The sequence below is a fragment of the Clostridium cuniculi genome (assembly GCF_004353185.1).
GTDB lineage: Bacteria > Bacillota > Clostridia > Clostridiales > Clostridiaceae > Clostridium > Clostridium cuniculi.
Window position 1 is genome coordinate 115,343 of the sequence record NZ_SMUS01000004.1, and the last position, 50,587, is coordinate 165,929.

Sequence of the window (50,587 nt, forward strand, 5' to 3'; positions counted from 1 at the left end):
ACTATTCTTGGATCAAGTATTCTAGAAGAAGATTCTAGAGGATCAACAGCTGGATAGATACCTAACGCTGAAATAGATCTAGACAATACAGTAGTAGCATCTAAGTGTGTAAATGTAGTTGCTGGTGCTGGGTCTGTTAAGTCATCGGCTGGAACATAAACAGCTTGAACTGATGTTATAGATCCATTTTTTGTTGAAGTAATTCTTTCTTGAAGAGCACCCATTTCAGTTGCAAGTGTTGGTTGGTAACCAACTGCTGATGGTATTCTTCCTAATAATGCTGATACTTCTGAACCAGCTTGTGTAAATCTAAATATATTATCTATAAATAATAATACATCTTGCCCTTGATCTCTAAAGTATTCAGCCATAGTTAATCCAGTTAATGAAACTCTCATTCTAGCACCTGGTGATTCGTTCATTTGACCAAATACTAATGCAGTTTTATTAATAACTCCTGAATCCATCATTTCATGATAAAGGTCATTACCTTCTCTTGATCTTTCTCCTACTCCTGTAAATACAGAAAGTCCACCATGCTCTTTTGCAATATTATTGATTAATTCTTGAATTAAAACTGTTTTCCCTACTCCAGCTCCTCCAAATAAACCAATCTTACCACCTTTTTGATATGGCGCAATTAAGTCAATAACTTTAATTCCTGTTTCAAACATTTCTGGTTCTAAAGATTGTTCTTTAAAACTTGGCGCTGGTCTATGTATAGGATATGACTCTTCAGCTTCTATTTCTCCTCTATTATCTATAGGAGCACCTAATACATTAAATAGTCTTCCTAATACATTTTTTCCTACTGGTACTGATATTGGCTTTCCTGTATCTAAAGCCTTCATACCTCTTTTTAATCCATCAGTAGATTCCATTGCTATAGCTCTAACAATATCATCTCCAACATGTTGCTCTACTTCTACAACTAATTCTCTATCTCCCATATCAATTTTTATTTCATTATATATGTTTGGTAAAGAATCTGAATCGAACTTTATATCAACTACAGGTCCAATTACTTGAACTACTTTTCCAATTTTACTTTCAGCCATACTTCTTCCTCCTTGCTACTTTTGAGCTTCGGCTCCCCCAACAATTTCTGAAATTTCTTGTGTTATAATACCTTGTCTAATTCTATTGAATTTAAGATTAAGAGTTTGTAGTATGTCATCTGCATTTTCAGTAGCTCCATCCATTGCCGTCATTCTGGCACTGTGCTCACTTGCTTTTGCACTAAGCATACAAGTTTTAAGCTGACTTTTTAAATACATATCCATTGCATTTTTAAATACAGCTTCTTCATTTGGCTCAATTATATATTGTCCTGCATGACTAGCTTTCTTCTCTACTGGTAATATTTTAACACTCTTTACCTCTTGCTTAACTGGGGAAATGAACTCTGTATATACTATATTTACTTCAGAAACCTCTTTCTTTTCATATAAATATATCGCATCATTATATATTTTATTAACATCTTTGGTAGCAGGCATATCTGGTAAATCTACATATTCAGTATATGTACTTATTCCATATCTAGAGACATATGAAATTCCTTTACTACCTACAACTATAACTTTTGCTCCGCCACTCTTTTTAACTAAATTGTTTAAATACATAACCACATTATTATTGTAACCTGCACATAATCCAGTGTCTGAAGTTAATACAATATAGAGTTTATCTCCTTCAAAGCTATTATAATAAATTGAATCAAAATCTTCTGGCATACTAGAGACAACCTCATTAATAACTTCTTTACACAAATTATTATATTGCTCGTTAGCTACAAGTTCTTTTCTTGCTTTTCTGAGTTTAGAAGTGGCGACAAGTCCCATAGCTTTAGTTATTTTTCTAGTACTTTCAACTGACTTTATTCTTCTTTTTATTTCTATAAGTCCCGCTGCGCCCACTGTTTTACCTCCTAAAGAATTGCATAGCTATTTAAGCTATGCATCTTTTAAAAATTCTTTTTTAAATTCAACTATACATTTTTCAATGTTTTGTTTTAATTCATCACTTAATTGTTTTTTATCAATTATTTCTTTTAACACATCTCTATGATGAGTATCCATATATTCTAAGAATTCTTCCTCAAATTTTCTAATATCTTGAACCTTTATGTCTGATAAAAAGTCATTTACAGTTGCATATAATATAACTATTTGCTTTTCAACATCCATTGGCTTATATTGATCTTGCTTTAATACTTCTATTATTCTCTTACCTTTTTCTAATCTTCTCTTAGAGTCAGAATCTAAGTCAGATCCAAATTGAGAGAATGCTGCAAGTTCTGTATATTGTGCAAGTTCTAATCTTAATGTTCCTGAAACTTGCTTCATTGCTTTTATTTGAGCATTACCACCAACTCTTGATACTGAAATACCTGCATTTACCGCTGGTCTTTGACCTGAATTAAATAGTTCACTTTCTAAGAATATTTGACCATCCGTAATTGATATTACATTAGTTGGAATATATGCTGTTACGTCTCCAGCTAGTGTTTCTATAATTGGAAGTGCTGTTAATGAACCTCCTCCATTTTCCTTAGATAGCTTTGCAGCTCTTTCTAAAAGTCTTGAATGTATATAGAATACATCTCCTGGATACGCTTCTCTTCCTGGTGGTCTTCTAAGTAATAATGACATTGTTCTATATGCTACTGCATGCTTAGATAAATCATCATATATTATAAGAACATCTTTTCCCTTATGCATAAAGTATTCACCCATACTACATCCTGCATATGGTGCTAAATATTGAAGTGGAGCACTTTCTGATGCTGTTCCTGCAACAACTATTGAATAATCTAAAGCTCCCATTTCTTCTAATGTGTTAACTATATGTGCAACTGTTGATTGCTTTTGTCCAATAGCTACATATACACATATAACATCTTTACCTTTTTGATTTAATATAGTATCTATAGCAATAGCAGTTTTACCAGTCTGTCTATCACCTATAATAAGTTCTCTTTGACCTTTTCCTATTGGAACCATTGCATCTATTGCTTTAATCCCTGTTTGTAAAGGTTCATTAACTGAAGCTCTATCAATTATACTTGGTGCTGGTACCTCTATAGGTCTGCTGCCTGAATAATTAATAGGTCCCTTCCCATCTATTTCTTCACCAAGAGAGTTTACAACTCTACCTAAAAGTCCTTCACCTACAGGAACTTCAACTATTCTATTAGTTCTTTTAACTATATCGCCTTCTTTTATTCCTTCTTCAGAACCTAATAAAACACATCCAACATTATCTTGCTCTAAATTTAAAGCCATTCCAAATACACCATTTGGAAATTCTAAAAGTTCACCTTGCATACAATCATCTAATCCATATACTCTAGCAATACCATCACCAATTTGAATTATTGTTCCAGAATCTGAAGTTTGGATTTGATTTTCATATCTTTGTATCTCTTTTTTAATGATAGATGTTATTTCTTCTGGTTTTATATTCATGCAATCACCTCTATTCTGTAGCAAGCATTAGCTTTTCTAAATCATCTAATCTTGTTTTTACAGTCCCATCTATAACGTCATTTCCTATTCTTACATAAATTCCGCCTAGAATTTCTGGATCTATTTCTTTTTTTAATATAACTTCTTTATTATATTTCTTTTCAAGCTTTTCTACTAAAGCATTGTACTCATTTTCTTCTAATGGTACAGTAGTCTTTACAATTCCTTGTAATACATTCAGCTTTTCTAAATGGATTTTCTCCATTTCTTTTAATTTTTCTTTTAAGAATAAAATTCTGTCTTTTTCTATTAATATTAATAAAAATGATAAAAGCTCTTCATCTATTTTACCTTTAAATATATTAATAAAAGTCTTTTTCTTTTGTTTTGTACCTATTTGCGGATGTTTTATTACTTCAAAGAAATCTTTATTATCATCAATGAGTTTGCAAATTTCTCTTAAGTCTCCTAGGTACTCATCAACTTTTCCTTTTTGTTCTGCCACTTCATATAGTGCCAGTGCATATCTTCGGTCTAAATATTCATACATATTTAATTACCCACCTCAGAAATAAACTCATCAATTAATTGTCTATTTTTTTCTTCATCAATATTTTTTTCTATTACTTTTCTAGAAAGATCTAAAGCTAAATCTATAGCTTCTTTCTTTAATGCATATTCTGCTTTTTCTTTTTCTCTTTGTATTTCTACTTTTGCTCTTTCTATAATTAAATTTGCTTCTGATTTTGCCTCTTCAACAATTTCATCATATACTTTTTCAGCTTTTTTCTTATGTCTTTCTGTAATAGCTTTACCTTCTTCTCTAGCTCTTTGTAGCTCTCTTTCATTATTAATAGCTAAAGTTCTTGCTTTTTCAAGCTCTTCATCTGCGCTATCTAACTTGTTAGCTATTTCATTTTCTCTAGCTTCAACTATTAATTTAACTTTTTCAAAGAAGAAATATTTTAATCCAAAGAATAGAATTAAAAAATTCACTACTGTGGCTAATATAATACCTGGATTAAATTCCATTACTTATTCTACCCCCTTCTGGAGTCATTAAAATATTATGCTACTCCAACAAATATTAATAAGATTGATACTAGTAATCCGTAAATAGCAGTTGCTTCAGCAAACGCAGAACCTATAACTAATGTTGTAGTAATTTTTCCTGTTGCTTCTGGATTTCTTGCAACACCTTCAACAGCTTTTCCTGTAGCATTTCCTATACCAATACCTGCTCCTAAACCTACTAATACTGCAATTCCTGCTCCTAATGCTCTCATTCCTATTTCATTCATTTTAAATTTCCTCCTCTTAACTATGTTCAGACACTATTTTAATATTTATCATTGTTAACATTACAAAAATTACCGCTTGAATACCACCATCAAATATATCGAAATATAAATGCAATGGAATAGGTATAACAAGTTGTGCAAACCATGCTACTTTCTCTAAGCTTTCATAAACAAGTTCAATTATGAAAGTAGCCGCTAACATATTACCAAAAAGTCTTAATGACAATGATATTGGTAACATTACTCTTTCTAATATTGTAATAGGTAATATAAAGGATACTGGCTCTAAATAACCTTTAAAGTAACCTCCAACACCATTCTTTTTAATAGCATATCCTTGCACCACTATGAATGACATTAAAGCTAATGTCAATGTAACACTAAAGTTCTTTGTTGGTGGGGATATTCCTACTAATCCAGTTAAATTCATTACTAGAACAAATATTCCTAATGCTCCTACAAAAGGAACTATACTTATAAAGCTTTCTCCAATATTACTTACTACAGCATTATTTAGCATGTTATAAATCCATTCAACAATAGTTTGCTTCTTATTAGGTCTTATCTGCATATTTCGTGTAGACCACCATGCCAATGCTAAAATTAGTAATACAATCACTAATTCAACTATAGCCTCTGGTTTTATATCAATTGCTATTTTACCTAAGTAAAAAGAAAATATAGCTTCTGATGGTTCCATCTATTCACTTCCCTTCTGCACTTTTATAGTAGTTATTACTAGTATTATATAATGTATAAAAAATCCTATTAGAAAAGCTAGTAAATAGCTCATCTTATTAGAAAAAACTACCGCTATAGCAACTATACTTACTATTCTTATTAAATAACTTAGGGGAAATAAAATTGCCTTATTTTTTTTAGGTTTATTTAAAAACTTATTAGTAATAACTGCTGAAACAATAAAGTTTATCATTGAAACAATTGTTCCAACTAATAATATAGATCCACTTTTATATTGTCCAAATAATACTAATATTAAAAATAAAACAACTCCACTTATTAAATCATTTTTTGCTACAGATTTGACTATTTTATTTAAGTCTTCAGTCATTTTCATCTCCTAGTAAATAACTTATTTGGGATATAGTGATTTTGCCTTATTCCTATATAAAAACTAACTATCTTTCTAGTTTGATATTTATTTAATATGTATAAAAGAGCTCTTATATAGGAATACTATTAATTTATTAGTAGCTTGATATCCCGTTAACAGTAGCAATTATATACCTAGTTTGAAATTAATAAAAACCTAGTTTTTAGTTATTTTTTACAATTTTTCGTTAAAATCGCTCATTATTAGATAATACTTCACTAATGCTCAACTAAAATCTCGTTTTTGCCTATTTTAATTTTTTTTTGCACATAATTATTATTTCCTGCATTTGTTTAAATTTTCTTAATATTTTCAGTTTTTTATTTTTTTCTGTTGATAACGTTTCATAATTTTATTGTGTTATTTTTTTTAAATAATATTATTATTTTTTAGATTTTTTAGTTTTTTTTTATCATTTTCAAACTTACACTATACTATATTATGTAATTTTTTTATTATTTTTGAATAATTCAAATATGATTTATTCATTATTTAAGAAAATTTTATTATGATTTATTCAAATAATAATCATTAAATTCATTTATAATATGTTAAATAATAAAAGGAGCCTCCAAAAAGCTCCTTTTTTCATTGACTTTTATTAGATCTAAACTCTCTCAACTACTAATGCAGTTCCCATTCCGCCACCTATACATAAAGTAGCTAATCCTTTTTTAGCATCTCTCTTCTCCATTTCATGAAGCAATGTAACTAATATTCTAGCACCTGAAGCTCCTACTGGATGTCCAAGTGCAATAGCACCACCATTTACATTAACTTTTTCCATATCAAAGTTTAAGTCTTTAGCTACAGCTAAACTTTGAGCTGCAAATGCTTCATTTGCTTCTATTAAATCCATATCTTCAACAGTTAGTCCAGCTACTTCTAAAGCTTTCTTTGTTGCATGGAATGGCCCATATCCCATAATAGCAGGATCTAATCCTTTACTTCCATAAGAAAGTATTTTAGCCATTGGTTTTACTCCTAATTCTTTAGCTTTTTCAGCACTCATAACTACAAATGCAGCAGCCCCATCATTAATTCCTGATGCATTAGCAGCTGTTACAGTTCCATCTTTAATGAATGAAGGCCTTAATTTAGCCATCTTTTCAATTGTTGATCCGAATCTTGGGAACTCATCTTGATCAAATACCTTAGGTTCTCCTTTTCTTTGAGGAATAACTACTGGTACTATTTCATCTACAAACTTACCTTCTTTAATTGCCTTTTCAGCTTTTAATTGAGAATTTAATGCAAACTCATCTTGCATTTCTCTTGTTAATCCCCATTCTTTCGCTATGTTCTCAGCTGTAACTCCCATATGATAATCATTAAATGCATCCCATAAAGCATCTTTAATCATTGTATCAACCATTTTTCCATCGCCCATTCTTTGGCCCCATCTAGCTCCAGGCATAGCATATGGCGCTGCTGACATATTTTCCATACCTCCAGCAATAACTACATCACAATCTCCAGCTTTAATCATTTGAGCCGCTAAAGCAACACATCTTAAACCTGATCCACAAACTTTATTTATTGTCATTGCAGGAACTTCTACTGGTAATCCAGCTTTTACAGCTGCTTGTCTAGCTACATTTTGTCCTTGTCCTGCTTGAATAACATTTCCCATAACTACTTCTTCTACTAATTCTGGCTTAATTCCAGCTCTATTTACAGCTTCTTTAATTACTATTGACCCTAATTCTGCTGCAGGAATATCTTTTAATGATCCACCAAATGAACCAATTGCAGTTCTTACTGCACTAACTATTACTACTTCTCTCATAAAAACTTCCTCCCATTACTATACCCATAAAATCATAATAGTGTTAATTGTTAAACAATTAACACTATTATTATACCACTTCCATTTTTCCAATATCAACTAATTTTAAAAATATTTTACCTTTTATTATATTTTTTATTTTTTTACCTTTTATTGTATTTATTTTTCATATTCTTTCGTTTCTAATATATCATTATATGTATATGCATGTTAAATAAATTAATACTTAAATAATTAAAATTCTCTTCTATCTTTTTTATGTTGTCATTATTTTATCAAAATCCTAATACTAAATATCCTTAACATCAAATGATAATTCTATTTTTTCATGTGTGGCCTCTAATTGATTTAATTTTACTCCAGCACATTTAAACATAAGTTTTGATGCCTTTACTGAATCTGTGTTTGCATATTTATCACTTAAATATATGACTTCACTTATTCCAGATTGTATTATTGCTTTCGCACATTCATTACAAGGGAAAAGTGCAACATATATTCTGCATCCAGATAAATCTTTTCCTTTTGCATTTAATATTGCATTTAATTCAGCATGAACTACAAATGGATATTTTGTATTTAAAGTTTCTCCTTCTTTATCCCATGGGAACTCATCATCTGAACATCCCTTTGGAAGCCCATTATATCCTATACTTTCAATTATATTATTTTTATTTACTATACAAGCTCCAACCTGTGTATTAGGGTCCTTACTTCTCTTTCCTGATAACAATGCAACAGACATAAAATAATCATCCCATGATAAATAACCTTCTCTTTTACCCATAATATTTATCCTCCTATTTCTTTTATTAAATTAATTTTAACTTACTATTATGTCAATTATGATACAATTAAAAAATATTGTGAAACACTCTCTTTAATTAGCGAAATTTAAATCTTAATTCTAAATTTCCTCATAATTTACTAAAAAAGCGAAGACTGCTGTCTTCGCTTTTTTTACTACTTAGTTCCAAAAAGTCTATCTCCAGCATCTCCAAGACCTGGTACAATATATCCTTTTTCATTTAATTTTTCATCAACAGATGCAACATATATATCAACATCTGGATGTTGATCTTGAACTAACTTAATTCCTTCTGGAGAAGAAATTAGACACATTAATCTTATTTTCTTAGCTCCTCTTTGTTTTAATAAAGTTATAGCATCAGCTGCAGATCCTCCTGTTGCTAACATTGGATCAACTACAATTACATCTCTCTCAGCTATATCTTGTGGAAGCTTACAGAAATACTCTACTGGTTGAAGAGTTTCTTCATCTCTATATAGTCCTATATGTCCAACTTTTGCTGCTGGAATTAGGTTTAATATTCCATCTACCATTCCAAGTCCAGCTCTTAATATTGGAACTATCGCCATCTTCTTTCCTGCTAGCATTTGACACTTAGTTTTGCATATTGGAGTTTCTACTTCAACTTCTTCAGTCTCTAAATCTCTAGTAACTTCATATGCCATTAACATAGATACTTCTTCTACTAACTCTCTAAAATATTTTGACCCTGTATCCTTGCTTCTTATGTATGCTAATTTGTGTGATATTAAAGGATGCTTCATTTCTGTTACTTTGCTCATTTTCTTATTCCTCCTGAGTAAATATTTATTATTTAGAATATTTCTTTTCAATTTCAGTAATTTTATTAATTCTTCTTGTATGTCTATCGCCTTCAAACTCAGCGCCTAAAAATGCTTTAACTATATCTATTGCTAATCCCTTTCCAACAACTCTTTCTCCCATAGTTAATATATTTGCATCATTATGTTCTCTAGTTGCATGGGCACTAAATGTATCTGAACAAAGTGCTGCTCTTACTCCTGGAACCTTATTTGCTGCAATTCCTATTCCAATTCCTGTACCACAAATTAATATACCAAAATCAAACTCTTTAGCTACTACAGCCTCTGCAACTGGTAACGCTATATCAGCATAATCGCATGATTCTTCAGTGTATGTTCCAAAATCCTTAAACTCAATATTCTGAGTTTCTAGATACTTAGCTATTTCCTCTTTTAAATTTAATCCACCATGGTCGCAACCTAACGCAATCTTCATAAAAACCAACCTTTCTGTTATTTAATATACAACAATTATGTTATTGTATTTTTATATTTATAAAAAAAGAGGAATAGGTTCCCCCATCCTCCTTATTTATACATCTATAATATCATATCCAGCAGCTTTACTTAACCTATTCATTATTGCGACACCAACACCTTTTTCTTCGAATCCTTGACATAAAATATATTGTACACCTAGATCATCACATTTTCGTAAAGCTTCAAAAAGATGTTTGGCAATTTGACTTAAATTTTTCTCACTACCTAAAGATATCACACTACCTTTATCAAATTTACTTAAGTTCTCATCTGTAGTCAGTATAGCTACATCATTATTTTTTTCTATATAATTTTCTAACATTTCTTTAATAATTTCAATAGTTTTTTCATTTTTGCCCCTAATTATTTTTAAATGCGCTTTTGGAGCATAATGCCTATACTTCATTCCTGGTGCTTTTGGTTTTAAATCATTACTTGGTTTTGATTTTAATGCTTTATCTATATCAATATTAGAATCTATTTCCCTAAGCATTTCTAAAGTTATTCCACCTGGCCTTAATATCATAGGAGGATTAACTGTACAATCAATAATAGTAGATTCAACTCCAATATCACTACTTTCTCCACCTATTATATAATCAACTCGACCATTTAAATCCTCCACACATCTTTCTACTTCAGTTGGACTTGGTCTTCCTGATATATTAGCCGATGGTGCAGCAATTGGCCTTTTTGAAAGTTCTATAAGTTTAAGTGCTATCTCAGAATTAGGCATTCTTATACCAATAGTATCAAGATTTGCACTTGTCATATTAGGTATAATATCTTTTTTTTCTAAAATTATAGTTAATGGACCTGGCCAAAATTTATTAATTAACTCTTGAGCTATAGGAGGTACCTCTTTTACTAAGCTAGAGATATCCTTAGAGCTAACATGAACAATTAATGGATTATCTTGTGGTCTTCCTTTAGCAATAAATATCTTTTTTACAGACTCTTCATTTAATGCATTTGCTCCTAAACCATATACTGTCTCTGTAGGAAAAGCTACTGTTCCACCATCTCTTATAATTTCTGCAGCTTCCTCTATAAATTTAATATCTTTTTTAATATCTTTAATTATGGCAACCTTAGTTTCCATAAGGAATTACCTTCTTTCTTTAAATTTCTTTTTGACTTCTCGCTATTTTTATATTATCTATAGCTGATGCCGTATATGTAGCATTAACACAATTTCTATATATATTATCTAAAAATATATACTTGTTTAATTCTCCATATTTAATAACTTGAAAATAAAAAACTACATCTTCATTTATTCTTTTTAGCCGTCTATACTCAACTGCTGCTTCTTCATATTTTTTCATAAACTCTTTATTTATTAGCTTCATCTTTTGATTTTTAACTTTTCCCTTAGTAACAATTATAATTTCCATGTCTTCATTACTTTTATTGGTATGTATAATTGATATCCTATCACATTGAATATATGTATAAGATGAAAATAATCCACTTCTAAACTTTAATTTATTATTAGCACAAATAAACTTCAATGTACAGGCATTAACTTTTCTTATAATTGCTATGAAGATAAGAATTTCTATTAATAATAGAAATGCTATTATAGTAAAAGTCTTAATATATGCTAAGTAAGTTATAATCGGAAGAAATATCGCTAAAAAAAACATAAAAATAATAAATAGCTTATTATATCTCTTTTGTTTCTTTAATGCTTTTTCAATCTTCATATTATCACCTATTTTAAAAGCCTTACATTAAATAATGCAAGGCTTTTAAACGCACTATATTGAATCAGTATTACCCATTGCTTGCATTTTTTCTGCTTGATCCGCAGTAATTAACGCATTTATAACCTCATCAATATCTCCATTCATAAAACTATCTAATTTATATAATGTTAATCCAATTCTATGATCAGTAACTCTTCCTTGAGGATAGTTATAAGTTCTTATTCTTTCACTTCTATCCCCTGTACCAACTTGGCTCTTTCTATCTTCTGCAATTCCTGCAAGTCTTTCAGCTTCTGCAACTTCATAAAGTCTAGCTCTTAATACTTTCATAGCCTTTTCTTTATTCTTAAGTTGTGACTTTTCATCTTGACATGCAACAACAGTACCTGTAGGTATATGTGTTATTCTAACTGCTGAATCTGTTGTATTAACGCATTGTCCTCCATTACCTGAAGATCTATAAACATCAATTCTTAAATCTTTATCATTGATTTCTATTTCAACATCATCAACTTCTGGTAAAACTGCAACTGTAGCTGTAGAAGTATGGATTCTACCTGAACTTTCTGTATCTGGTACTCTTTGTACTCTATGTACACCACTTTCATATTTAAGCTTTGAATAAGCTCCATTACCTTTGATCATAAATACAACTTCTTTAAATCCACCAAGGTCATTTTCATTTGAACTCATCATTTCAACTGACCATCTTTGAGATTCTGCATATCTTGTATACATTCTGAAAAGATTTGCTGCAAATAATGCCGCTTCATCTCCTCCAGCTCCACCTCTGATTTCAACAAATACGTTTTTATCATCGTTAGGATCCTTTGGTAATAATAAAATTTGAATCTTCTTTTCTAATTCTTCTTCTTGCGCTTTAAGACTTGAAATTTCTTCAGATAACATTTCTCTCATTTCTTTATCTGTTTCTTCTTCTAACATTTCCTTGTTAGCTTCTAAGTCTTCAACTACCTTTTTATATTCCCTATATGCTGTTACTATTATTTCTAAGTCAGCATGTTCCTTACATAGCTTTCTCCATTCTTTTTGGTTAGCCATTATTGAAGGATCCGATATTTTAACTGATAGTTCTTCGTATTTATTTTCCGTAAATGCTAATTTATCTAATAACATAGTATCACTCCGTACTGTATTTTTTCGTATTTAAATATTATAACATAATAATCATCATTTTATCAAGTTTAAACAAATGTATAAGTTAATGACTTCTGATATATTTTATATAATAAATTGTTAACTTTTAAATATATATTTTTAAATAAACTAAGAATATTAATATACAAATTAACTTTAATATAAGAAAAATTTATAGCACAAAACATTAACTATAAAGGGTACGGTATAAGCATATACATGGAGAAAGAAAAATGAAATATTTATTTGGAGGTATCATTGAAATTAAACCGTAGAATTTAATAATTGATGGAGTAAAGTTGCGTAAAGAAGTTTTTACTGTTTGAGCGAATAGCGAGTTTAAAAACTTTAGCAAACTTTACGGAATCAATTATATAAATTCTAGGTGAAAATTTCACCTTTACCGGAAGATAAATATTTCATTTTTTCGCTTCCATGTGGTGCGCAATATTATTCTAAAGTTCACCAATAACTACTCTATCATGCCCAGCTAAATCCTTAACTATTCTTACATTTTTATATCCCTTTTCAATCATTAAATCACTAACCTCTTTACCTTGGTCATGACCTATTTCAAAGGCTAATATTCCATCCTTATTTAATATTTTATCACTATCATCAACAATTTTTTTATAGAAATATAAACCATCTTCTCCACCATTTAAAGCTGTATGAGGTTCATACTTTTTGACATCATCCATTAATGTCTCTATAACTTCTTCCTTTATATATGGTGGATTAGAAACTAATATATCATATTTCTTTTGCTGATTTATTACCTCTTCTAGTAAATCACTTTTTATAAATGTTGCTCTAGAGTTTAAATTATGCTTTGTTATATTCCTCTTAGTTACTCTTTCTGGAATATCATAGTAATCAATTAAATCTACCTTCGTGTTCTCTCTTAAATAAGCAATAGATATACCTATTGCACCACTTCCACAACATAAATCACAAACAGTGTATTCTCTATCATCCTCAATAGTCTTAAGAGTCTCTTCTACTAATATTTCGGTATCCCCCCTTGGAATAAGTACACCTTCTTGAACATGAAAATCTAATCCCATAAATTCAGCACTCTTTAGTATGTACTTAATAGGCATCTTTTCTTTTCTTTTATTTATTAATCTATAGAATTCTCTCTCTTTAAATTTGTTAACTTCCTCTTCTTTGTTAGTAATTAAATAAAGTTTATCTTTTCCAAGAACTTTTCCTAATAATAATTGAGTATCTAATATATAAGTTTCTACATCTGCTTCTTTTAATATTTTATTTCCATCTATTAATAATTCCCCAATTGTCTTCTTATATTCAATTCCTTCTACTGCCATTAAAGATTTTATAGCAACTTCTAATTGAGCATCATCAGGTTCTTTAGTAGTAAGCTCCTGTAATTTTAAACCTGGATATGCAATAATTTTTCCCAATTTACTTTCAGTCCTTCCAAGCCATTTTATTAATTCATAAGTAATTCCAGCCACTATAGGCATTAGTACTATTCTCAATATAAGCCTTTGCCAAAAGCCACCCCAGCCTGTTAAAGTAAATAAAACAATACTAACTATCATAGTTAAAAATAGAAAATTAGTTCCACATCTAGGATGCAATCTTCCAAACTTTCTTACATTTTCAACTGTTAATTTTTCTTCAGCTTCATAACAAAATATAGTTTTATGCTCTGCTCCATGATATTGAAATACTCTATATATATCATCTAGCTTACTTATTAAATACATATAACTTATTAAGATTGCTATTCTTATTGCTGACTCAATTAAATTTAATACTATAGGAGATAATCCCATATTTTTAAATATTGATGCTACTGCAGTTGGTATACCTAAAAATAGCCCCGCAGCAACTAAAAGAGAAATCATCATAGTTATTGTAACAATTAGATCATTAGCACCTTTATCCCCTAATTTCTTTTTAAGCCAAATATCAAATTTTGATTCTTCTTCATCCTCTTCAAAAAAACTTGCAGAATAGTTTAATGTATTAATACCAACTATTAATGAATCTATTAATACCGCTGCTCCCCTAATTACAGGAATATTTAAAATTCTATATTTTTTTGTTATTGGTTTTGTTTTTTTTACTTTAACTTCTATTTTTCCATTTGGAGTTCTTACTGCTGTTGCCAAACCCTTTGAACCACGCATCATAACTCCTTCAATTATAGCTTGACCCCCAACATCACATTTTCTCATATCATCACTCTTTCATTTTATTTTTTATTTTTAAATTTAAAGTAACAATGTCCACATAAAGATTCATACTCAACATTGTCTACATTATCTATAGCAACTTGTTCACCCTCAAAAACAAATTTTCCATTTATTTTTCTACCATTTAAAACAGCTTTTCTTCCACATTTACATATAGTTTTTAACTCCTCTATGCTATGTGCTAATAATAATAATCTTGTACTTCCTTCAAAGCCTTGCATTTTAAAATCCGTTCTAAGTCCATAGCAAATAACTGGTATATCTAGACAAACTGCAATTTCAAAAAGTTCATCTATTTGATGAGATTTTAAAAATTGTACTTCATCTACTAATATACAATCTATTTTATACTTGTTATCTTCCCATTTTTTAACCTCTTCATATATATTTTGCTCATCATTAATTAATAAATCAACTTTGCGCTCAACACCTAATCTAGATACTAATTTATCTCCACCTTTTTTATCAGTTGATGGTTTAATTAATACAACCCTCATTCCACGCTCCTCATAATTATATGCTACTTGCATAAGGTTTGTAGATTTTCCTGAATTCATGGCACCATATCTAAAATATAATTTACTCATAACGTCTCTCCTTCTTATATTTGTCTATTTCGATTATAGCATTTTAATATATACTTAAAAAGATGTTTTTATTTCCTCGTTATATTGACTGTATTTCACCCTTATGTTATAATTCATTAGGTCATTGAATTACTTCAATGAATGTATTTTGAAAGAGGTGAATCAAATGAAACAAGGCATACATCCAGAATACCATCACGATGCTGTGGTTAAGTGCGCATGTGGAAACACTTTCACAACTGGTTCAGTTAAAGAAGAATTAAAAGTTGATATATGTGCTAAATGCCACCCATTCTTCACTGGTAAGCAAAAAATCGTTGATATCGGCGGTAGAGTTGACAAGTTCAATAAGAAGTTCGGTCTTAACAAATAAGATTAAATTAGAATTTATGAGAAAGAATTATGTTCTTTCTCATTTTTTCTTTAAATAAGAAAAAAATTAACAAAAGAGGCTTCTTTAATAAGCCTCTTTATATATTATTAACTACTTTTTAAATGTATCATTTTTAGGAAAAACTTGAATAAATTCTTTGTTATTTTTTGTTTTAGATAACATATTTATTAGATTTTCTGTAACATTTTCAATATTACCATCTCTATACATAATTTTTCTAATAGCAAATGCTACTTCTTTTTCTTCATCTGATAATAATAAATCCTCTTTTCTAGTTCCAGATTTATAAATATCAATTGCAGGGAATATTCTTCTTTCTTGAAGTCTTCTATCTAAGTGGACTTCCATGTTACCAGTTCCTTTAAATTCCTCAAATATCATATCATCCATTCTTGATCCTGTTTCAACTAATGCTGTAGCAAGAATAGTTAAGCTTCCACCTTCCTCTATATTTCTTGCTGCTCCAAAGAATTTTTTAGGCATTATTAATGCCCCTGGATCTAATCCACCTGATAATGTTCTTCCTGTTGGATTTATTGTTAAATTATAAGCTCTAGATAATCTAGTTATACTATCTAATAATATAACAACATCCTTCCCTTGTTCTACCATTCTTTTAGCTCTCTCTAATACCATTTGAGCTACCTTTGCATGGTTTTGTGGTTCCTCATCAAATGTTGAATAGATAACATCTCCATTTATAGATCTCTTCATATCAGTAACTTCTTCTGGTCTTTCATCTATTAATAAAACTATAAGCTTAATATCAGGATGATTTTTGCTAATATTTTGTGCAACCTTTTTTAATAAAGTAGTTTTACCGGCTTTTGGTGGAGCAACAATAATTCCTCTTTGTCCTTTTCCTATTGGACAAATAATATCCATTAATCTAGAAGATAAATCTTTCTCATTATCAGTTTCTAAATGTAATCTTTCATTAGGATATATAGGAGTTAATGTTTCAAAATTCTTTCTTCCTATAGCCTTTTCTGGATTATCACCATTTACTTTTTCTACAAATAATAAAGCCTTAAATTTTTCTCCCTCTTTAGCTTCTCTTACTTTTCCCTGAACTTCATCACCTGTTCTTAAGTTAAATCTTCTTATTTGTGATGGAGATACATATATATCATTTTCTCCAGTTAAGTAGTTATTACATCTTAAAAATCCAAAGTTATTATTTTCTTGAACTTCTAGTACTCCTTTAGAAGAACCAGATTCATTTATCATCACCTTTAGTCTCTCTTTTTTCTCCTCTTTTTGTTCTTCTGTCATAGAATAGTTTTCTCTATTTTCATGATTATTTGAAAAAGTATTATTAGAATTTTCTTGTTCCCTTACTTTAGGAGCTATTCTTTCTGTTAAAATTACTCCATTTTTTTCTATAGCATTAGGTGTAACTTTTACTAATTCATCAATTATTTCACTTTTCTTCAATTTACTTATGTTTTTTATTCCAAGCTCTTTAGCCTTATTTTTTAAATCAACTAAAGTCATCTCAGCATATGTCTCTCTGGTCAAATTGACACCTCCAATAGTTTTTTAATTTGGGATAATAATAGATTAAACCTAAGGTTTGATATATTTGAAATGAAATAGACTCTTATTAAAATAATAATATACAATATAGCATTAATTAATACAATGCATATTTAAGTTTATATATAATTATGAACTAATAACCTTTAAAATTCAATAGAAAGTTATATTATAAGCTTATCCACTTTAAATAATTTTATAACATTAAAAAGAAAAGTGAAGATATTCTTCACTTTTCTTACTTTTCTTTTACTTTTCCTCTATTGCAGCTTTTACAAAAGCTTTAAATAATGGATGTGGATTATTTGGTCTTGATTTTAATTCTGGATGGAATTGAGCTGCTACAAACCATGGATGATCTTCAACTTCTACTATTTCAACTAATCTACCATCTGGGCTTGTACCTGTTATTTTCATTCCAGACTCAATTATTTGTTTTCTATATGCATTATTAAATTCATATCTATGTCTATGTCTCTCATATATTAATTCGTCTGAATAACATTCATAAGCTTTTGATGTTTTATCTAATTTACATGGGTATAATCCTAATCTCATTGTACCCCCTAAATCTTCAACATCCTTTTGTTCTGGCATAAGATCTATTACAGGATATTCCGTCTCTGGATTAATTTCAGAACTATTAGCATCTTTATAATCTAATACACTTCTTGCAAATTCAATTACTGCTGTTTGCATACCTAAACAAATTCCTAAGAAAGGTATCTTATTTTCTCTTGCATATTTAATAGCTTCAATCTTACCTTCTACACCTCTATCTCCGAATCCACCTGGTACTAAAATTCCATCAACATCTCCTAATAAATCATTAGAATTATCTTCTGTCACATCCACTGCATTTACCCATTTAATTTCTACATTTGTTCCATTAGCTAGTCCACCGTGATTTAATGCCTCTACTACAGATATGTAAGCATCATGTAACTCAACATACTTTCCAACTAATGCAATTTTAACGCTACCTTCTAGATTCTTTAATCTAGAAACCATATCTATCCATTCTGTATTATTAATATCTCTGCAACCTAATTCTAATTTTTCAACAACTAATCTATCTAAACCTTCTTTATGGAGCATTAATGGAACTTCATATAAGTGATCTGCATCTAAATTTTGTATTACACACTTACCTTCTATGTTACAGAATAATCCTATTTTAGATTTTAAATCATCTGATATTTCTTTTTCTGATCTACAAACTATAATATCTGGTTGAATACCAATACTTCTTAATTCCTTAACAGAATGTTGAGTTGGCTTAGTTTTTAATTCACCTGATTTTCCTAAGAAAGGTACTAATGTAACATGTATAAAGCATACATTTTCTCTACCAACATCATATTTTATTTGTCTTATAGCTTCAAGGAATGGTAATGATTCAATATCACCAACTGTTCCCCCTATTTCAGTTATTACCACATCAACATCTGTTTCTTTAGCTACTCTATAAACTCTTTCCTTTATAGCATTAGTAATATGAGGTATAACTTGAACAGTTCCTCCAAGGTATTCTCCTCTTCTTTCCTTAGATATAACTGACCAATAAATTTTACCTGAAGTAATATTACTATTTTTAGTTAAATTTTCATCTATAAATCTTTCATAATGTCCTAGATCTAGATCTGTTTCTGCTCCATCATCAGTTACAAAAACTTCACCATGTTGGTACGGACTCATTGTTCCTGGATCTACATTTAAGTATGGGTCAAATTTTTGTATAGATACTTTTAATCCTCTATTTTTTAATAATCTTCCTAATGAAGCTGCTGTTATTCCTTTTCCTAATCCTGATACAACTCCACCTGTTACAAAAACATATTTAGTGCTCATGCTTAAACCTCCATATATCTAAAATTTAATTTAAATTTTCTATTGACTATTGATTTTTACAATGATATAATTTAAATTACCTCTCTTATTGCCAAGAGCAGGAATAATCATAGATATTATAGTATCACATTAGTTAGAATTAGGCTAGTGTTTTTTATGCATTTTTAAAATTTTCTTTTATTTTATCTTCTAATTCAAAATATTCATCTCTAAATCTTTTATTTATCAATATTTTTTCTTCAGCTTTTTTCATTCTATAGCACAACATTCTATTATTTAAAATCCCTAAGTTTTCTTGAATAACTTCTGAATTTAAACATTTAAATTTCTTCATAAGTAAAAGTGTCAAATATAAATTATCTTTCTTTTTAAGTCTCTTTTTAAATTCTTCATAACTCATTCCATAATAACTACTTAAAATTAACATTATAATTTCATACTTATTTATATTACCCACTCCTCTTTTATAGTGCTTTTCTTTAATTATTTCCTTCATAATTTTTTTTATTCATAGAAAAGACTTCTATGAATAATTAATTTCATAGAAGTCTAAAATTTAATTTACTTTAATTTTTATATTTAACTCAGTAATTATTCCTTCCTGACCTTCAAGTCCTAAAGTATACTTAGAGTAAATTTCTCCACCATTTTCATTAACATTTATATTTAACTTTTCAGTATCAACATTTAAATCTAATACTCCATATGGTGTGTTATATAAAGAAACAGCCATTGCCCCTTCTTTAAACTCCATATTTGTAGTAGTTGATCCTACTCTCTCTAATACCATTATATCATCTTGTATATTTAAAGTAGTAGTTGTTCCTTCCATTCCTGATATTTCTGATTCTTCATATATTGCTTTAAATCCATTCTCCTCAATTATAAACTTACCAGGAGTCACCACTTCAATTGCATCATTAGGATCTAAATTTGATGAACTTTTTACAGATATAATTGCTCTCTTCTCCATTTTATCCCCCTACTTTATAGAAATCATATATTTTTCTAATTCTTTATCTGTTATAGGCTCTACAACTATAATATTTTCTAACTTTTGTCCATATATACCGTATTTAACCTTTAACTCTGCTTTTTCTCTTCCTTTGCTATATCTTGCAGCTATTCTAGCAGCTAAATGTATGTCATTTTCAGTTCCATTTCCTTCCAACAATACAAGTGCTCCTGAAAAATCAGTTGTATGGAAAGAATAATATTTCTTATGTATAAGTGATTTAATTGCTTCTCCCTCTTCTTGAGTTCTTGCAACTATTATCTTATTGTTATCTTCTGTTCTAAAATGTCTTCCATATCTTAAAAGACTTAATTCATCTTCTTCAACTGCTTCTTTAAAAGTTAAAAGATCTTTTAATCTTAATGCATAATTAGGTTCTGTTAATTTACATCCACCTGCTGGTGATGGATATTCTGTTATTCCCCATTTTGCAGCTAATTCCATTTGTGGTTTTCTACTTCTTCCAGTAATATTTAATAACTTTTCTCTATCAACTAATCCACTTAATTCCATTTCTGTAGGATCCATATTCTTAGCACATAAAGGTCTTAAAATTTTATTAGCAAATCCAGATTCCTTTTTTACAATATTTAAAGCTTGTCTGTTTTGAGACATAGGTCGTTGATTTAATACTTCCCCTGTAATAATAAAATCTGCATTATGTTCCTCTAATAGTTTTCCTGCATAATTCATCATCATAGCATGACAATCTATACATGGATTCATATTTTTACCTCTACCATGCTTAGGATTTTTAACTAACTCTAAATGCTCTGGTGAAAAATCTACTACTAATAGTGGTATATCTATTTGCTTTGCCATCTTTATTGCACTTTCTTCACTAAAGAAATATGATCTAAAACAAATTCCTAATACCTCTATACCTTGTTCCTTTATTAATTTTGCTGCTAAAATACTATCTAGCCCTCCTGAAATCATAGCTAACGCCTTTGCCATACTCTTCCTCCTATTAATCAAAAATGTTATTTATAACTTCTACTATCTTAAACTTAAATTTAACTCCATTATTAACATTACTTGATTCTTTATTTTTTTCTTTATCTTCATTTATTGTCTCATTATTTTTAGGTTCTATATTTTCAATTTCTTCTTTTAAATCACTAGAATCTACTGAATTTTTACTTTCATCAACAAAGCATAGTGATGGAAACATAACACACCACCAGTTTTGTCCTTTTCCTTCTCCAATTATAACTCTAAAGGCTTCATAATTTCCTTGTGGAAAAACACAATCTCCATATACCTTATCAGGAAAATTCTCATAAGACAACATTGTAGTTACCTCATAAGTATAATTATTTTCTTCAATGACCTCTTTTGCAATTTCATTAACATAATCTATATTTTCCTCTAATACATTTTCTGCTTCCTCTAATGAATTTACATTACTTAATTTTTCACTTAATGCTTCAACTACTTTATCTCTAACTTTTAGCTTAAGATTTTGATCTTCATCTGTATCACTATTTGCTATTACATGAAATCTTATAAGCTTGTCCTTAATATCGTCATAATTTAATTCTGTTAACTCTAAACTAGATTCCTTTGTATTGATTGCAATAGATTGACATCCATTAAAAATTAAAACTGTTAAAACCATAGGTATTATAAAATAAATATACTTTCTCATAAACATAACCCCTTTCTAGTTTTAAGTATTGACATTATAAAGGGGTTTATTCATTTATATTTAATTTTTATTTAAATAGTTCTAGTTAAAAATACTTCTCTATGATTTTCCTTCATTTTTTCATAGCATCTTTGTGCCTTTAACATATCATCAAAAAAAGCAAATACACTTGGCCCACTTCCACTCATCATGCTACCTACTGCGCCATATCTATTCATATCTTCTTTTATTTTAATTAATATATTATGCTTTCTTAAAGTTACATTTTCTAATAAGTTTTTCATATTATTTGCTACATAATATAAATTATCTTGTTCCATAGCTTCTATTAAATTCTCAGTTTTAGGATGTACCCTAACTCTATCTAAATTAAAGGCCTTATATACCTCTTTAGTTGAAACTCCAAAACTAGGTTTTACTAAAACTAATATTTTATCCTTAAAAGGTGCTAAAGTTGTTATTTTTTCTCCAATTCCTTCACAAAGTGCTGTTCCACCATTAATACAATATGGAATATCTGCACCTAATTTTAATCCAAGCGCCATTAGTTCTTCATTAGATGCATTAACTTTAAATATCTTATTCATAAGTTTTAAAACGGCAGCTGCATCTGTGCTTCCTCCAGCTAAACCAGCTGATACAGGAATATTCTTTACAATATCAATATGAACTCCATCTTCAATATTATATGTCTCTTTAAATAAACTTGCTGCTTTATAAGCTAAGTTCCTTGAATCTGTAGGAACATAACTTTTATTACAACTTATTGTTATGTCTTCCTTCTGTTTCTCTATAGATATTTCATCGTACAAATCTATATTCTGCATTATCATTTTTAATAAATGATATCCATCACTTTCTCTTTTTCCTACTATATCTAAAGAAATATTAATTTTTGCATAGGCTTTTATTTTCATATATTCAAATCCTTTCAATGGAAAGTTCATAATTTTAAATTAAAGTTCAGAGCATAAACCCTGAACTTTATAAATAATATTATATATATTATTTTTCTTATAGTAAATATGTCATTGTTGTATTCTTTAATTTGAATTAACAACATTCCCTAAATCTGCATTATTATTTTTATTGGATTTGATATAATTTATTAATGGAGATAATCTTTCAAAAAATACAATTATAATATCTCCCTCAGAAGATTCATTTAATGCTATTTGTAAAGCTTCAACTTCATCTAACACTATATTTACGTTTGCATCTTTCTTTACTTCTAATACACCCTGTTTAATTAAATTAGGTACTTCTCCACTTTTTCTGCCTCTTCTATCTTTATCTTCTTTAATTATTATTTTATCAAGATATTTAGCGCTTATACTTCCTATTTCTCTAGCAACATAATCATTTCTATCTCCTGGAACACCAATTATTCCAGTAATATTCCCACTACTAATACGACTTAGTGTAGGTAAAACCTTTTTATACCCTTCTATATTATGGCCATAATCTAATATAACCTTTATACCATTATAATCATAAACGTTAAATCTTCCTGAGTTATCTTCAGAGTTAAAATTCTCTAATCCTATTCTTATCATGCTATAATCTATTTCCATAGCTACTAATGCAGCACAAGCTGCCATTGCATTTTCAATATTAAATTCCAATGTACCATTTAACGATATTGGAATATCTTTAACATTTATTATTTTATATTCTATTCCTCTATTATTGACACATATATAATCATCTTTTCTGTATACAGCAATATATTTCTTATTTATATTTTCTCTTACTAATTCATTATTAAAGTCAGAAGAATAGTAAATTATATTTGAATTTATTTTATTTATAATCTTTCTACTCCACTCATCATCAGCATTAATTATTACATTTCCATTTTCTTTTACAGCTTCTGCTAATAATGACTTTACTTTGCAAAGCTCTTCCATAGAATTTATATTATCTATTCCTAAATGGTCATCAGTAATATTGGTTATTACTGCAACATCTGCTAAATCATATGCTAATCCTTTTCTTATAATTCCACCTCTTGCTGTTTCTAAAACTGCTATATCAATATCTCTATTGTATAATATACATTTAGCACTCTCAAATCCTGTATCATCACCAGTATCAATACATTTACCATCAACATATATTCCATCAGTACTTGTCATGCCAACACAATATCCCATTCTAGATAATGTACTATTTATTATCCTAGTAGTTGTTGTTTTACCATTTGTTCCAGTAATAGCGACTACAGGTATGTTTTGAGGATTATTATTATACATCATATTGATTATATCATTTCCAATATTTCTACTAACTCCTTCATAAGGATATGAATGCATTCTTAACCCTGGCGCTGCATTAACTTCAAGTATAGCTCCATTATTCATCAACGATTCGCTAATATCAGTTGTACAAACATCAACACCACATATATCTAATCCTATAGCTTTAGCTGCCCTTACGCATATTTCCTTATTCTCTTCTGAAATAACATCTGTATAATCTATAGCTATTCCACCAGTAGATAAATTTGAATTTTTTCTTAAAAATAATTTTTCTCCATTTTTTAATACAGAATTCAAATTATAATTATTCTTACTTAAATTTCTTTCTAATTCATCATCAATCTTTACCTTAGTCAAAGGCTTTTCATGATCTTCTCCTCTAAGCTCATCACTATTTAATTCATCTATAAGCTCTTTAATATTTCTTTCTCCATCACCAATTACAAATGGCGGTATTCTTTTTGAAACTGCTACAACCTTATATCCAACAACACAAACTCTATAGTCATCACCCTCATAATATCGTTCAACTATTATGTCTTTAAACTCTTCAGTTAACTTTTGATAATATCTTAATAATTCCTTTTCGTTGGTTATCTTTAGTATAACTCCTCTTCCCTTGCTACCAAATTCAGGTTTTAAAACAACAGGATATCCTATTTCCTCTGCAGTTCTTAACAAATCAATAACATTATTTACCTTTTCCCCTTGAGAAACAGGTAAGTTCTGTATTCTTAATAATTCCTTTGTTAGTAACTTATCACAGGAAATATCAGCAGATACACAACTTGTAGCATTAGTAATTGCTGATTCTATTATTCTTCCTTGTTTTCCATATCCAATTTGATAAAATCCACTATTACCCATTTTAATTACTGGCAACCCAGCTTTTTTAGCAGCGTTACATATTTCTAAAGCACTAGGTCCTATAAGTTCTTCTGGCATTATAGATTTTATTATATTTAATCTATCATCAAAGCTAATTTTTTTTCTCTCTATAAGTGAATTAATAATATCAACAGCTAACTTTGCAACTTCAATTCCTACCTTTGGATACTCATATTGATATACAACTATATATCTATCACCTTCAATTTCTCTAGCCTTTCCATAAGCTACATCTATACCTAGGATATTTTGTATAGCTATGATAATATGTTCACAAATATGAGCTAAATAAGTTCCTTCATTTAGTCTCTTTACAAACCCACCTTCCTCATCTATCCCACATCTATGAGTATTAAGAATTGGAAGCATATCTACTAAGTTCTTATTAAAGTCTTTTATATCCTTACTAGGTATCTCCGAATATCCTTCTAAATCTACGTCTAGTTGTATGCACTTTTTATGCGAATGTATATTTCTTCCAGCGTAAACAGTGCTATTTATGATTTTCATAAAAATCCTTATCCTCCTCAAACGGTACCTTATCTAGTAAATTAAATCTATTACCTTCTTTTAATACATGAAGCTTTACGTTAAACATACTAAGTACTTCATCACTATATTGCTCTGATACATTACTATAATCGATTGAACTTCCATCTATGAAATATACTGCACCAGATCCAATAACTTCTGCAGTTCCTTTATCACTTACTACTATTGCTGTATCTTCATCTATTCCTACTCCTAAAACTTCTGGATTTTGAGCTATAGCAGTTAATAATCTTCCTATTCTACCTCGTTGAGCAAAATGTTGATCAATTATTATATTGTTTACTAACCCTAAACCTGGTGACATTTTTAAAGTACATTTATGTGGAGATTCATCATCCTCTCCCTGAACTATCATGGTATCACTCATAACAGATGCTCCGGCAGATGTTCCAGCAATTAATCCTCCATTAGCACATAATTCTTTCACAGCATCATATACTGGGCTTCCCCCTATCATGCTAGTTATTCTTAATTGATCACCACCAGTAAAGAATAATAAATTTGAATTATTTATTAATTCCACGTTTTTATTATCAAATGCATCTTCTCTAGTACTAATGTCTAGTTTATCTATATTTTTAATTCCTAAATTAGAAAATACATTTTTATAATTTTGATAACTTTTTTCTGGATATTCTGTTGCTATAGTTGCTATTATTAACTTCTCTTTTTCAGGATCTATATACTTTGCTACTCTTTTTAATATTTCTTTATCGCCTTCCTTATCTTCAGCTCCTCCTATTATTATTAAGTTACCACTTACTTTTTCGCTCAATTTATCACCTCAAATCACATATTTCTTATTTTATCCAATCAAATAAAATATATTCAAAAATACAAAAAGGCCATTGCATAACTTTGCAATAGCCTTTTTATATTTTTAAATCTTATTAAAATTTACACTTTCCTGGTATTATTAGCTTTTTACCTTCAGTTAATGATTCTGGTCCCTCTAATTCATTTATTTCTATTAATGAATCCATTGTAGTATTATATTTTTTAGCTAAATCCCAAAGTGTATCTCCTATATTAACTACATATATTGTAACTGAGGCTTTTTTACATTCTTTTTCTTCCTCACCTTCAATAATATCAACTATCCACTCTTTATTAACTTTATAACAAGCCTTAACTAAAACAGATAATGTAGCCCTTACACCAATTGTGTTAGCTTCAACTGTAGCATCTAAATTTTCTAAGTGAACTTTACATAAGGCAACCATATCTGGTTTTGTACCTTTTAAATCAATTACTGAAGTAAACGGAATTTCTCCATTACACATATCTATTTTACAATCATCATCAGTTGTTTTATAAAGAACTAATACCTTTATTATTCCTTCAATCTTTATCTTATCTTCTTCAACAACCTTATCTGTTATAACTGGACATCCTGTAGCAGATATTACACATCCAATTTTATCATTTTCATCCTTAGGATATAAGTTATCCTTTATTATTAATTCTGATGTAATTATTCCATGAACTAATCCTATTTCATAATTCTTCTTAGTTAATTCTATTGATTTAGTTGGTGAGTAAGCATCTTTAATTACATCAACAATCTCTTTAGATATAACTTTAATAGTTCCCTTAATCATAAATTCAACATTTACAACTCTACTCTCACCTAAATCATCAGCATTGATTATACTATCAAAATTTACTATATCTATTTGATGAGATGTCATCATCTCACTATTTACACCGATAGCTTCTTCTTCTTTTGATAAGTAAATATCATCTTGTAATAAGAATATATCATTTTCATCTTTTCCTTTGCATAGCACTTCTATCTTGCAATAACATCCAAAATATATTTTTCCATCGCCAAGTTTAACTTCTTTTTTGTGTAAGTTCATAGAGCATTTTAATACTTCATCAATTTCAGGTTTATCCATTGTTACTTTTATCATAGATTTTCCCATTAACTCTATGTCTTTCTCACACTTTATTTGATTCATCTCTTCACTTTTCGTCTTAACTTGTATATCGTCTCTTCCTTCAATTTCTTTAACAAATTCAAATTCTTCAACCTTATAAAGTTGCCACTTAGTTGATCTTATTCCATCAATGGCAATCTTACGTTCATTCATAATACTAGCTTGAATATGTTCTATTACGCACTCGACTTCACAAATCACTTTATGTTCTTCATTATTAAGATCAAGATAGTCTGCGAACTTTTCTGATAAATAAACTGAGTTTATACTAGTTACCTTGCTTTCATCTTCTGATAAATACATAACAGAATAATTAATTTGACCTTCTATCATTATTTTATCTGCTAACGTTTCTTTGTTTGTTATAGTTGCTTTAGCCTCTACTCCTAATATTTGATATACATCTGGATGAGAGTCTTTTATTAAATATTCACCCTTTAGCACATTATTAGTAGAGCTTTCTCTTAGTAATTGTTCATTTTGAATACTTTCTTTAATAACATCTATCTGAGACATCATATCCCCCCCCTATAGTATAACTACTATAATTTATATTCTTTAAATATATATTTATTCTAATATGCATTAACTGTTTACCAATTTTTATATAATATTTTCATCAAATTTTTTACAAACTGTTTATTTTTACCATTTAATTACACCCTTTGTCGAATTTTCGTACCTTTTAAAAAAAATTTTAATTTTTTTTAAATAAATTGTTGACTTTATTATAAATATGTCATATTATAAAGATGGTTATTGACCATATAACCTCTCATAAATTCTCAATACCCTTTTATACCATAGTTGAAAGATGGATACCCGCCATCTTTCTTTTTTTATTTCTTTATAAATATATTATTAAAAGTTAATTTTTAGAAATAAATTTAAAATATTTTTAAATAAAATAAATAAGAGCTTCGAAAAATTTCGAAGCTCTTATTTACACTGCGTAATATAGCAATACAGTTTTAGTTAAGACATCTGAATAACTATAAGTTACTGTTCTTTGGGTGTCACTTTCCAATCTCACAACAAAAATACTAGGATGAACACTTTCAATCACTCCATCATTTACAAGTATCTTCTTTCTTCCACCATTAGCTTTTAGTGTTACCTTTTCACCTACATGATTTTCAATATCTTTTCGTATGTTGGCTAAGGTTCTATTCTTTTCCATATGACCACCATCTTTCTAATTATATTATAAAGCTTTTTAGCACTTTTGTCAAATAAAACCAAATATTTTAACACTTTCCAGTGATGTTGTCAATATAAACTTTTTCTTTTTTTTATTAACCATTTATGGCATCTATTAATTATTATTGCATTTTTTATTATATTTTATTCATTTATTAACACATATATTGGAGCAAAGATTTATACACAAACATACTATAGATTGTAATAATATATTTATTAGGAGAAGAAAATGGTAATAGGTGATACCGTAGTTAGAAAATCTTACGATAAAGATATAACTTTTAAAATAATAGATATAAAAGAAGTAGATGGAAAAATAGTATATATTCTTAAAGGAATTAGCATAAGAATAATTGCTGACTCACCTGAGACTGACTTAGAGCCTGTTGATATTGACTTTATCGGAGAAAAAGAAAAAATATTAAATAGTCGAGTAAATGAGGCTATAAAAAAAGCTGTTAATACTCGATCTGTAATGTCTAGTAAAAGTAATTCAATCTTATTATCTAGAGGAAGTAAAAATCAAAAAAATACTCCGAATAAAGATTTAATGTTTGGGCGTCCCGGAAAAATTCTTCATATTGATGGCGATAAGGAGTACTTAGAAACTTGCCTAAAAGTATATAAACAGCTTTCATTAGATGCAGTGGGACGTGCTATTTCAGAAAGAGAGCAAGCTAATCATGTTGTAGACTTAGTCAAAGAACTTAAACCTGATATAGTTGTATTAACTGGACATGATAGTGTATTAAAAGAAAGCAATGATTACTTAGATTTAAATAATTATAGAAATTCAAAATACTATATTGATGCTGTTAAAGCTCTTAGAAATTATAACTCAAGCTATGATGAATTAGTTATATTTGCTGGGGCTTGTCAATCATGCTATGAATGTTTATTAGATGCTGGAGCTAATTTTGCTAGTTCTCCAAGCCGTGTATTAATTCATTGCCTAGACCCCGTATTCGTATGTGAAAAGATTGCTTATACAACTATTGATTCTGTGGTTTCAATAACAAATATAGTTGAAAATACTATTACAGGAATAAAAGGTATTGGAGGACTACAAACCAGAGGTAAATATAGAGAAGGATATCCTAAATCACCATATATCTAAATAATTTGAATAATTTAAAAGCCGGCTTTAAAAGCCGGCTTTTAAATCGTATTATATTCATTTTTAAAATCATCTAAAAACTTAAGATATTCATCCTTCTCATTTATTATACTTTCTAATTTACTATCAAAAGTATTTTGTCCCCAGTTAACCTCATTATAATAGTATCTATTAGCTAACCTCCAATACCTTTGAGGGAACTGTAGATAAGCATATAATACATTGTATTCACATTCTTCTAGATTAGAAACCTCATTATAAGCATCTATTATAGCTTTTGCAAATGACATATCCCATTTATTTCTCTTTAATACTTTTATCATAAAGTTTGAAATATCGAATGTTCTTATTTCTCTCTTACAATAATCAAAATCTATTACACTAACAGAATTATCTTTTCCAAGTATAATATTATGATAAGTATAATCATGATGGCAGAAACCTTTTTCCATTTCAGCTATCTCACATAACTTATCGTATTCTGATGACCTTAATGTATTTAAAGCTTTTTTTCCCATTTCTTTATAGAAATCCATTGATTTTAAATATAATAAATCAAAATCGCTTTTTCTATTCTTTTTTCTAATCATATCTCTCATCTTATCTAGTGATTTTATTCTTTTTTCCATAAGACTTGGCCATCTTCCAAGATCACTTTTTAATTTAGAATTTTCAGGTGGATCATATCCCTTAGATGCCTCATGCAGCTTTGCTAACGTTGCTGCTGCTATTTTTACTTCATCTATGTTATGAAAATCACATTCTCTTCCTTCTAACCATTCAGATAGAGTATATAAATCTTCATTTACTAATGCATATGGCTCGCCATCTATGTTTAAAAAATATCTGTCTACAGTATTAAAGCCGTTATTTATTAAATGCTCTTTAGCACCATAAACAAATAAAAGTTTTTGTGGCCCATAATTTATCTTCTTAAGACATCTCTCACCTTTATTTGTTTTCAAATAATAGATACCCTTATTAGCCTTTATTATATCTATTTTTATTTGAAATTGTCTTTCTATTTCAAATTCTCTCATCATATTCCTCACCCCCTCTATATTTATATGTATATATGCACTGTTTTATTAACATTTTTTATTTATTCTAATATAATAAATTATAACTACTTTGAAAGGATTAAATCATGAAGATTGGTATTGATGGAAGAGCCGCAAAATGGTATAGAGGTACCGGTATAGGAACCTATACCTATCAACTTATCACTAATTTAAGCAAATATGATGATTCAAATCAGTATCTTACTTTCATTCCTAAAGATTCTGATTTAAAGCTTGGCGATAATTTTTCTATAGAGTATACAATAGACTCATCTAACAATAACTTTTGGGATAATGTAAAAGTTCCTAATTTATTAGACAACTTTAATATGGAACTATATCACGTTCCTCAAAATGGTGTAGGCCTTTCAGACAATATTAATTGTCCTAAGACTATTACATTACATGATATAATTCCACTAAGAATGCCTGAAACTGTGAGTGATCGTTATCTAAGAATATTTAATGAAGAAATGCCAAGTATATTGAATAATTGTGATGGAATAATAACAGTTTCAGAATTTTCTAAATTAGATATAGCTAATGAATTTAATTTTCCACTTGAAAAAATATTTGTTACTCCTTTAGCTGCTGAAGATATATATAAACCAATAAATAGATTCTATTGTAAAAATGTAATAAAAGATAAATATCGCATCACTGATAATTTCATATTATATGTTGGCGGATATAGTCCTAGAAAAAATATTATTGGTATTATGGAAGCATTTTCTCTATTAAATAATAATCTAAAAAAAGATTTAAAGATTGTAATTACAGGTAAAAAAGGACTCTCATATGAACGTTATAGAAATCGTGCTATAGAATTAGGTATTATAGACTCTGTAATTTTTACAGATTTTGTTCCACTTGAAGATTTACCACTATTTTACAATGCTTGTGAATTTTTGATTTATCCATCATTCTATGAAGGATTTGGACTTCCTCCATTAGAAGCAATGGCTTGTGGTACACCTGTAATCGCATCTAACGTTACATCAGTTCCAGAGGTATGTAAGAATTCAGCAATCTTAGTTAATCCTAATGATGTTAATGAATTATCTTATTCAATGGAGAGAGTATTAACAGATAGCTTTTTGAAATTAACAATGATTGAACGTGGATTAATTACTAGTAGCAAATATTCTTGGAAAAATACAGCTTTAAATACAATTGAAGCATACAAAAATATAATTGATTTCTAAGTTTATTAAATTTTATTTATTACTATATTTAATAAGGGCTATGCTAATGCATAACCCTTATTTTTATATTAAATTTTCATTTATATTTCTTAATAAGTCACTTCTAAAAGTATCATTTTCAATCTTATCTTTGAATCTACTTAAAAACACCTCATAATCCCATGATTTTTGTTTTAAATAATAATCCTTAGAAATATTGATAAAATCTCTTGGATAATTTAACATTGCAAAAATTACTTTCTTTTCTTCATCCGATACCTTAGAAACGCTACTATAATCTTCTATTATTTTATTAATTATTTCTTTATCATAAGCATAATTTTTTATCACTTTTATAATAAAATTATATATATCCATAGCTCTAATATCTATCTTACAATAATCAAAATCTATCATATTTACTTTGTCCTCATCTATTATAAAATTGTGATGAGCTAAATCTAAGTGACATATAACCGCATTCTTTAGATCGGAGTAAAGCTCACTATAAGAACTCTCAGTTAATAAGTTTATACTTATATTTAAATCATTTTTTACTTTTGAAATATTTTTTAAAAATAACAAATCAAAATCATTTTTATAACTAAATTTACTTATAACCCTCTCTGCTTCTGTAATAAAACATAAATCATTTAAAAATTCATATATTAAATTTTTAGATTTATTTAATATAATATCTTCCTTTGTTAAATTATCTGTTATATTCATTGATGCATTATGAAAATTTGCTAAAGCTTTTGTACACCATTCTACTTCTACTGGATTTGTGAAAGTAGCCTCTCTTCCATCCATCATATCTAATAATACATAAGACCTTCCTTTCCACTCCGTAATTATATCCCCATTAGAATTTGTACAATATTGAAGTACATACTTATCTTTTTCTTTAATTATATTTAAAACTTTATTTATAAAATTTATTCTATCTAATGATGAATTAGTTATTTTTAATATTTTCTTTCCCTTATCTGTAAATAAAACAAATACTTTTCTTAATGGAATAATGTCATAAACCTTTACTCCCAGCTTAAAAAAGAACTCTTCGCTTAAATCATAGCTACACAATATTCTCTTATCTATATATCTAAACTTATTCATTTCACTCCTCCATTCATAAAAGTTCAATACCATCTATCTTTTGAGCAATACCAATCTCTTTTATCCATTCTTCATCACTAAATCTCTCTCTGTCTTCCTTTAGTTTTAATAAAGTTTTAATTGATTCAAGTGGATAATTTGACAGTACAGTGATGTAATCTATACTATCTTTATTTAAATCTGATTTATATGCAAAATCATTTATTAACTTAATAATATCTCCTTCATATCCTCTTTTTTTTAATCTTTTTATATAGTTATAGCAATCATGCTCTATCATATTATAAGAAATATATCTAGTAGTTCTTATACAAATTGTCAAACCTTCTTTTTTCAAGTTACCTTCATCTACTCGTCCCAAGCATATATCATAATCATTCATACTCCTTATTATTATTTTTAAGTACTCATCTTCATCTAAAGTATTTAATGACTTATTAGCCCTATTTAGTATTTTATTTCCTTCATCTATGATAAATAAATCAAAATCGCTTTTATTATATTTTTCCTCAAAAGATCTAATCATTTTTAATGTTTTTTTTGTTTGAACAATAAACGACTCTATTTCTTTTCCTATGGAACTCTCAACTCTCGGAATTATATTTGTTTTTTTACCTCTTAAGATTTTCTGTACTTCAATTATTAAAGATATCTGATTGTCTGTATCCCAAATATATTTTTTCCTGCTACCTTTAGGAAAGTTTTCTTCCCCAACAATAATCCCATTACTATTTAAAAACTCTAGTATATCCAAACAATATCATCCTCCTTAATTGAAATACTCTTCTAAAAATTCTTCTCTATAATCAATATCTTCTAAATATTTATTAATCTTTTCTATAAAAAACTCCTCTCCCCAAGGCTGTTGTTCCCAATAATATTGAATTCCAACTTGCCAAAATACTTGTGGAAATCTAATAAATTCTCGTATTAATTTTAATTCTTCCTCATATATATTGTTACTTTTGCAATAATTATTTAAAATTAAATTTGCTTTTCCCTTACTCCATTTACCATCTTTCATTGCCCTAATTAATAATGAAGATACATCATGTAAATGAGTATCTAAAATACAGTAATCAAAATCTATTACATTAAATTCACCATTCTCATCAACTAAAATGTTATGATGTGCAAAATCATGATGACAAAAACCCCTTTTCATTACCTCTTTATCCATGATTTCTATATAATTACTTTCTTTAAGGCCCTTAATTGCAATTTTTCCTCTCTCTATTTCAGCTTCTATATTATCTAAGTATATATAATCAAATTTAGATTTATATGCTTTTTGAGATATTCTATTTTTAAAATCTAATATCTCATTACATCGTGTTTCAAAAACATTTATCCAAGAATACCATCCTATTCTAGGATTCATCTCCCTATTTAATGTAAATCCTGAGCTGCATTCATGAAGTTCTCCAAGTTTTTTAGATACTTCTCCTAATTCTATAGGATTGTTATAATTACTTACTCTAGATGGTACCCATTCTGTTATATATGCATATTTATTACCTAATTGTATATAATCTCCACCCTGATTGTTCTTCAATATATTAGGAGTCTTATTAAAATTTCTCCTTTGCAAATGTTTAATTGCTGATAAAATAAAATAGAAATGTCCAAAATCATATTTAATTATTTTTATTGCATAGCTTGTATTTTCACTTTCCAATTTATAACTATTCTTAAATTTTTCAAGAGATTTTATTTTTATATCATAATTAGATTCTATAGAGTTTTTTAGATTTTCTGTATCCATAGCCAACTCCTAAAGTTTTATTCTATTCATTATATGAAATTACATATTTCATTGTGTTTACTATCACACAAATTACTTAATTATAATATTTATAATATTATAGGTTTTATAGGAGGCGTTACGCTTTGAAATTTTCAATAGATGCTAGGGGGATTAATTTATATAAAGGATCTGGTATAGGTACTTATATCGAAAATCTTCTTAGAGAACTTCTTAATATAGATACTAAAAATGATTATTCTATTTTTTGGACTGGAGAAAACTACGAAAATTACAAAAAAGATAATTCAAAAATTATTTTTACATCAAAAAAACATGGTACTTTTTATGAAAATTACTACTATCCAAACTATATTGAAGAAAACAACATAGATATGCATCATATACCCCAAAACGGCATTGGCTTAAATGAATTATATACATCACCAGTAGTAGTAACTATTCATGATTTAATTCCTTATATCTTACCAGAAACTGTTGGACGTGGTTATCTACAAAGATTTTTAAGAGATATGCCTTTAATAGTAAGTAACTCTAAAATAATTTTAACTGTTTCTGAATATTCCAAAAGAGATATAATGAAATTTTTTCCTTTCGTTGATGAAGAAAAAATATTCGTTACGCCTCTAGCTGCTAACAAAAGTTATAAACCATTAAATAAACCTGATTGCCTTGAATATATAAAAAATAAATATAGTATTGATTCACCATTTATATTATATATAGGAGGATTTAGCACAAGAAAAAATGTTAAAGAACTTATTATAGCTTTTAAGAAAATTCAAAAATCATTAAAAAAGGATTATAAACTAGTTTTATGTGGCTCAGTAAAAGATGAGGGTGTTAAACTTCAGGAATTATGTAAGGAGCTTTTAATTGATGATAAAATTATCTTTACAGGTTTTATACCAGATGATGAATTACCTTTATTTTATAATGCTGCCGAACTTTTTGTTTATCCTTCTTTATATGAAGGATTTGGGCTTCCTCCTCTTGAAGCTATGAGTTGCGCTACACCTGTAATTACATCTAATTTAACATCTATTCCAGAGGTAACCAAAGATTGTGCTATATTGATAGATCCATTTAATAAGGATGAGTTAGCTTCTTCAATTCTTAACTTATTGAATTCAGAATCTTTACTACAAGAATATGGTGAAAAAGGCTATAATAATAGTCTAAATTTCACTTGGAAAAATACTGCTATTGCTACCTTAAAAGCCTATGAACATGTATTTAAAAATATAAATAACTAATAAATAAAGGTTATGAAAATTTTCATAACCTTTATTTAAATTATATTAATTTGTTGTAGATGTATTTGTAGTTGAAGTTAATGTTATAGTCGTATTTTGAGTCTTTCCATCTCTTATAAACTCAATATTTATAGTATCTCCTTCTTCTTTAGAATTCTTTATTTCTTGTAATTCTTCAAAGGTCTTAATTCTTGTTCCGTCAGCCTTAACAATTAAGTCCCCACCCTTTAATCCTGCTTTTTCTGCTGGTGAGAATTCATTGACTTCAACAATATAAAGTCCCTCTTCCATATTTAACTGTTTAGCCATACTTTCATCTATAACTCTTATTGATACACCTAAATTTAATATTGGTTTTGATAATGAATCAATCTTCTCTTTTACATCATTAATAGGAATTGCAAATCCGATACCTTCCGCACCATCACTTGCTTTTAATGTATTTATACCAATAACTTCTCCCTTAGTATTTATTAATGGACCACCACTATTACCTGAATTAATAGCTGTATCTGTTTGTATTAAATTTGTGCTAACTCCTGTTTCTGTTTCAATACTTCTATTTAATGCACTTACTATACCTTTTGTTAATGTAGATGATAATTCCTTAGATAATGGATTTCCAATTGCTAATACTTCTTCACCTGGTTGTAATGCATCTGAATCGCCTAATTCTACAACCCCTGGAACTTCTATATCTTGATTAATTTTTATCATAGCTACATCTTGATCTGAATCGTAGTTAACTACTGAAGCTGTTACTTCTTGCCCATCACTTAATGTTACAGTAACTTCCTTTGCACCATCTATAACGTGATAATTTGTTAAAATATATCCATCATTATTTATTATAAATCCTGATCCCATTCCTTCAGTTTCTTGTTGGAACCATCCATTTACACTTTGAACTGATTTTGTAGATACCATAACTACTGCAGGAGCTACCTTCTTATATATATCAGCTGCAGATAATGCTGTATTATCTGTTGCAAATGAAACTGGATCTGCAACTATAGTATTACCAGAGCTATTATTGCTACCACTCTTACCAGTTACAAAATAAGTAACTCCAGAGCCTACTACTCCTCCACATAAAGAACATATAAGAGCTAATGCTATATATTTAGCAATTCCTTTACTATTTCTTCTTTTTTTCTTTTTCTCTTTACTTGGCTCCTCATTAAAATTATTTTTCACTTCAATTTCATCACTTACTTTCGCTTCACTATAAGCTGCATCATAAATATTCTCATTATCCATATATACTAACTCCTTTTTTTTAATTTTTCATTTATTCTATAGTTATAATATAACCACTCAATGTGTCAAATATATGACAATCTAAAAATACTTAATATAAAAAATAGACATCAACTTCTTGATGTCTATTTTAAACTATTTTTTATTTTCATCTATCTCTTTCAACTTCTTAACAGTTTGTCTTATAGCATTTAGAACATTATCTTTATCATTTAATGCTAAAAAATCTTTATCACAACTAGTCGTATATACAGTTGTTAAATCTTCACTTCCTAAGCTTTTTAATGGATCATCCTGCTTTTTAGTAAGTAAATAATATGGAATATCACTAAATACACCATCAACTTGACTGTTACTTTTTCCTTTAAGAAGATTATTTAACTCATGATAAACTGCATTAGTATAATTTGACTTAGTTCTTAATGTTAAGAATTCATCTAGGCTACTCTCTAAAAGTCCAGATTCATAATCTTTTAAATTTACATCTAAATTTAGCTTGTCCAGAAGCATTGTAAGACCACATGTTGAACCAATTCTTTCAATATTTCTTCTAAGCTTAGTTATAATTTGACTTCTCTGATATTCTTTAGTCTGAACCTCTTTTTCATTAATTGGATCTATCATTATAGCAGCTGCTACTGAATCCTTAAACTGTTCTGCAAAGCTCGTTAATACAAGAGAGCCATATCCCTCTCCAACTATTATATAAGGCCCTGATAATCCTGCTTTTCTTAATAAAATTTTCAAATCTCTAGCTTGTTCTTCAGGGGTTCTTCCAGATGATCCATCACTATATCCGTACCCCTGTCTATTGTAAACGAAAGTTCTAACATTATCATTTTTCTTTAATTCTTCTACTATAGGAGTCCATCCCTCCAAAGTAGTACCCATATCTCCATCAAAAATAATAGTATAACTACCTTCCCCTTCAATTCTATAATCTAATCTTAAATCATCCACGGTAGTATAATTAACTCTTTTTTTTAATCTTTCCCCATCAACAAAGTCAACTACATTTTGAGTAACAACTCCAATAATTATTATTATGACAATTATCCCAGAAATTATTTTAAACTTATCCTTAGGACTTCTTTGCCTCTTCATACTTACTGATCGTACTCCATTTGAATACGGCAAAAACTTCATTTTATTTCTCTCCCCATACTTTCTTATATACAATAAATATTACTCTACTTAAGATTTTGAAATTACATATACCTATTTTATACATATTTTAATTATATTATTAACTATTTAATTTTAAGTTAGGCTTTGCATTTAAATTTAAATCACTAATCTTTCCGTTAACAAAATTAAAGTAAGCTGCACTTCCAATCATAGCAGCATTGTCAGTACATAAAATTGGTGCTGGGAATAACACCTCTATTCCTCTTTTTGAAGCTTCTTTAATAAGAGTTTCTCTTAAACTTGAATTAGATGCAACACCACCTGCAATTGCAATTGTCTTAACATTTCTCTTCTTACAAGTCATTAATACATTTTCTTTTAATACATCTATAACTGCATATTGGAAAGAAGCCGCAACATCAGCTTTATTTACTTCAATATTTTGCATTTTACATTTATTTAAATAATTAAGAACTGCTGACTTTACTCCACTAAATGAAAAATCTAAAGTTTCTTCATGAAAGTTAGCCTTTGGAAATACTATAGCTTTTGGATTTCCTTCCTTTGCTAATTTATCAATTTTAGGCCCTCCTGGATATCCAAGACCTAATGCCCTTGCAACTTTATCATACGCTTCTCCAGCTGCGTCATCTCTAGTTTGACCTATTACTTCATAATTTCCATAGTCTTTAACATGTACTATAAAAGTATGACCTCCTGACACTACTAAAGATACAAATGGTGGCTTTAACTTCTTATGCTGTATATAATTAGCACAAATATGTCCTTCAATATGATTAACTCCTATTAAAGGTTTTTTAGTTGCAAATGATAATCCCTTTGCAAATTGTAATCCAACTAGTAATGCTCCTACTAATCCTGGACCATATGTAACACCTATTCCATCAATTTTATCTAAAGTAACATTAGCTTCTTTAAGAGCTTCTTCAACCACTCCACTAATGGCTTCAATATGCATTCTCGAAGCTACTTCTGGTACTACTCCACCATATTTTTTATGTGTATCTATTTGGGATGCAATTACATTAGATAATACTTCCCTACCATTAACAACAACTGCCGCTGAAGTTTCATCACAACTTGATTCTATAGCTAAAATATATTTATCTTCCATCTATTTTTACCTCTTCTTTTTACTATATAACACCAAAATGTATTATAACGTAATCATAAAACTTAATCAAATTATTACTTGTTAATACAAATTTGCTCATGTATAGTTTAAATATAATAAAATCTTAATTTAGATTACATACTCATGAGTATTATATACTTTTAAAAATTTTTATTCACTATTTTTTATTTCATTTTATGGATTTTTAAGGATTTCTTAATAATTCTGTATTATTTTAATCCTTATCATATAATTATTACCATTATCATTTTATCTTATATCATTTTATTCTTAATATTATTTGGAGAGGAAATATATGAAACCTTATGCAAAAGTAATAGTTTTAGGATCACCTATAACTAAATCAAATTTTAAATTACACAATAAAGATGGAAGGGCAATATTGCCTTATAATACAGGGAAATCTCATGATAAGTACGCATTATACGAAGAAGAAATAGCTTATCATGCTAGAAGCCAAAATCCTGATATAGTATTTTATGAATCTCTTATTGCAATATTAAAAGTTTATTATAAAAGCGAAAAAAGACATCCAGATACAGCTAACATAACTAAAAGTATATTTGATGGCATTGAAAAGAGTGGATTAATAGTTAATGATGCTCAAATTCGAAGAATAATAGTGGAAGAATTTTACGATAAGGAGAATCCGAGATTTGAATTAGAGTTATTTGGAGAAAGTGAATTTTCAGTTTCATATTCTATTACTCCAAAAGATTCTCCAGATGAAAAAAGAATTTACTCCTCATTAAAAAAATCAGTAAATTCTACTGTTAAATCTTCAAAAACCAAAAAAACAGTAGAAAGTGTTAATGATTCTACTGCATCAATAAATAAATGTTCAATTTGTAACAATATTTTAAAAGACAATAATTATATAAAAGCTGATAAAGGGAAAACTCTTATTTGTAAAAATTGTTTTAATAAACTATTTTAAGGAGGCTATTAATTATGAAAAATAAATATGTGTTTTTAGGTGATAGCTTAATATTTGGATATGGTGTTAAGCCTAAAGATAATTGGGTTAATAAACTTAAAACTAATTATGATTTGGATATATATAATAAAGGTATAAACGGAAGTACATCTACAGATATGCTTGTTAGATTCCAGAGAGATGTTCTTGATATATCTCCTAAAATTTTATTTTTAATGGCAGGAACAAATGATTTACTTTCTAATAGATCTGTAACTTCTATTGTTAATAACATTGAGATAATGATTAAAGATGCAGTATCAAATAATATAGAAGTATATATAGGAATTCCTCCTAATATTATTCCTGAAATGGCTAATAAGCTTTTCATGAGATGTGATACTTATGATTATTGTAAAGAAAGTTTACCTTTATTGCGCAATGAATTATTAAACCTTTGTAATACTTACTCTTTAAAATATTTAGACTTTTATTCATTAACAGACAATGCAAAGGAACTATCTAATTTATACCTTGATGGCATTCACTTTAATCCAGAAGGCCAAAACTTGCTATTTGAAACAACAAAACAACTCTTTAACTAAATTATTCATTAAAGCTTAAGTGCCGTGATGACGAAAATTAATGATATTACCTCCAGGAATTAGTGTAATTTTCGTTAAGAATTTATATTATTTTTTCCAGAAAAAGTCCTAAAGCTTCGAAGTTCACTATCGTTTACCTCAGCTTCTTAACGGACTTTCTCTTCCAAAAACAATTAAATTCTAAAACTTAATTACAATATTCCTTCCGATAATATCATTAATTTTTCTCTATCACTAGCTTTTAAGCTAAAAAATACATTTCCCTACGTAACCACCTTAAGAGTTAACGACTTCTGCTATATTTTATATAATAAATTGTTAACTTTTAAATATATATTTTTAAATAAACTAAGAATATTAATATACAAATTAACTTTAATATAAGAAAAATTTATAGCACAAAACATTAACTATAAAGTGGCGTGTTATAAGCAAACACATGTAAAAAGAAAAAAATGAAATATTTATTTGGAGGTATCATTGAAATTAAGCCGTAGAATTTAATAATTGATGGAGTAAAGTTGCGTAAAAAAGTTTTTACTGTTTGAGCGAATAGCGAGTTTAAAAACTTTAGCAAACTTTACGGAATCAATTATATAAATTCTAGGTGAAAATTTCACCTTTACCGGAAGATAAATATTTCATTTTTTCGCTTCCATGTGGTGCGCAATATATTTCAAGTATTCAGATACTTGGTTTCCTACTTTGAATCCATTTTCTCCACTATTAAATAATTCCTTAACTCCAGTTCTCATAGTTCCAGTTATAAATACACCTTCCACTGAAGTAAGGTTATTTTCACTATGAATCATATCTCCATCCATTATTAGATTCATTTTTCTTATAAAATCACTATCAGGTAAATATCCTACAGGTAAAATTAAAGAATCACATTCAATAGAGTTAATTTCATCTGTTTCAATATTCTTAACTCTTACTAAATTTATTCTTTCTTCACCTTCAACATCAATTACTTCACTTGTATATATTATTGGAATATTAAATCCATTAACAATATCTAATTCATCTCTATTGAAAGATTTTCTATCAGTAACCATTCCTTTTACATTTGCACCTTCGATTAATAATCTTCTTGCTAAAATAAGAGTCCACATATTATCGCCTATGATTATAACCTCTTTACCTGGCAAATATCCACTATAATTAACTAATCTATGTGCAGAACCTGTAGTGAATATTCCTGTATACTTGTGAATTGGTATCATAATATTACCTGTATATTTTTCTCTGCATCCTGCAGCTAAAATTATTGCATTTGCCTCAATTTCTTGTATACCTTCATTAGGATTAACATAAGTTATAATTTTATCTCTATTTATTTCTAGAACTCTAGTATTAACTTTATATTCTCCACCTAAATCCTTATAATCTTTTATTAATATACTACCAAGCTCTGGTCCAGTAACAATATTATTTAAATAATATTCTCCAAATCCATTATTAATAAATAAATTTAAATTTCCACCTAATACTTCTTCTTTTTCTAGAATTAAAACATTTTTAACTCCAGATTTTAAAGCAGAAACTCCAGCTGAAAGTCCTGAAGCTCCTGATCCAACTATAACTAAGTCGTATTTATTCATTCTTTGACCCCTCTCCAGCAATGGAAAGTTCCTTTACTAAAATACTTGGACTACCTACACTACTCATAGGAAATTTTAAGTCTCTTCCTATTTCTTCAACATCCTTTAATAAAGTAAAGAAGTTTCCTGCTACTGTTATTTGCTCTACGGCCTTAGTTTTAACTCCATTTTCCATATAAAAACCTTTTGCTGCTAAAGAAAAATCTCCTGTTATAGAGTTTGCTCCTGAATGTAAACCTGCAAAATCAGTAATTATTAATCCCTTATCTATTTTCTTTGTCATTTCTTCTAATGAGTTGATTCCTGGTTCAATATACATATTTGTAGGTGATACCGAAATAGGCGAAGCATATGAAGCTTTAAATCCATTTCCAGTAGACTTAACTCCTGCCTTATTAGCAGTTTTTAAATTATGAAGTAAACTTTCTAATTTACCATTCTTTATTAAATAAGTTTTTCTTGTAGCTACTCCTTCGTCATCAAATCCAACTGATGCTAATCCATTCTCTAAATGTGGATCATCAACTAAATTTACTATATTAGAAGCAATAACTTCTCCTTCCTTTCCTTTTAAAAGGCTTAATCCCTTTTGAACTGCATCTCCGCTAAATACACCTGCAAATGTAGAAATAAGAGATACCATAGCATCACTATTTATAATTACTTTATAATTTCCTGATGGTATAGAAGTTGCTCCAACTTTACTTAAAGCTTCATCTACACCCATTTTAGCAATTTCAAATGCATTAACTTCATCTAATGATTTTGCAACTACATATCCAAAACCATCATACATATTATCCCCATCTTTAATGATTGGAACAACATATGCTGTTAATATATTAGATTTATTGTGTAAATTTAATCCCTTAGAGTTTATTATTCCATATTTTCCTGAACTATAAGATACTGCACATCCACTGAAACTTTCTACCTTATCTGAATATTTTTTAGCTTCAGATTCCATATCTAATGCAATTTTTATTAATTTATCTGCAGGAATATTTTCTAATGCTTGGTAGTAAGTACTAACTTCTTTATATTCTTTATCTCCATCATAAATAAATTGAATATCTTCATTTTCAATAGCTAAAACATTTTCCTTTGCTTTATTTACAAGCATATCTATAGCATCTTCATCTAATATCTCTGTATAAGAATATCCTATTCTATCTCCTAATTTCCCTCTAAAAGATAATCCTGCTGAATTATTAACATTGTATTTTTCAACTTCGCTTTTATATACACTTATACTTAAACTTTCTCTATCTACGTAATAAACTTCATACTCTGAAAAGCCAGCTTCATTAGCCTTCTTAAATAAACTTCTTACAAATAAATCTAGTTCCATATTATCCCCTCCTATCTTCCACCTACAGTTATTTCTTTTACTCTAATCATAGGTTGACCTACGTTGGTTGCAATACTTCCTGATGATGATCCACACATACCTTGGCCTTGCGTCATATTATTTCCAACCATATCTATATCCATTAATATTTCGCTACCTTTTCCTATTAAGCTAGCCCCTCTAACAGGCTCTTGAATTTCACCATTCTTAACTAAATATCCTTCTGATACAGCAAAATTAAATTCTCCAGTAACAGGATTAACTGATCCTCCACCCATCTTTTTAGCATATAATCCATCACTAATAGACTTAATTATATCTTCTGGATTATCATCTCCATTAGCTATATAAGTATTAGTCATTCTAGATGTTGGTGCAAATTTATAGCTTTGTCTTCTTCCACTTCCTGTTGAAGCCATACCCATTCTACGACCATTTAACTTATCAATCATATAAGATTTTAATATTCCATTTTCTATAAGAACATTCTTTTGAGTTTTATTTCCTTCATCATCTATATTTAATGATCCCCAAGCATTAGGAATAGTTCCATCATCAATAGCTGTTACTTTAGTAGAAGCTATTTGTTGTCCTAATTTTCCAGTAAATACTGAATTTCCTTTAGCTACAGCTGTTGCTTCTAATGAATGGCCGCATGCTTCATGGAATATAACACCACCAAACCCATTATCAATAGCAACTGTCATTCTACCAGCTGGACAATTTTTTGCATGCAACATTGTATATGCTTGCTTTGCTGCTTCTCTTCCATAATATTCAGGATCAATCTCTTTAAACATTTCAAATCCCATATGTCTACCTGGTCCTTCAAACCCTGTTTGATTTTCTCCATTAGCAGAAGCTATAGCATTTACAGTAAGTCTTGTTCTTACCCTCTTATCTTCAGTATATAAGCCATCTGTATTTGCAATTAAAACATTTTGTTCCTTATCAACATATCCTACTCCAACTTGAACTATCTCATCATGATAGTTTTTTGCTGCATTATAAGCAACCTTCATAACACCAATTTTTTTATTAATTTCAATTGATGATGGTGTAAGTAATATTGGATTAAAATTAATTGTATTAGTTTCATTAAGAACTATCATTTTTTCTTCTTTTAATTCACCTAATGCAAGTGCTGCCTTTTGTGCAACATTTAAAAGTGAAGTTAAACTATTATTATTTGTATATGCATATACGCTTTTTAACCCTTTAAATATTCTAATTCCAATTCCATAAGTTCTTCCTCCTACAGAATTTTCAACTTTTCCATTTAATATACTAATTGAGTTATTTAAAGTATCTTCTTCAAATATTTCTGCAAAATCCCCACCAGTTATTAAACATCTCCCAAGTACCTTCTCTGCTACTTCACGAGATAACATAAATCATTCCTCCTTTTTATCTAGACTATAAAATTATTCTAGACTTCTTTCCATTATATTTAATTATATATCATATCTTCTATTATTTACTATAAAATTATATTTCAGTATTATTTATAATAATAAAATTTATTCCTCTATAGTATGATATTTATAAATTTTATAAAACTATCTACAAATTTTAATTTATTGATATTATAATTAAATTTACAATATAAAATAGAATGGAGTTGTATTAATGATGCAATTTAGTATATTAAATTAGTTTTTAATTTTCAATATATAATAGTATTTATTAAAATAAAGGAGAATTTTTTCATGGATTTTTTATATAAAAAAGAATTAGATATAATAAATAATATAAATGCAGCAATCCTCTACTGTAAAAATGATGAATTTTCTACAATACTTTATGCTAATCAATACTTTTATGATTTAATAGGCTATACAAAAAAGGAAATGGAAACAATTTTTAATAATCGCTTTGCAGATTTAGTAATTGATGATGTATCAGAAATTCTTGTTAAAGTAGAAGAAATTATATCTAAAGGAGAAAATTTGGATTTTGAGTTTAGAATGAGGAGAAAAGATAACAGTATAATATGGCTTCATGATACTGCTGTTTACAATAAAGAAAATAATACTTTTTATGTAACTCTTATGGATATAACTTATATGAAAAGTATCGAGTATCAAAAAGAAAAATTTAATAATTATCTAAATAATATTACTAATAAAGTAATTATAACAGATATTAATGGAATAATTGAATATAAAAATAATGAAGCGGAAAATAATAATATATATCCTAAAATTAATGAAAATATAAAGGATTATATTAGTGAGAATATAATTGGTTATTATAAAGAAGAATTATGGGATTTAGTTAAAAATGGAGAAAGTGTTGAGTATGAAACTAGAGTTAAGATTAACAATAGCTTTTTAAATCATGATAAAAATCAACTTATTCCAATAAAAGATGATTTAGGTAAAATCTCGAATATTATGCAAATAAGCGAAAGCGTAATGAAAAATAATGATTTAATAACTCATTTTCCTGATAGAATTATGTTTAAAGATTATTATGAAAAAGTAAAATTATTTATAGAAGATAATTTTAATATATATATTATATTGTTAGATATAGATAACTTTAAAAATTTAAATGATATTTATGGTCACATAATTGGAGATAAAATAATATCAGAAACTGCAGATAAAATAACAAGTATTATAAGCAAAAAAGATTATGTATGCAGATATGGTGGAGATGAATTTATTATATTATTAATAGAAGAAAATGATGAAAATATTATTAATAAATTGATGAAAATAGTAGAGACACCATCCAATAATAAAGAATTAAATGGAATTAATATAACATACAGCATTGGAGTCGCTAAGCAAATAGACAAGCTACTAAATTATTTTAATTTAGTAGATTTAGCAGATAAAGCTTTATATAATGTAAAAAGAAAAGGAAAAGATAATATATGTTTTGCTAGTGATTTTAAATTAGTAAAATAATTATTAAATATTAAAATTTATATATATTTTATAACATATAATAATGAATAAGTTATATTTACATATTTATCAACATATTTTAAAGGTTATTTGTTTTTTATTATAACTGAAAAGTATGTTAGAGTATAAAATAATCTGTGCAAACTTCAAAATATTATATAATAAATTATTAATATGAAGTAAGCACAGATTATATCATTTCTAAATTAATAAACTTTAATATCTTTTTTTCCAAAGTGATGGACTAAATAATATTAACATCGGATATATTTCAAGCCTTCCAGCTAACATGCAAAATGATAAAACTATTTTACTTAAATCAGAAAAAGCAGCATAGTTTCCTGTAGGTCCCACTAGTTCTAATCCAGGTCCTATATTACTTAAAGTTGCTATTACTGATGTAACAGTAGTAGTAATATCAAAATTATCAAATGATATTATGAATATGGCAATTAATGCAATAATTATATATGCAAATATAAATAAAAATACTCCTGATATAGTTTCTTCATTAACAACATTTCCATCTATTTTTACACTTTTAACTCTTCTAGGATGTAATATCTTATCTATTTCTCTTCTTATAGCCTTGAATATTATTACTATTCTTATGGTCTTAATTCCACCACCAGTTGATCCAGCCATTGCTCCCATAAACATAAGCATAACTAAAATCATTTTACTAAGTGTAGGCCATAAATTATAATCAGTTGTTGCATACCCTGTACTTGTAACAACTGATGCTACTTGGAATGCTGAATCTCTTACTGATAAACCTATATTTCCATTATTAAAAGGTAATATATTAATTGTTATAATAATAATAGCTCCAAAAATAGCTATTAAATACCACTTCAACTCTTCACTTTTAAAGAAAGCTTTTATATTTCCCCTTATAATTTGGAAATATAAAACGAAGTTTACTCCAAATAAAAGCATAAATATAGTGATAATCCATTCCACTGCTGGATTATTAAATGCAGCTACACTAGCATTCATATTAGAAAATCCTCCTGTTCCAGCAGTTCCTAAAGCATGAATAATAGCATCATACCAAGACATTCCTGCAAACTTTAAGAATATTGTCTGAATTACCGTTAATACAAAATAAATTGCATATAATATCTTAGCTGTTTGTTTTATCTTAGGAACTATTTTACCTGGAGTTGGTCCAGGACTCTCTGCTTTTAATAAATGTATAGTACTACCATTAAAGGATGGCATTAATGCTAAAATAAATATAAGGAATCCCATTCCTCCTACCCAATGTGTAAAACTTCTCCAAAACAATATACCTTTAGGTAAGGTTTGAATTTCAGTTAATATAGATGCACCAGTAGTAGTAAACCCAGAGGAAGCTTCAAAAAATGCATCTATTATAGATGGTATTGTACCACTAAAAACAAAAGGTAATGCACCAAAAAAAGAAATTGCTATCCAGGCTAATCCTACAGTAACAAATCCTTCTTTCATATATATGTCTTTACTTTTTCCTTTAATTCTTGTAAGTACTATATATATAGGAATCATTATTATTATAGTATATAAGAATGCACTAGCATCCCCTTGACCATAATAAAATGCTACTAAAAAAGGAATTATTAAAAGTAACAACTCATATTTTATAACTTGCCCAATTATATTTAATACAGCTGGAAAATTCATTATTTATTTCCTCCAGCAACTATATGATTTATATCAACTATTTTATCTCTTTTAGTTATTATAATAACTCTATCTCCAATTTCTATTTTATCATCTCCAGATGGAATTATTATTTTATCATCTCTAACTATTGTAGCCACTATTACATCATTCATAATATTAACATCTTTTAATTTTTTGTTTATGAATTTAACATCATCTTTAATTAAGAATTCAACAGCCTCAGCTTTCTCATCAAATATTTTATAAATATTTTCTATACAACACTTATTTTTATTCTTTAAAAAACGTATATACTTTAATATTTTATTTGCTGTTATAGCTTTAGGACTAATTATTGTATCTATTCCAACATTTTTGGCTATAACATTATAATTAAATCTAGTAATCTTAGTTATTACATTTTTAACATTATTATTTATTGCAAATAAAGATGTAATTATATTTTCCTCATCTCTACCTGTTAACGCAATAAATGCATCAGCATCTTGAAGGTTTTCTGATAAAAGTAACTCATGATCGGTTCCATCACCATTAATTACAATTGCATCTGGTAATGTTTCATTTAATTCAATACACTTATTCATATCAAACTCTATTATTTTAGATGTAACCCCTAGTTTATCAATTATGTTAACTAAATAATGAGTAATTCTTCCTCCACCTATTATTAATGGATTTCTTATTTTATCTTGAAATTTTCCTAATTTTTTAAAGAAGGCTTCTATTTTTTTATGCTCACCTATTACATAAATTTTATCATCTTTACATAATACAAAATCACCACTAGGTATGTGTATATTTCCATCCCTTTCAATTCCTGTAATTAATATTGAATCCTTAAAGTATTTAATATCGCAAATTGCATATCCATCTAATCCGTCATTTTCAAGTATAGTAAATCCAACTAGATCAACTTTTCCTTTAGCAAATGTATCAACACTTCTTACTGATGGAAACTTTATTAATTTAGCTATTTCTAAAGCCGCTTCTTTTTCTGGATTTATTACTAAATCAATACCTAATTCATCTTTAAGCATTAATATCTCCTCAGAGTATTGTGGTCCTCTTACTCTAGCAATTGTATATTTTGCTCCTAATTTCTTTGCAGCTAATGAGCATAACATATTTACTTCATCGCTTCCAGTAACTGATATTACTAAATCAGACTTGCTTATACCGGCTTCATGAAGAACCTTTAAACTAGTACCATTTCCCTTAACACCCATTACATCTAACTTTTCTATAATTGAGTTTAAAACCTCTATATTATTATCAATTACAGTTATATTATCTCCTTCATTCGAAAGAAATTTAGCTAAGGTATATCCTACTTTACCGGCTCCAATAATTATGACTTCCATATTTTTTACCCCTTATTAGTAATAATATTATTTTTCTTGTGTATTAATTTTAATATTTAAAAAAAAATAAAGCTAGAATTCAATTCTAGCTTTATCTGGCTCCGCGAAGAGGACTCGAACCTCCAGCCTATCGGTTAACAGCCGAGTGCTCCACCATTGAGCTATCGCGGATTATTATAAGAGAATTTATTCTCTGAAAATTGCATATGAATTATTTTTATTATTGGTCAAGCCCTCGACCTATTAGTATCAGTCAGCTACATACGTTACCGCACTTACACCTCTGACCTATCAACCTTGTGTTCTTCAAGGGGTCTTACTAGCTTATGCTATGGGAAATCTCATCT

The 50,587-nt window shown here is 28.2% G+C and carries 47 protein-coding genes, 1 tRNA gene and 1 rRNA gene (1 of these 49 only partly in view); 7 read left to right on the forward strand and 42 right to left on the reverse strand.

The genetic code is table 11. The annotated features are described in order from the left end of the window. The 17 genes from atpD to EJJ37_RS02925 form a co-directional block, all read right to left on the reverse strand. On the reverse strand, nucleotides 1–1,058 hold the 5' portion of the coding sequence (atpD, locus tag EJJ37_RS02845; protein ID WP_133014075.1) for a F0F1 ATP synthase subunit beta. The gene continues 337 nt to the left of window position 1, outside the view; 1,058 of the gene's 1,395 nt are visible here — the first part of the coding sequence; it begins with the start codon at nucleotides 1,056–1,058; its stop codon lies off the left edge, out of view. 15 nt (nucleotides 1,059–1,073) lie between these two features. Continuing rightward, entirely contained in the window at nucleotides 1,074–1,919 is an 846-nt protein-coding gene (gene atpG, locus EJJ37_RS02850) for an ATP synthase F1 subunit gamma (protein ID WP_133014076.1), read from the reverse strand. A 36-nt stretch (nucleotides 1,920–1,955) separates the two neighbouring features. After that, a complete protein-coding gene (gene atpA / locus EJJ37_RS02855; RefSeq protein ID WP_133014077.1) occupies nucleotides 1,956–3,470 on the reverse strand; it encodes a F0F1 ATP synthase subunit alpha in 1,515 nt (504 codons plus the stop codon). A gap of 10 nt (nucleotides 3,471–3,480) precedes the next feature. Beyond that, nucleotides 3,481–4,020 (reverse strand): F0F1 ATP synthase subunit delta, encoded by a 540-nt coding sequence (locus tag EJJ37_RS02860; RefSeq protein WP_133014078.1) that lies wholly within the window; start codon nucleotides 4,018–4,020, stop codon nucleotides 3,481–3,483. Between the two features lie 2 nt (nucleotides 4,021–4,022). Beyond that, entirely contained in the window at nucleotides 4,023–4,502 is a 480-nt protein-coding gene (locus EJJ37_RS02865) for a F0F1 ATP synthase subunit B (protein ID WP_133014079.1), read from the reverse strand. A gap of 35 nt (nucleotides 4,503–4,537) precedes the next feature. Further along, nucleotides 4,538–4,771: an ATP synthase F0 subunit C gene (gene atpE, locus EJJ37_RS02870; RefSeq protein WP_042399498.1), complete on the reverse strand. Its 234-nt coding sequence runs from the start codon at nucleotides 4,769–4,771 to the stop codon at nucleotides 4,538–4,540. A gap of 16 nt (nucleotides 4,772–4,787) precedes the next feature. Next, complete coding sequence (locus EJJ37_RS02875; RefSeq protein WP_133014080.1) at nucleotides 4,788–5,471, reverse strand: F0F1 ATP synthase subunit A; 684 nt, start codon at nucleotides 5,469–5,471, stop codon at nucleotides 4,788–4,790. Continuing rightward, nucleotides 5,472–5,843: an ATP synthase subunit I gene (locus EJJ37_RS02880; protein WP_166484646.1), complete on the reverse strand. Its 372-nt coding sequence runs from the start codon at nucleotides 5,841–5,843 to the stop codon at nucleotides 5,472–5,474. 649 nt (nucleotides 5,844–6,492) lie between these two features. After that, a complete protein-coding gene (locus EJJ37_RS02885; protein ID WP_133014082.1) occupies nucleotides 6,493–7,674 on the reverse strand; it encodes an acetyl-CoA C-acetyltransferase in 1,182 nt (393 codons plus the stop codon). A gap of 289 nt (nucleotides 7,675–7,963) precedes the next feature. Beyond that, nucleotides 7,964–8,461 carry a deoxycytidylate deaminase gene (locus tag EJJ37_RS02890; protein ID WP_133014083.1) on the reverse strand — a complete coding sequence of 166 codons (498 nt, stop codon included), beginning with the start codon at nucleotides 8,459–8,461 and terminating at the stop codon, nucleotides 7,964–7,966. Nucleotides 8,462–8,637: 176 nt separating this feature from the next. Next, nucleotides 8,638–9,267 (reverse strand): uracil phosphoribosyltransferase, encoded by a 630-nt coding sequence (gene upp / locus EJJ37_RS02895; RefSeq protein ID WP_133014084.1) that lies wholly within the window; start codon nucleotides 9,265–9,267, stop codon nucleotides 8,638–8,640. Nucleotides 9,268–9,295: 28 nt separating this feature from the next. Further along, the gene (gene rpiB, locus EJJ37_RS02900) at nucleotides 9,296–9,745 is read right to left on the reverse strand and encodes a ribose 5-phosphate isomerase B (RefSeq protein ID WP_133014085.1); all 450 of its coding nucleotides are present in this window, start codon (nucleotides 9,743–9,745) and stop codon (nucleotides 9,296–9,298) included. Nucleotides 9,746–9,841: 96 nt separating this feature from the next. After that, nucleotides 9,842–10,891 (reverse strand): L-threonylcarbamoyladenylate synthase, encoded by a 1,050-nt coding sequence (locus tag EJJ37_RS02905; RefSeq protein WP_133014086.1) that lies wholly within the window; start codon nucleotides 10,889–10,891, stop codon nucleotides 9,842–9,844. Between the two features lie 19 nt (nucleotides 10,892–10,910). After that, nucleotides 10,911–11,498: a hypothetical protein gene (locus EJJ37_RS02910; RefSeq protein WP_166484647.1), complete on the reverse strand. Its 588-nt coding sequence runs from the start codon at nucleotides 11,496–11,498 to the stop codon at nucleotides 10,911–10,913. A gap of 54 nt (nucleotides 11,499–11,552) precedes the next feature. Beyond that, a complete protein-coding gene (prfA, locus tag EJJ37_RS02915) occupies nucleotides 11,553–12,638 on the reverse strand; it encodes a peptide chain release factor 1 (protein WP_133014087.1) in 1,086 nt (361 codons plus the stop codon). A gap of 476 nt (nucleotides 12,639–13,114) precedes the next feature. Further along, a complete protein-coding gene (prmC, locus tag EJJ37_RS02920) occupies nucleotides 13,115–14,869 on the reverse strand; it encodes a peptide chain release factor N(5)-glutamine methyltransferase (protein ID WP_133014088.1) in 1,755 nt (584 codons plus the stop codon). A 17-nt stretch (nucleotides 14,870–14,886) separates the two neighbouring features. Further along, a complete protein-coding gene (locus EJJ37_RS02925; protein WP_133014089.1) occupies nucleotides 14,887–15,474 on the reverse strand; it encodes a thymidine kinase in 588 nt (195 codons plus the stop codon). A 166-nt stretch (nucleotides 15,475–15,640) separates the two neighbouring features. Here EJJ37_RS02925 and rpmE point away from each other — a divergent pair, with 166 nt between their 5' ends. Then, complete coding sequence (rpmE, locus tag EJJ37_RS02930; protein WP_005212373.1) at nucleotides 15,641–15,847, forward strand: 50S ribosomal protein L31; 207 nt, start codon at nucleotides 15,641–15,643, stop codon at nucleotides 15,845–15,847. 111 nt (nucleotides 15,848–15,958) lie between these two features. Here the strand turns inward: rpmE and rho are convergent, their stop codons facing one another. The 11 genes from rho to EJJ37_RS02985 form a co-directional block, all read right to left on the reverse strand. Beyond that, nucleotides 15,959–17,365, reverse strand: a complete 1,407-nt coding sequence (gene rho / locus EJJ37_RS02935; RefSeq protein WP_420808517.1) for a transcription termination factor Rho — start codon at nucleotides 17,363–17,365, stop codon at nucleotides 15,959–15,961. A gap of 291 nt (nucleotides 17,366–17,656) precedes the next feature. Continuing rightward, a complete protein-coding gene (locus EJJ37_RS02940; RefSeq protein ID WP_133014091.1) occupies nucleotides 17,657–19,258 on the reverse strand; it encodes a CTP synthase in 1,602 nt (533 codons plus the stop codon). Nucleotides 19,259–19,412: 154 nt separating this feature from the next. Then, nucleotides 19,413–19,715 carry a ribose-5-phosphate isomerase gene (locus EJJ37_RS02945; RefSeq protein WP_166484648.1) on the reverse strand — a complete coding sequence of 101 codons (303 nt, stop codon included), beginning with the start codon at nucleotides 19,713–19,715 and terminating at the stop codon, nucleotides 19,413–19,415. A gap of 99 nt (nucleotides 19,716–19,814) precedes the next feature. Next, nucleotides 19,815–20,231 (reverse strand): YwiB family protein, encoded by a 417-nt coding sequence (locus EJJ37_RS02950; RefSeq protein ID WP_133014093.1) that lies wholly within the window; start codon nucleotides 20,229–20,231, stop codon nucleotides 19,815–19,817. A 9-nt stretch (nucleotides 20,232–20,240) separates the two neighbouring features. Beyond that, nucleotides 20,241–21,230, reverse strand: coding sequence for a DUF814 domain-containing protein (locus EJJ37_RS02955; RefSeq protein WP_133014094.1), 990 nt, complete (start codon nucleotides 21,228–21,230; stop codon nucleotides 20,241–20,243). A 13-nt stretch (nucleotides 21,231–21,243) separates the two neighbouring features. After that, nucleotides 21,244–21,924 carry a stage II sporulation protein R gene (spoIIR, locus tag EJJ37_RS02960; RefSeq protein WP_133014095.1) on the reverse strand — a complete coding sequence of 227 codons (681 nt, stop codon included), beginning with the start codon at nucleotides 21,922–21,924 and terminating at the stop codon, nucleotides 21,244–21,246. Nucleotides 21,925–21,995: 71 nt separating this feature from the next. Beyond that, nucleotides 21,996–22,841 (reverse strand): 4-(cytidine 5'-diphospho)-2-C-methyl-D-erythritol kinase, encoded by an 846-nt coding sequence (ispE, locus tag EJJ37_RS02965; protein ID WP_133014096.1) that lies wholly within the window; start codon nucleotides 22,839–22,841, stop codon nucleotides 21,996–21,998. Nucleotides 22,842–22,967: 126 nt separating this feature from the next. Continuing rightward, entirely contained in the window at nucleotides 22,968–25,583 is a 2,616-nt protein-coding gene (cphA, locus tag EJJ37_RS02970) for a cyanophycin synthetase (protein ID WP_133014097.1), read from the reverse strand. Beyond that, entirely contained in the window at nucleotides 25,567–26,400 is an 834-nt protein-coding gene (locus EJJ37_RS02975) for a cyanophycinase (RefSeq protein WP_133014098.1), read from the reverse strand. The genes cphA and EJJ37_RS02975 overlap by 17 nt, the downstream gene beginning before the upstream one ends. 115 nt (nucleotides 26,401–26,515) lie before the next feature. Then, complete coding sequence (locus tag EJJ37_RS02980; RefSeq protein WP_133014099.1) at nucleotides 26,516–28,084, reverse strand: DUF3794 and LysM peptidoglycan-binding domain-containing protein; 1,569 nt, start codon at nucleotides 28,082–28,084, stop codon at nucleotides 26,516–26,518. 427 nt (nucleotides 28,085–28,511) lie between these two features. Continuing rightward, nucleotides 28,512–28,748: a Veg family protein gene (locus tag EJJ37_RS02985; protein WP_133014100.1), complete on the reverse strand. Its 237-nt coding sequence runs from the start codon at nucleotides 28,746–28,748 to the stop codon at nucleotides 28,512–28,514. A 252-nt stretch (nucleotides 28,749–29,000) separates the two neighbouring features. On the opposite strand from EJJ37_RS02985, the gene yabG reads away from it, so the two are divergent. Beyond that, nucleotides 29,001–29,888, forward strand: a complete 888-nt coding sequence (gene yabG / locus EJJ37_RS02990) for a sporulation peptidase YabG (protein ID WP_133014101.1) — start codon at nucleotides 29,001–29,003, stop codon at nucleotides 29,886–29,888. Between the two features lie 41 nt (nucleotides 29,889–29,929). On the opposite strand, the gene EJJ37_RS02995 is transcribed toward yabG, so the two are convergent. Then, nucleotides 29,930–30,931, reverse strand: a complete 1,002-nt coding sequence (locus tag EJJ37_RS02995; protein WP_133014102.1) for a CotS family spore coat protein — start codon at nucleotides 30,929–30,931, stop codon at nucleotides 29,930–29,932. 104 nt (nucleotides 30,932–31,035) lie between these two features. Between EJJ37_RS02995 and EJJ37_RS03000 the strand changes: the two genes are divergently transcribed. Beyond that, nucleotides 31,036–32,154, forward strand: coding sequence for a glycosyltransferase family 4 protein (locus tag EJJ37_RS03000; RefSeq protein ID WP_133014103.1), 1,119 nt, complete (start codon nucleotides 31,036–31,038; stop codon nucleotides 32,152–32,154). Between the two features lie 63 nt (nucleotides 32,155–32,217). Here EJJ37_RS03000 and EJJ37_RS03005 read toward each other — a convergent pair whose 3' ends face one another. Genes EJJ37_RS03005 through EJJ37_RS03015 form a run of 3 tightly spaced genes read right to left on the reverse strand, consistent with a single transcriptional unit; the run spans nucleotide 32,218 to nucleotide 35,017 of the window. After that, nucleotides 32,218–33,252: a CotS family spore coat protein gene (locus EJJ37_RS03005; protein ID WP_133014104.1), complete on the reverse strand. Its 1,035-nt coding sequence runs from the start codon at nucleotides 33,250–33,252 to the stop codon at nucleotides 32,218–32,220. A 13-nt stretch (nucleotides 33,253–33,265) separates the two neighbouring features. Beyond that, a complete protein-coding gene (locus EJJ37_RS03010; protein ID WP_133014105.1) occupies nucleotides 33,266–34,006 on the reverse strand; it encodes a hypothetical protein in 741 nt (246 codons plus the stop codon). Between the two features lie 15 nt (nucleotides 34,007–34,021). Beyond that, nucleotides 34,022–35,017, reverse strand: coding sequence for a CotS family spore coat protein (locus EJJ37_RS03015; protein ID WP_133014106.1), 996 nt, complete (start codon nucleotides 35,015–35,017; stop codon nucleotides 34,022–34,024). A gap of 125 nt (nucleotides 35,018–35,142) precedes the next feature. Between EJJ37_RS03015 and EJJ37_RS03020 the strand changes: the two genes are divergently transcribed. After that, entirely contained in the window at nucleotides 35,143–36,273 is a 1,131-nt protein-coding gene (locus tag EJJ37_RS03020) for a glycosyltransferase family 4 protein (protein WP_133014107.1), read from the forward strand. A gap of 45 nt (nucleotides 36,274–36,318) precedes the next feature. Here EJJ37_RS03020 and EJJ37_RS03025 read toward each other — a convergent pair whose 3' ends face one another. From EJJ37_RS03025 to tsaD, 3 genes are all read right to left on the reverse strand, one after another. After that, nucleotides 36,319–37,533, reverse strand: a complete 1,215-nt coding sequence (locus EJJ37_RS03025; protein WP_133014108.1) for a S1C family serine protease — start codon at nucleotides 37,531–37,533, stop codon at nucleotides 36,319–36,321. Between the two features lie 135 nt (nucleotides 37,534–37,668). Further along, nucleotides 37,669–38,679, reverse strand: coding sequence for an alpha/beta fold hydrolase (locus tag EJJ37_RS03030; protein ID WP_133014109.1), 1,011 nt, complete (start codon nucleotides 38,677–38,679; stop codon nucleotides 37,669–37,671). A gap of 100 nt (nucleotides 38,680–38,779) precedes the next feature. Beyond that, nucleotides 38,780–39,796 carry a tRNA (adenosine(37)-N6)-threonylcarbamoyltransferase complex transferase subunit TsaD gene (gene tsaD, locus EJJ37_RS03035; RefSeq protein ID WP_133014110.1) on the reverse strand — a complete coding sequence of 339 codons (1,017 nt, stop codon included), beginning with the start codon at nucleotides 39,794–39,796 and terminating at the stop codon, nucleotides 38,780–38,782. A gap of 316 nt (nucleotides 39,797–40,112) precedes the next feature. Here tsaD and EJJ37_RS03040 point away from each other — a divergent pair, with 316 nt between their 5' ends. Both EJJ37_RS03040 and EJJ37_RS03045 read left to right on the forward strand, forming a co-directional pair. Next, on the forward strand, nucleotides 40,113–40,754 hold the full coding sequence (locus tag EJJ37_RS03040; RefSeq protein ID WP_133014111.1) for a RusA family crossover junction endodeoxyribonuclease: 642 nt from the start codon (nucleotides 40,113–40,115) through the stop codon (nucleotides 40,752–40,754). A 14-nt stretch (nucleotides 40,755–40,768) separates the two neighbouring features. Continuing rightward, nucleotides 40,769–41,338 carry a GDSL-type esterase/lipase family protein gene (locus tag EJJ37_RS03045; RefSeq protein WP_133014112.1) on the forward strand — a complete coding sequence of 190 codons (570 nt, stop codon included), beginning with the start codon at nucleotides 40,769–40,771 and terminating at the stop codon, nucleotides 41,336–41,338. A 641-nt stretch (nucleotides 41,339–41,979) separates the two neighbouring features. Here EJJ37_RS03045 and EJJ37_RS03050 read toward each other — a convergent pair. The 3 genes from EJJ37_RS03050 to EJJ37_RS03060 are packed head-to-tail and all read right to left on the reverse strand — an operon-like array spanning nucleotide 41,980 to nucleotide 45,684. Continuing rightward, complete coding sequence (locus tag EJJ37_RS03050) at nucleotides 41,980–42,942, reverse strand: NAD(P)/FAD-dependent oxidoreductase (RefSeq protein WP_133014113.1); 963 nt, start codon at nucleotides 42,940–42,942, stop codon at nucleotides 41,980–41,982. Beyond that, entirely contained in the window at nucleotides 42,935–44,293 is a 1,359-nt protein-coding gene (locus EJJ37_RS03055; protein ID WP_133014114.1) for a TldD/PmbA family protein, read from the reverse strand. The genes EJJ37_RS03050 and EJJ37_RS03055 overlap by 8 nt, the downstream gene beginning before the upstream one ends. Nucleotides 44,294–44,304: 11 nt before the next feature. Continuing rightward, nucleotides 44,305–45,684, reverse strand: a complete 1,380-nt coding sequence (locus EJJ37_RS03060) for a TldD/PmbA family protein (protein WP_133014115.1) — start codon at nucleotides 45,682–45,684, stop codon at nucleotides 44,305–44,307. Nucleotides 45,685–46,002: 318 nt separating this feature from the next. On the opposite strand from EJJ37_RS03060, the gene EJJ37_RS03065 reads away from it, so the two are divergent. Further along, nucleotides 46,003–47,211 carry a sensor domain-containing diguanylate cyclase gene (locus tag EJJ37_RS03065; RefSeq protein WP_133014116.1) on the forward strand — a complete coding sequence of 403 codons (1,209 nt, stop codon included), beginning with the start codon at nucleotides 46,003–46,005 and terminating at the stop codon, nucleotides 47,209–47,211. Nucleotides 47,212–47,427: 216 nt separating this feature from the next. Here EJJ37_RS03065 and EJJ37_RS03070 read toward each other — a convergent pair whose 3' ends face one another. The 4 genes from EJJ37_RS03070 to EJJ37_RS03085 all read right to left on the reverse strand — a co-directional run. Continuing rightward, nucleotides 47,428–48,876 carry a TrkH family potassium uptake protein gene (locus EJJ37_RS03070; protein WP_133014117.1) on the reverse strand — a complete coding sequence of 483 codons (1,449 nt, stop codon included), beginning with the start codon at nucleotides 48,874–48,876 and terminating at the stop codon, nucleotides 47,428–47,430. Then, entirely contained in the window at nucleotides 48,876–50,240 is a 1,365-nt protein-coding gene (gene trkA, locus EJJ37_RS03075; RefSeq protein ID WP_133014118.1) for a Trk system potassium transporter TrkA, read from the reverse strand. Before trkA ends, EJJ37_RS03070 begins: the two co-directional genes overlap by 1 nt. A 96-nt stretch (nucleotides 50,241–50,336) precedes the next feature. Then, nucleotides 50,337–50,411, reverse strand: a tRNA-Asn gene (locus EJJ37_RS03080). Nucleotides 50,412–50,463: 52 nt separating this feature from the next. Beyond that, a 23S ribosomal RNA gene (locus EJJ37_RS03085) occupies nucleotides 50,464–50,587 on the reverse strand; the annotation flags it as partial.

Coding starts and splice junctions, on each gene's coding strand:
- atpA (WP_133014077.1), bottom strand. CDS start 3,470: ATGAATATAAAACCAGAAGAAATAACATCTATCATTAAAAAAGAGATA.
- EJJ37_RS02860 (WP_133014078.1), bottom strand. CDS start 4,020: ATGTATGAATATTTAGACCGAAGATATGCACTGGCACTATATGAAGTG.
- EJJ37_RS02865 (WP_133014079.1), bottom strand. CDS start 4,502: ATGGAATTTAATCCAGGTATTATATTAGCCACAGTAGTGAATTTTTTA.
- atpE (WP_042399498.1), bottom strand. CDS start 4,771: ATGAATGAAATAGGAATGAGAGCATTAGGAGCAGGAATTGCAGTATTA.
- EJJ37_RS02875 (WP_133014080.1), bottom strand. CDS start 5,471: ATGGAACCATCAGAAGCTATATTTTCTTTTTACTTAGGTAAAATAGCA.
- EJJ37_RS02880 (WP_166484646.1), bottom strand. CDS start 5,843: ATGACTGAAGACTTAAATAAAATAGTCAAATCTGTAGCAAAAAATGAT.
- EJJ37_RS02885 (WP_133014082.1), bottom strand. CDS start 7,674: ATGAGAGAAGTAGTAATAGTTAGTGCAGTAAGAACTGCAATTGGTTCA.
- EJJ37_RS02890 (WP_133014083.1), bottom strand. CDS start 8,461: ATGGGTAAAAGAGAAGGTTATTTATCATGGGATGATTATTTTATGTCT.
- upp (WP_133014084.1), bottom strand. CDS start 9,267: ATGAGCAAAGTAACAGAAATGAAGCATCCTTTAATATCACACAAATTA.
- rpiB (WP_133014085.1), bottom strand. CDS start 9,745: ATGAAGATTGCGTTAGGTTGCGACCATGGTGGATTAAATTTAAAAGAG.
- EJJ37_RS02905 (WP_133014086.1), bottom strand. CDS start 10,891: ATGGAAACTAAGGTTGCCATAATTAAAGATATTAAAAAAGATATTAAA.
- EJJ37_RS02910 (WP_166484647.1), bottom strand. CDS start 11,498: ATGAAGATTGAAAAAGCATTAAAGAAACAAAAGAGATATAATAAGCTA.
- prfA (WP_133014087.1), bottom strand. CDS start 12,638: ATGTTATTAGATAAATTAGCATTTACGGAAAATAAATACGAAGAACTA.
- prmC (WP_133014088.1), bottom strand. CDS start 14,869: ATGAGAAAATGTGATGTTGGGGGTCAAGCTATAATTGAAGGAGTTATG.
- EJJ37_RS02925 (WP_133014089.1), bottom strand. CDS start 15,474: ATGAGTAAATTATATTTTAGATATGGTGCCATGAATTCAGGAAAATCT.
- rpmE (WP_005212373.1), top strand. CDS start 15,641: ATGAAACAAGGCATACATCCAGAATACCATCACGATGCTGTGGTTAAG.
- rho (WP_420808517.1), bottom strand. CDS start 17,365: ATGACTTTAGTTGATTTAAAAAATAAGGCTAAAGAGCTTGGAATAAAA.
- EJJ37_RS02940 (WP_133014091.1), bottom strand. CDS start 19,258: ATGAGCACTAAATATGTTTTTGTAACAGGTGGAGTTGTATCAGGATTA.
- EJJ37_RS02950 (WP_133014093.1), bottom strand. CDS start 20,231: ATGGAGAAGAGAGCAATTATATCTGTAAAAAGTTCATCAAATTTAGAT.
- EJJ37_RS02955 (WP_133014094.1), bottom strand. CDS start 21,230: ATGGCAAAGGCGTTAGCTATGATTTCAGGAGGGCTAGATAGTATTTTA.
- spoIIR (WP_133014095.1), bottom strand. CDS start 21,924: ATGAGAAAGTATATTTATTTTATAATACCTATGGTTTTAACAGTTTTA.
- ispE (WP_133014096.1), bottom strand. CDS start 22,841: ATGAAAATAAAAGCCTATGCAAAAATTAATATTTCTTTAGATATAGTA.
- cphA (WP_133014097.1), bottom strand. CDS start 25,583: ATGAAAATCATAAATAGCACTGTTTACGCTGGAAGAAATATACATTCG.
- EJJ37_RS02980 (WP_133014099.1), bottom strand. CDS start 28,084: ATGTCTCAGATAGATGTTATTAAAGAAAGTATTCAAAATGAACAATTA.
- EJJ37_RS02985 (WP_133014100.1), bottom strand. CDS start 28,748: ATGGAAAAGAATAGAACCTTAGCCAACATACGAAAAGATATTGAAAAT.
- yabG (WP_133014101.1), top strand. CDS start 29,001: ATGGTAATAGGTGATACCGTAGTTAGAAAATCTTACGATAAAGATATA.
- EJJ37_RS02995 (WP_133014102.1), bottom strand. CDS start 30,931: ATGATGAGAGAATTTGAAATAGAAAGACAATTTCAAATAAAAATAGAT.
- EJJ37_RS03000 (WP_133014103.1), top strand. CDS start 31,036: ATGAAGATTGGTATTGATGGAAGAGCCGCAAAATGGTATAGAGGTACC.
- EJJ37_RS03005 (WP_133014104.1), bottom strand. CDS start 33,252: ATGAATAAGTTTAGATATATAGATAAGAGAATATTGTGTAGCTATGAT.
- EJJ37_RS03015 (WP_133014106.1), bottom strand. CDS start 35,017: ATGGATACAGAAAATCTAAAAAACTCTATAGAATCTAATTATGATATA.
- EJJ37_RS03025 (WP_133014108.1), bottom strand. CDS start 37,533: ATGGATAATGAGAATATTTATGATGCAGCTTATAGTGAAGCGAAAGTA.
- EJJ37_RS03030 (WP_133014109.1), bottom strand. CDS start 38,679: ATGAAGTTTTTGCCGTATTCAAATGGAGTACGATCAGTAAGTATGAAG.
- tsaD (WP_133014110.1), bottom strand. CDS start 39,796: ATGGAAGATAAATATATTTTAGCTATAGAATCAAGTTGTGATGAAACT.
- EJJ37_RS03040 (WP_133014111.1), top strand. CDS start 40,113: ATGAAACCTTATGCAAAAGTAATAGTTTTAGGATCACCTATAACTAAA.
- EJJ37_RS03045 (WP_133014112.1), top strand. CDS start 40,769: ATGAAAAATAAATATGTGTTTTTAGGTGATAGCTTAATATTTGGATAT.
- EJJ37_RS03050 (WP_133014113.1), bottom strand. CDS start 42,942: ATGAATAAATACGACTTAGTTATAGTTGGATCAGGAGCTTCAGGACTT.
- EJJ37_RS03055 (WP_133014114.1), bottom strand. CDS start 44,293: ATGGAACTAGATTTATTTGTAAGAAGTTTATTTAAGAAGGCTAATGAA.
- EJJ37_RS03060 (WP_133014115.1), bottom strand. CDS start 45,684: ATGTTATCTCGTGAAGTAGCAGAGAAGGTACTTGGGAGATGTTTAATA.
- EJJ37_RS03065 (WP_133014116.1), top strand. CDS start 46,003: ATGGATTTTTTATATAAAAAAGAATTAGATATAATAAATAATATAAAT.
- EJJ37_RS03070 (WP_133014117.1), bottom strand. CDS start 48,876: ATGAATTTTCCAGCTGTATTAAATATAATTGGGCAAGTTATAAAATAT.
- trkA (WP_133014118.1), bottom strand. CDS start 50,240: ATGGAAGTCATAATTATTGGAGCCGGTAAAGTAGGATATACCTTAGCT.